The organism is Hydrotalea sp. GW822-HT8A01, assembly GCF_058798575.1.
On sequence record NZ_CM179506.1, the window covers coordinates 1,646,544 to 1,704,214 of the forward strand.

The window sequence follows — 57,671 nt, forward strand, 5'->3', positions numbered from 1 at the left end:
TGTAAAACTTTGTCAAACTACCTTGCCAGTCCAAATTGGTTTCTGTGATTAGTCTGTTTAATTGTTTTAAATGTAGAAACTCATTAAAAGTTAAAGGTGGTAACATGAAATCTGTGAATCTTCCTGCACCGCTCTCGTTACTCTTAAGTCGTAAAGCAGCTGCAGCAGAACCCGAGACCACAAATCGAGTATGAGGATAACTGTCAACCAATGACTTTAGATGCACTTCCCAATCTTTTAAATATTGTATTTCGTCAAAGAAAATAAACCACCCTTTAGGACTATATTGTTTTGTTGCTTTTCGGCAAAAGGTAAAAAGTTGCTCTAAACTAATATTGTTGTAAATAGGCGTTTCAATAGATATGAAAGCTATTTTCAGAGGGTCAATTTCGTTTTCAAGAAGATTTTGAACTGCATGATACATCATTACTGTTTTCCCAACTCTTCGAGGTCCCATTAGAACAACAGCACGTCTAACACCTGTCTCTGTAACGAGTGGCATGAATAAGTCAAAATATAATCTCCTTTGCATCGAGGTATAATAATCTTCTACTGTTCCTGTCACCCACCAAGGATTTTCAAATCTTAGTCGGTCGAGAACCTGTTCTTCAGAGTATGGTAATAAAGTCATTTTTAGTCATTTAATATCGCAAAAATACAATAATAAGATTATTGTACAAATCTTATTTATCATAAAATTGTGTCAATAAGGAAATTTACTTTAATAATGTTGCTTAATTGTCAGAATTGGTTGACGCTAAAATACGCTTGCTATCAACAGTTTGCGTGTTGCCGTAGTTGGCAATTTCGGTGCACTTCACTGTCAACCTGCACAAAGGTTTGATAGTATGTCTCGACCTAAAAAAAGTTTACACTATTTGGTTAATAATCCTAACACAAGTTTACATATAATTGTTAATACTAAATAAGGTTAACATTAAAAATGTTAATTGTTGCCGAGTATTTGACAGGCAACTACACTTATCTTTGATAACAACGATAAAGGTGATTATAGTAGGGATGTGTCAAAAAACACTGGCTCGAAAGTAATCATCTTTATTTTTTAAAAGGTACTCGTTGTGATTTGCTTTCAAATTCTTTTTATCAGATCTTTGATAACAACAAAAACTTAATGATGTAGAAAATGTCATTTGTTGTGATTTGCTTTCAAATTCTTTTTATCAGATCTTTGATAACAACATTTAAACCTTTTAAATGCCACGGGGCATCGTTGTGATTTGCTTTCAAATTCTTTTTATCAGATCTTTGATAACAACTGTTTTATCTTTTTCCGCAACCTTATTGCGGTTGTGATTTGCTTTCAAATTCTTTTTATCAGATCTTTGATAACAACAAAAGAGTAAAATTTAATTGTTTTTTACTGGTTGTGATTTGCTTTCAAATTCTTTTTATCAGATCTTTGATAACAACACTGCACCTTTAGTTACCATTACCGGCGGTGTTGTGATTTGCTTTCAAATTCTTTTTATCAGATCTTTGATAACAACAGGTATCTGAATCCGGCGCCCGCCGTTCTGGTTGTGATTTGCTTTCAAATTCTTTTTATCAGATCTTTGATAACAACCAATTTCATTGATGTGCACGTCTTTACATGTTGTGATTTGCTTTCAAATTCTTTTTATCAGATCTTTGATAACAACCTTTACTACCGATTTTATAACTGAACCCGGTTGTGATTTGCTTTCAAATTCTTTTTATCAGATCTTTGATAACAACTAACGCGTTACAGTTATCCGAAGTGGGAGCGTTGTGATTTGCTTTCAAATTCTTTTTATCAGATCTTTGATAACAACTTGTATTGGGGTGAAAACATCACTTTCAACGTTGTGATTTGCTTTCAAATTCTTTTTATCAGATCTTTGATAACAACATATGCAAATTCTCTATCAACGTCCCTCTGGTTGTGATTTGCTTTCAAATTCTTTTTATCAGATCTTTGATAACAACTGGCGATGCCTATAACCCAACCACCTACGGGTTGTGATTTGCTTTCAAATTCTTTTTATCAGATCTTTGATAACAACTTGCTTTTAAGCGAAGGCTTGTCGGAATTAGTTGTGATTTGCTTTCAAATTCTTTTTATCAGATCTTTGATAACAACCAATAAGCAGCGTAGGCAATGGCACCCTGGTTGTGATTTGCTTTCAAATTCTTTTTATCAGATCTTTGATAACAACGCCATTTTGTTAAACTCTTTACCCAGCTTAGTTGTGATTTGCTTTCAAATTCTTTTTATCAGATCTTTGATAACAACGATTAGTTTTTTCATGTGTACATTTTATGTGTTGTGATTTGCTTTCAAATTCTTTTTATCAGATCTTTGATAACAACTTCATAACTGCTGATGTGGCCAAAGGCTCCGTTGTGATTTGCTTTCAAATTCTTTTTATCAGATCTTTGATAACAACGGGCCTTCACTTTTGGTATTGGTTGGATTTGTTGTGATTTGCTTTCAAATTCTTTTTATCAGATCTTTGATAACAACACGGAGAAGAAACCATTACTGTTTCCTACAGTTGTGATTTGCTTTCAAATTCTTTTTATCAGATCTTTGATAACAACTTACTTTCTTTAAAAACAATCAACCAATTTGTTGTGATTTGCTTTCAAATTCTTTTTATCAGATCTTTGATAACAACAGTTGACTGTTTTTGAAGTTAAATCCTACGGTTGTGATTTGCTTTCAAATTCTTTTTATCAGATCTTTGATAACAACTTAATGATTGCATAAAAATAGATGATTTAAGTTGTGATTTGCTTTCAAATTCTTTTTATCAGATCTTTGATAACAACTTTTAGAGTTTGATCGTCCTTCCAGAAATGGTTGTGATTTGCTTTCAAATTCTTTTTATCAGATCTTTGATAACAACTCCTAATTTTGGATTTGATATTGATTGTAGGTTGTGATTTGCTTTCAAATTCTTTTTATCAGATCTTTGATAACAACAGTTGACTGTTTTTGAAGTTAAATCCTACGGTTGTGATTTGCTTTCAAATTCTTTTTATCAGATCTTTGATAACAACTTAATGATTGCATAAAAATAGATGATTTAAGTTGTGATTTGCTTTCAAATTCTTTTTATCAGATCTTTGATAACAACGTAAAAAAGTAAGAAAAAACTTTTTGTTTAGTTGTGATTTGCTTTCAAATTCTTTTTATCAGATCTTTGATAACAACGATATTGTATTAATTATTGAATGAATCATTGTTGTGATTTGCTTTCAAATTCTTTTTATCAGATCTTTGATAACAACCAATACAGATGTTAGGTGCAACCCTGTAGGGTTGTGATTTGCTTTCAAATTCTTTTTATCAGATCTTTGATAACAACATTCATAAAATTCCGCCTCAAGCGGTTAGAGTTGTGATTTGCTTTCAAATTCTTTTTATCAGATCTTTGATAACAACTAAATTTAATACAGTATTTATTAACCCGTTGTTGTGATTTGCTTTCAAATTCTTTTTATCAGATCTTTGATAACAACGTTATTTTTAAATTGGTAACCAACGGCAGTGTTGTGATTTGCTTTCAAATTCTTTTTATCAGATCTTTGATAACAACTTTACATCCTGATGCAACTCTGCATAGCTAGTTGTGATTTGCTTTCAAATTCTTTTTATCAGATCTTTGATAACAACTGAAATTTCTTTTTTCAATTTATTTCTTTCGTTGTGATTTGCTTTCAAATTCTTTTTATCAGATCTTTGATAACAACTTTTAATAGCCCATTATAAACGGCATCTAGGTTGTGATTTGCTTTCAAATTCTTTTTATCAGATCTTTGATAACAACATTAAATCATTTATTCGTCAGCCCACCTGAGTTGTGATTTGCTTTCAAATTCTTTTTATCAGATCTTTGATAACAACAGCTGCATGTTCGGGCCGTACACGATCATCGTTGTGATTTGCTTTCAAATTCTTTTTATCAGATCTTTGATAACAACTCCATAAATCAGCAATATCCATCACTTTAGTTGTGATTTGCTTTCAAATTCTTTTTATCAGATCTTTGATAACAACAGTGGAAAAAAATACAAAAGGTGTCATGGCGTTGTGATTTGCTTTCAAATTCTTTTTATCAGATCTTTGATAACAACACGCTTCCCGAATATGTAGCTGCACCAGCGTTGTGATTTGCTTTCAAATTCTTTTTATCAGATCTTTGATAACAACACTACCTGTAATATACCCTATATCATTCGTGTTGTGATTTGCTTTCAAATTCTTTTTATCAGATCTTTGATAACAACAGTGTTACAATGAAAGGTGGCCTATTTTCAGTTGTGATTTGCTTTCAAATTCTTTTTATCAGATCTTTGATAACAACTTCTTGGCAAAACTGATCATCGGAGAGTGTGTTGTGATTTGCTTTCAAATTCTTTTTATCAGATCTTTGATAACAACAAATGGGAAGGTAACCATTGATGGTGTAGAGTTGTGATTTGCTTTCAAATTCTTTTTATCAGATCTTTGATAACAACTGAAACAACTGCACCAAGGCAGCATCGTTAGTTGTGATTTGCTTTCAAATTCTTTTTATCAGATCTTTGATAACAACAGGCACGCCATTAAAGTAAAGGGTATCGCCGTTGTGATTTGCTTTCAAATTCTTTTTATCAGATCTTTGATAACAACTAGGTTTCATCGCTTAACATACGCATTTAGGTTGTGATTTGCTTTCAAATTCTTTTTATCAGATCTTTGATAACAACTTTGATATACCTTACTGTTCGGTTCGCATTGTTGTGATTTGCTTTCAAATTCTTTTTATCAGATCTTTGATAACAACTGCCTGAATTATTTCTAAAACCAGGCTTTATGTTGTGATTTGCTTTCAAATTCTTTTTATCAGATCTTTGATAACAACATTCAACAATTTTTGCAAATAGGTTACCTGGTTGTGATTTGCTTTCAAATTCTTTTTATCAGATCTTTGATAACAACTAAAATTCCTGCAAACAATAACGATAATGTGTTGTGATTTGCTTTCAAATTCTTTTTATCAGATCTTTGATAACAACACTATCGCCTTCAACCCAACATTCACGCATGTTGTGATTTGCTTTCAAATTCTTTTTATCAGATCTTTGATAACAACCATAGTTCTTAGCGGCATACAGCCAGTCTAGTTGTGATTTGCTTTCAAATTCTTTTTATCAGATCTTTGATAACAACACTCTTTGACCAGTTAGCTGTTAGGACAAGTTGTGATTTGCTTTCAAATTCTTTTTATCAGATCTTTGATAACAACATGCAGATACGTGCTTTACAAACGGAGCTTGTTGTGATTTGCTTTCAAATTCTTTTTATCAGATCTTTGATAACAACGCAAGTACCATTAACATTACTGCAAACATTGTTGTGATTTGCTTTCAAATTCTTTTTATCAGATCTTTGATAACAACCACCGGGATTCCAGTTAGCAGGTGTTGCTAGTTGTGATTTGCTTTCAAATTCTTTTTATCAGATCTTTGATAACAACTGAAAGCCTTTTTTTAAACCAAACGCTTTGGTTGTGATTTGCTTTCAAATTCTTTTTATCAGATCTTTGATAACAACTTAACATTTTTAAATCTTTCTCTCATTACTGTTGTGATTTGCTTTCAAATTCTTTTTATCAGATCTTTGATAACAACAGTAAATGCTGTAATACAATGACTGTAAGGGTTTTCAAAGAAAATAGAAAGAAAAAAATGATTGAAATGGCTGTGCCTGCAGTTGGCAGGGCAGCCTTTTTACTTTTCTATTTTTGTTATATTGCATTAAAATAACTCTAATTGCTGGGGTATGGGTTGTGCCGGCGCTTCTTTTTTACCCTGAAATAGCTCCATCATCCCAAATTGTTTGTCGGTAATGGTCATAATGCCCACATGCCCTTTTTCAGGTAATATTTTTTTAACCCGCTTTATATGCACGGCGGCGTTTTCCATGCTGGGGCAATGCCGCAGGTATATGGAAAATTGAAACATTACAAAGCCATCGGCCATAATTTTCTTCCTGAATTCTTGTGCCGTTTTTCGCTCTGTTTTGGTTTCGGTAGGTAAATCGAAAAATACCATTATCCACATAATACGATAGGCATTGAAACGTTCGGATGTGTTATTGTGCCTGGGCATAAAGGGAACAGTCTGTCATCAATAACCGGCAAATGTTCATTTGCCATCATTAAAACGTAGTAAGGCATTATATTATTATGGGTAACAAATAAAAAGTAATATTTATTTGTATGGGCTTATGTTAATGGTAGTTCAGGAAAATCCAATTTTCGTTGCTCGCCGCTATAACATTTGCTTAAAGAGAAAGCTGTTTTTTGCATGGCTACCCATAAGGGGCTGGTTTGTTCTTCTATCCGTGTATCATGGGTTAACACATTCAGCAGTTGCACTTTTATGGGTTGTGTTAATACTTCTACTGCCGATGTTTCGTGAATAATGTTGCGTACAATGGCATCTATAAATGGGCGGTAGGGTTCCATCATATCATCGGCTAAACAATAGGCATTGTAACGGTTGCGGTGAAAAATGCCCAGTGTGGGTAATAAACCCGCTCCTGCAATGGCACGGGCCATAGCAGCCCGAATAATGGCATAACCATAATTCAATAAATTATTGGGGGGTGGCCCATCCCGTTTTCTAAAAAACTGCCAGGCATCTGGAAACAAATGCGCCCAATAATAGGCCGCTGCCTTGGCTTCGGCATTATCGGCATCGCCACTTTTTACATTTTGCCGGGCATTGTTTAAATAGCCATGGGGTATGTTCCATTTTTTTAAAACAGCCGCCTGGTTATTAATCTTTGCTTTTACGGTTTGCTGCCACAATTGTTTTTTTAGGGGTTCACTGGCGGCTAATTGCTCCTTAAAACGCTCACTTTGCAGGGTATGGCTCTCTAAAGGCAGCAGCATGCCGCTGGGGTGGTGGGTACTGTTGCAGGTTATTACCGCAATATTGTTGGTAATCAGTTGGTCTAACAAAAAATGGGTAATGGTAATTTGCGGATGCTCTAATACCAGTACGCCTATATCTTCAATGGGTACCGTTTTATCCTGCCGGTCTTCCAACCCTTTTATGTGGGCATAGCTAAGCACCAATTGTTCGTTATTGCATTTTAGGTGGCAGGGGTTCTCTATGCAGAGGGTGCGTTTAAGCATTAGATATGTGTGATATATTTGGTTAAAAAAGTATGTAGTGAACAGATTTGAATATGATTGTTTGTATAGTTATCACTTCCAGGTGTTACAATAAAATTTTTTTGTGTATTCAAATCTGCAATACAATTTAAAAAGCCTTTTGAAATTTCCGGTGCATTATTACGTTTTATTTCAACACAGGCTACGGGTATATTTCCGTTAACCAATACTACATCTGATTCTGCACCATGATGTGTGCGATAGTAATATACAGATAAATGAGATGGTACCAGTTGATGTATTTGTTCAATAACAAAACCTTCCCATGAGGCACCTGAAACAATGTGGCCGGCTAATTCATCAGTTGTTTGTATGCGGTTCATGTAATGCAATAAGCCGCTATCACGAAAATAGATTTTAGGCGATTTTACGATCCGTTTAGTAGTGTTGATAAACCATGGCTGTAAACGTCTGATTAAAAAAGCTCCTTCCATAAAATCCAGATATTTTAGCGTAGTGGCTCTACTAATGCCTAATGAACGTGAAATATTTTCGTAGTTTACAATATTGCCACTAATTGCGCTTAACATGGTCCATAGATTTCGAACAGTAGCCGGTGATAGATTTTCATTCATTAAAAAATTTACATCACGCTCCACAAAAGTGCAGTAGTAATTTTCGGCCCATGCATACCATTGTGCATTGGTTCTTAAGGTAAGTGCTTCAGGATAGCCGCCTCTGAACCATATTTTATCCTGTGCAATTTTGGCTTTATTGGCTTCCATTAAGTTAATGGTGGGTAGTTCTATATGGGCAATTCTACCGGCCAAACTTTCAGAAATGCCTCTTACTAAAAAAGGTGAAACCGAGCCCAATAGCATAAAACGTCCGGGTTTTCGGTATTCATCAATTAATGGGCGTAATATGGCAAATAATTCGGGCATCGTTTGGACTTCGTCAATAATCACCAGTTTATCTTTTAATCCGGCCAGCATGGTTTCAGCATCTTCCAGTTTACGCCTGTCAGATGGTTTTTCTAAGTCAAAATAAACTGTAGTAGATTTTTTTTTATCTGCAATCTGCCTGGCAATAGTTGATTTGCCTATCTGCCGCGCACCTATTATAGCTACGGCAGGAAACTGTTTCATCTGCTTTTGTAGTGTTTTTATAATATTCCGTTGAATCATCTTTACCGTGAAAATTGTACAACAAATTTATAATTTTTCACGGTAATAAAAAAGTAATGAAATGGGTTATGCCTAAAAATGTAATTGAGGAACAAAAAAATGAATCCTTTCCGGTATGTATATATGGTGCTTGTGTTTAGCAGCTTAAATCTTGAAAAATTATAAGTGTAGTTAAAAATTGAATTATTTTAGAATAATCCTTCTAACCAATAATTTGGTCATTGAATAAATAACTGCAACAAACCCCTAAATGGTTGTAAATATTGATTATTAAAAGCTAAAACTATGAACCGTGAAAATTGTATAATGTATTTATAATTTTTCACGGTAATTGTACTTCATTCCTTTATTATACTTAACTTACCACCAATTGCGCATTACTGCATTTTAAATGGCAGGGGTTTTCTATGCAAAGGGTGTGTTTGAGCATGCTGGTATGATTTACCGGGTGAGCGATTCCTCCAATGCGATATATTCAATAAAACGTTCAAGTTTAAGGGTATGTTGTGCGAGGAAGCTATTTTTATTTTCGAAGATTTCCCGGAAGAAGGGAAGCTCTTCAAAATGAGCATGAACATAGTGGTAAGAGCTCCAGGGCCACTCAGTTGTTTCTTTTGTAAAACTGTGTTTAACCGGGTTGAGATGAATGTATAAAACAAGGGTTTGTAAATATTGCGCAGAGGTAATTTCCTTTCTTTTAAAGTTTTTAATAAAAAGCGAACCCCTGCGTTGGTAAACTTTATTAAAAGCCTGCGTATAGCTGCTGAAGAGGTTGGAGAATTTCTTCGACAGCAACTTTTCCAAAGTTTCGAACTTTGGAAAAGTTTGCAGCAGCGCTTCTTCGTTTTTTATTTTAACCAGTAGATGAAAATGATTCGGCATTAAGCACCAGGCTAAAGTATCTGCTACAGCATCTATATGTTTATAGTATTGTTGCAGGAAGAAACGATAATTTTCTGCTTCCCGGAAAAGGTTATCATCACCATTGGCATGGTTGTAAATATGATAATATCGACCGGGAAGAAGTGGAGGCATGATAATAAAATAAGTTATTGAATATTATTTAAATGTAAGTATTCCACTCATCGAAATATTAAAATCTTCACCTTCCAGCAAGAAGGTCCAGTTGCTTCGACTTAAGCCCAAAATAGGAGCCGGATTTTTATCATTTATTTCAGAAGATTCAGTTTTAAATTCTTCAATTTGAGATTTAAGTTTTTTTGCAAAATCCTCCGAAGAATAATATCTGACATTTTCAATTCGTGCATCAAAATCGTAAAGCCTTTTTTCATACTCTTTCTTCCTGTCTGCTATATTGCTTATGCTTTCATCTGGCATAATAACCGGAATATTAAGTTTTTGTTCATACGGTTTTAAAATGCTGTTTTTTGACTCCTTAATTGATTTGTCTATTTCTACTTTTGTTCTTGATTCTAAATGATATTGCAGTATTATCTTGTTACCTGTATAATGGAACTGGGTGATTTTATATAACCTTTTCACTTGGAAATTTAAATCATTTCTTTTTTCATACTCATCATCATTTTTCAAAACAAATATTTTCTGACCAATTTTTAATAGTTTTTTGTCGGGATAATACACGAAATCGGGATAATTTAGTTCAATAAATTTATCAAGATTAAATATTCTATTTGTTTTATACGTTTTGGCTAACTCTGCTGATGATATAGGTATAAGCAATCTTTCTATCTTACCATCATTAATCCGTTGCAGAAATGCGGCGTAAGGAAGCTCACCAGAAGCTGCATAATATTGATTTTTATATTCATTTTTTGATTGATAATTTAACCTTTGCTTTACTATTTTTCCTGCATTTGTTCTTACCCGAACATGGCGAATGATATTTCCCTGATGGTCTTTAACTATCGGGTTATTTTTCTGTTCACTCACTAGTTTTTGAATAGTAGGGTCTACGATATCCTTAATATATTTTTTTGCATCATTAATGCTTACCCTTTCTGCATAAAAGAATTCATCTGCACCGGTTTTGAACTTCCACGTTCCGTCATCATTGCGTAATGGTTTTCCGTTCTCTCTTTCTACATCTCTGAGTTTAGCCACAAAGGTTTGTTTATAAAGGGAAGTTCTTATACTATCTCCACAAGCTATTTTAGGTATTTTATTTGCTCTTTCTACTACGTTTTTGATTTGATGATTATCTTTTAATGGTTCCGGAAGATTTTTGATATTAGGCAGGAAAATAATCCGGCCTCTGTTTCGATTAATCTTATATGTTCTTTTTAGAATTTTGTCTGTAACATAATTGACAACCAGTACTGAGTTGTCTATATTTTGTATTAATTGTTGAGAATTATAATTGGCGAATGGCGTAGTAGTAAATTGACCCTTTTTTTGCTCTTGCCACTCATACATTGTTTTCAATAATCGTTCCCGATAACTGCTGTTTGTCGGAATTAATGTCAAAACAGCAGCATCAATGGCATGATGTGTATGCTTATTCCTGTTCTTAATCTCATCTTCTTCCTGTATGCTGAAAATTTTTCGGAAATCGGCGGTTACGGTGCCTTTCTGAACTTTTACATTATTGAAGTAAATGCTTAAAAATTCCCGAGCATATTTTGATATCATTTGTGTATCGGTGAGTTGCCTCCTTATCCAGCTTTCTTTAATTTCTGTACAGGTAAACCGTTCTATTTTATCATTCCAATAATCAAAGTGCATTTTATAATAATGCTTTTTCTGAATACGATCATTTTTTCCTGCTTCATCTTCTCCGGGTTTATGTTTTTTGTGTTTTTCATATTCTATTTCATAATGATCTCTGATTTTAATCCATTCTTTCAGCCGTGGTTTAATGGCAGTTCCCCAGTCATCTACATTCTCTTCATAATTATCACAACTAGTTGGAAACTGTTTCTTTTTTCTGTCGCGGTTATACCATGCATAACAAACGGTTTGATTGGACAGGGTATTATCCGGTAATATACTACGTGGTATGGTATGTTCTATGTCAACTTCATTAGAAAATAATTGTTTCAGGCCAATCATTTTTCCTGTGTACATACATTGGCCTTTTTGTTCCATCCATAGTTCATATCTTTTTAGAGAATCTTTTTCCTTTAATATAAGCTCTCGTACAAGCCGGGAATTTCCTTTATCGTCTTGTACTTTTGAAAAGTTTTGTTCATTCCACATTTCAAATAGTGAAATATTTTCATCCACGTTAATAGAAATATTTTCTTTCTCCTTGAATTCTTTGAGAAATTCCTTGTACTTCTCTTTTTGATTTTCACGTTCTCTTTGGTAACGTTCAATCGCAATTCTTTTGTTATTGTCGTTTAATTCTCTCGCTACCTCAATCATAATCTCTGTATCATTATCGATATCTCCATTAATAATAAGTTCATTCAGCAGCTTTCTTAAAACACTTAATGCTTTATTAAACATGGGGTTTTTGATACTGTCAATCAATGGAGTTGGCAAAATTTCTTTGCCGGTTTTTTTGTCAAGTGGAAGATTCGGTGTTCCGTCAGGCTTTGTTCCTGTCTTTTTCAGATATAGATTCTCTCGTTTGGAGTGATGGTAGAGTTCTCCTTTCAGGTGAATTTCCAGTTTATTCAATTCATCATTCAGTATTTTATCAAGAGTAAAAGTTTCCCTAAAAGCTCTTTTTGAATTACTGAAAAACTTCTGATATTGATCTTTCACCTCATTGATGATTTTATTTTTTATCTCACTGCTTTTACTATTCCATGTTGTTTCCCCAAAATGTTTCAGGCAGGCGTGGGTTATATCATCAACATCATCAGGTTGAAGAATGTAGCTTACGTCTTTATAAGCAAACTTTTCATCATGTTGTAAACCTTTCCATCTGTCTATTAAGCTGTTTGTAATGGCGATAACCATTTTTTCCCAGTTATAATTTCCATTTGCTATTTGTATTGCCTCATAAATTTTTTCTTTCTTTACATCCCATTTGCCATTTATTAACTCAGGCATTTTTGCCAGTAATACTGCTTCATTATACAAAAAACCTTCCTGTAAAAATGGAATAATTTTACAGATAGCTTTTACACTTAAATCAGAATATGCAGAGGTGATATTTTTCCTTATCTCAACAAATGGGTTATAATTTTTTCCTTTTGAAGTTATCTCATCTGCAATTTTTAGTTTTTGAACTGAAAACTTTTTAAGATAGGCTTCGTCAAAACTGTACAATGCATGCCATAAGTCAAACACTGAATACTTTTCTTTGATAATTTTAGGTGCATTTCCAATATTATATTTGTATAGCTCCTTAATTTGTTCAAAAACGGGTGTGCCAAAAACATCTATAAGCCCCTTGCACACTGGCATGGTAGATGCAGAGTGGTCATCTTTGTAATTATAATTGTACTTAATAGAGTGTTTAAATTGTTTATCAAGAAATTTTTTTATTTCTGCAAACTTTACATTTTTATCTTTTTTTAAAAAGAAATCATAATACAACTTTTCTCTTATGTGAAGTGGTAATTCTTCTTTTATCGTTTCATTATTTTCTTCACGTACAGTTTTGATGGTATTGATGAATTGCAAGGCTCTGAAAATTTCAAATAATGGATGCGAAACAGGACAACGTGGCTTATCATTTTCTAAAGTACACCGCCCAATATTCCCCTTTTGACTTCTTAGAGGACGCTGCCAGATAATTGCTTTCCATAATTTCTGAACAAATAAATCCTGATAGATTCCTGCACTATCTCTGTGTATGTCAAAGCCCTGTGCATTGCATAGTAGTTCAAACTCTTGCCTATATTCCTTACGCAGCGGATATTGATTCCTAGCTCGTTTCCCTTTATCTAAAAATTCTTTTTTCAGGGCTTCAGCAATAGAACGATTAGTTTCTAATGCCTTAGCAAATCCTTCACTTTCCCTTCTTTCAAGTTGTTTTTTTGTTTCAATATTTTTTTTTGCTTCATCAATATTTAACTCATCCGTGTCTGATTCACCAATGTTTTTATACCCCCTTCTTTGTACTAAATGATATAATGCTCTGCCAAATTCATGTGGATGTAATTTTTTATCCAGAGCTTTTACTCTTAGTTCATAAGGATTTTTATATTCGGTATCAATTTCTAAATAACTAAAATCACATTTCAACCACATTAAAAACTTCTTACTTTCCGGAAATTTTTGGGGGTGCCCTTTCCTGTATTTACTCCATTGCTCAAGTTCTGTTTGTTGTAACGGCGAATATTTTTCGCCCAGCACCTCAAGCAAAGCCCATTTACGGTATTTCCTGGCTTGTAATAATCTTCGTTTCGAACGAGCTTCACGTCTATCTTTAGTTGGCGAAGTATATCCTCCGGTTCCTTTCAACATTCCTGCATCGAATGTTATTACACCCGTTTTGATATTATTTTCTTCATCTCTTAATGCCCATCCAATTGATGAACTACCCAAATCAAGTCCTAAAATTTTTTTCATATTGATTATTTTTCTTTCTACATTTGATTTGAAAGACAAATCACAACAAGGCTATAAGCCGCAGATCTTCTTTCTGAGTGACTGCTTGAATAATATTCGGTAGTCACTTTTTTTATCATCACAATAAGGATTATTCCGTTGTGAAAACATTTAAGTCGCCTCACCTTACAATGTGGGGCTTTTTTTTCTCCCCCTAAACTAATCAAATTTATGTATTTATAAAAAAAATATTATCTCATTTTTTCTAACGAAATCCCTTTATACACACATTTAAACTGCCTATTCATCCTTTTCACAGTTGGGAGTCACATGCTCCTCAATCCCCACCTCCTAACCACCATCACCCACCACCCATTTCCAACCCCTTTCTCCCTACCTTGTTCGAGACAAATTCGATACATGTTCGACAATGGTTCGATACAACCCTTATCAATGCTGCATTTGTATGGGCCGGAGTCGAACAACTGTCGAACAAATCTCGAAAAAAGCCCGAAAATACTGGCGTTTATAATTTTTTTTTGAATGGTATCGTAAAAAAGGAGGAGGATATTTATCTTCATGCAAAATTCAAACACATGAGGAAAATTTTTGGCATTATTGCATGCTGTTGCTTAACAGCATTGTTTACTTATGCCCAGCAAAAAGAAATAAGTATGGCGCAATTGGTTACCGGAAAAGCGCCCAACGGCTTTTACAAACCGCTGCCTTCTGTAATAGAATGGCTGAACAATAACCAGGTATTGTTGTTGCAACGCGGCGAAAAAAGAGAAGATGCACAAACATTTTTATTTGATATTCCCTCGGGAAAAATGTTATCGTATACTGCTCCTGCACAGTTAAAGCCTGATAAGGCTGTTACCGAAATGAACCATGACTTGTATTTGTTTGTAAACGGAACGCCTACACGCATTACCAACGATACGGCGCAGGAACACAACCCCACTTTCTCGCCCGATAGCAATTATATAGCCTATACCAAAAACAATAATTTATATAGCTACAACATTGCTGCACAAAAAGAAACACAATTAACCTTTGATGGTTCGGCTACTACCTTAAACGGCTATGCCAGTTGGGTATATTTGGAAGAAATTTATGGCCGCCCCACCCATTACCGGGCTTTTTGGTGGAGCCCCGATAGCAAAACCATTGCCTATGCCAGGTTTGATGAAAGTATGGTGCCTATGTTTCCTATTTACAGTAGCGAGGGGCAACATGGTTATTTGGAATATACCCGTTATCCCGAAGCAGGCGATAAAAATCCGGAAGTGAAAATGGGATTTGTTAGTCCGGATGGTGGCAATACCACCTGGGCCAATTTTAATGAGAAAGATGACCAGTATTTTGGCTGGCCCATGTGGCGCAGCAGCAATAATAGTTTATGGTTGCCCTGGATGAACCGTAAACAAGACAGCCTGATTATTTATGAAGTTAATACACAAACGGGGGCACGTAAACCGGTATATACCGAAACACAAAAAACCTGGATTGATTTGGAAGACAGGGTAGGCGGCCGTATTAACTTTTTAAAAGATGGCAGCGGTTATATTGCCCAGAGCGATAAAAGTGGATGGAATATGCTGTACTTATACAATATAGATGGTACCCTGCAACATGTTATTACTAATGGAAATTTCACCGTTACCGGAATTGAGTATATTGATGAAGCCAATCGCACCATTTATTTTACAGCACGTGGTATTGAAAACTCAACCCGTACCGATTTGTATAAAATTAGTTTTGATGGCGGACAACCCCAACGCTTAACTTTTGGTAATTATAACCATACTATCAATTTTTCACCCGGTGGTAAATATTTTATTACCACCTACAGTAATACACAAACGCCAGCACGTATGGCATTGGTAGATGTAAATGGTAAAATAGTTAAAGAACTGGGTAATGCCAAAGGCCCTGACATGGATGCGTATGCTATTGCTAAAACTGAAATTATACGTATTAAAAGTGCTGATGGTTTATTTGAACTGCCCGCTTTGGTTACCTGGCCGGCACATTATGATAAAACGAAGAAATATCCCATGCTCATTAGTATTTATGGAGGGCCTAATGCCGGTACCGTATGGGACAGGTGGAACTGGAGCCCCAGCCGCGAACTATTGGCACAGGAGGGGTTAATACAAGTAGCGTTTGACCACCGTGCCAGTGGCCAGTTTGGTAAAGCAGGTGTAAACTATATGTACCATGATTTAGGGTATTGGGAAATGGAAGATTACAGCACTATGGCCAAATGGTTTATTCATAATGCTGGTGCCGACCCTGCCCGTATTGCTATTACAGGGTTTAGTTATGGGGGGTATATGACGTGCTATGCATTAACCTACAAATCGGATGTGTTTACTTATGGTATGGCCGGTGGCAGTGTGGTAGACTGGAGCCTGTATGATACCCATTATACTGAACGCTATATGGGTACACCGGAAAGCAATCCGGAGGGTTATAAAAAAAGTAGTGTATTGAGTTATATTGGTCGGTATAAAGGCCTGTTGCAAATTGTACATGGTACTATGGATGATAATGTACATATGCAAAACAGCATACAATTAATTAGTGCTTTGGAAGATGCCAAGAAGCCTTTTGAAATGATGTTGTATCCCGGTGGGCGCCATGGTTGGCCTTATTTGCCTGCTAAATGGGATGATTTTCAAAATCTGAAAGCGAAGTTCATTTACAAATATTTAATTAAGAAACCCATACCGGAAGGTTTGCTGCATTAAATAACTAAAAAGCCCTGCTTATTGCGGGGCTTTTTATAGATAGTAAAATGAAAGTAGGTTAAAAATAAGCTTTCCAATAAATTGGTTGTGTTTAGTGTAAAAGTATATACAACGAACAGCCATAAACGACATTAAGCATATTACAACAGTAAAATAGTTGTAAAATTAGTAGCACTTCTGAAAAAATGATTGCTTTTATGGCTCAGGTATAAAAGAAATAATAGTTCAATTTATTAATTATATTTTAAAATTTGAATGGTACAAATAAAATGATGTAGTTATTTACATACTTACATTTGGGTTATAATACTAATTGCTTTTACATTTATTCAAGTTACATTTATTGTTACGCATGGCAAATACTATTTTAATTATAGATGATGAGGTAAAACTCAGAACACTGTTGGCAAAAATGTTGAGTTTAGAAGGATTTGATGTATTACAGGCCGGCGATGGAAAAACCGGGCTTAAAAAATTAGAACAGCAAAATATAGATATTGTACTTTGCGATGTTAAATTGCCCGATGAGCATGGTGTTGATTTGGCCAAAAATATCAAACAAAAGTATCCTGCGCTTGAAATTATCTTGATGACAGCCTATGGCAATATTCCGGATAGTGTACAAGCTATAAAAAATGGAGCATTTGATTATATAACAAAGGGAGATGATAATTATAAAATTATTCCATTGCTTTACAGAGCACTTGAAAAAGTGAAACTGGCAAAAAGGGTACAACAATTAGAAAAACAGTTAGATAATAAATATGCATTAAACAGTATACTTGGTTGTTCAAAAAGTATTCAATTAGCCATTGAAGCCGCCCGAAAAGTAGCACAAACAGATGCCACTGTTTTATTAACCGGCGAAACAGGAACCGGTAAAGAAGTTTTTGCACAGGCCATACATCAGGCAGGAAAAAGAAAGAACGGTAATTTTATTGCAGTGAATTGTTCCGCCTTCAGTAAAGAATTATTGGAAAATGAATTATTTGGACATAAAGCCGGTGCATTTACCGGTGCTATAAAAGATACTAAAGGTATTTTTGAAGAAGCCAATGAGGGTACCATTTTTTTAGATGAAATAGGTGAAATGCCCCTCGATTTGCAGGCAAAACTACTGCGTGTAATAGAAACAGGCGAATTTCTGAAAGTGGGCGATAACAATGTTACCAGGGTAAATGTTAGATTAATTGCGGCAACTAACCGCGACTTAAAAAAGGAAGTAAATGCCGGCCGCTTTCGGGAAGATTTGTTTTACCGTATTTCAGTATTTCAAATACAACTGCCTTCCTTACGGGAACGTATTGACGATATTACATTATTAGCCAATCATTTTTTACAATATTTTTCGGAAAAAACAAATAAAAAAATAACCGGCATTGCTCCGGCATACATACAATTGTTACAAAAACATACATGGAAAGGAAATATCCGTGAACTGAAAAATATTATTGAACGAAGTGTTATTTTAACTGAAAATAATATTTTAGAACCTGCCTCCCTACCGGTTGATTTTTATCAGGTACCCGATTTACAAATGGGTAATGTGTCTGCACCTTCATTAGCACTGGCTGATGTTGAAAAAGCACACATACAAAAAGTACTGCAATATACCGGGGGTAATAAAACAGAAACTGCACGCTTACTGAATATTGCCCTAACTACTTTGTACAGAAAAATTGAAGAATATAAAATAACGAGTTCAGTTGAATAATAGTTTTATTTTTATTTTGGTGTTGCGCATAAGGCATACCCTTTTAAAATGATAGTGTGAACCCTTTTATTTTGAAAGGGTTTGTTGTTGTATATATATACTATATTATTTTTATAATTCATTTCCAGTAAGGATTTTCATGTATTTTATTTTAGCTGGCACTTGTTTTGCCAATATGCTGGCACAGTTTAAGGATGGAATGATGTATCATCCACTTAAACTGCTTATATTATTTATACATAAAAAATACCAACATGCTGTTTTTACTTTTACTAATTACCGGTCTGTTAGCGTTTCTGTTGTTTAACGTAATGATTCATTGGTTCGAAAAAATTTAAACTTATGCTTTTATTATTTTTTGTAGCGATTATAGTATTTGTATATATGTGCTATGTTTTAATTCATCCTGAAAAATTTTAACACAGCAGATGAGCTGTCAATTTTAGGTAATGAATGTTAAGCTGTACCACTACCGTGCTGCATTTTACCGTGAACATATTGATATTTTAAAATAAATTAAACAAAGCAAATGAATACTGAAATGTATGGCATCATAGCCATGTTTATGATAACGGTATTGTTAGCCATTCCGTTAGGCAGGTATATGGGTAAATTATTTTCAGGAGAAACCACCTGGTTAGATCCCATTTTCAATCCAATTGATCAACTGATTTATCGAATATCAGGCGTTGATCCGAAAATAGAAATGAATTGGAAGCAACATTTAAAAGTATTACTCACCATTAATTTTATCTGGTTTGTTCTGGCCATGTTGGTTTTAACCAATATGGCGCATTTGCCACTAAATCCTGATCATAATCCCTCCATGTCGGCCGATCTGGCTTTTAATACTGCTGTAAGTTTTATTTCAAATACCAATCTGCAGCATTATTCCGGTGAAACAGGTATGTCTTATCTGGGTCAGTTAGTTTTAATGTTATTTCAATTTATCAGTGCAGGTTGCGGAATGGCAATATGTGTTGTAGTTTTTAAGGCTATGAAAGAGGGTGCAAACCATTCTTTGGGTAACTTTTACTTTCTTTTTGTAAGAAGCTGTACCCGGATTTTATTACCCATTGCTTTTATAATGGCAGTTTTGTTTTTATTGAACGGTATGCCCATGACGTTTAAGGGTAAAGATACCATTACTACATTACAGGGCGATACAGTTCAGGTAAGCAGAGGGCCGGTAGCAGCATTTGTTGCCATTAAACAGTTGGGAACAAATGGAGGAGGTTTCTTCGGGCCTAACTCGGCTCATCCATTTGAAAATCCTAATTATTTCACCAATATGGTTGAAACCATAGCCATTGCATTATTACCCATTGCATTAATATTTACAATGGGCTATATGCTGAAACGGAAAAAATTAGCCTGGCTAATTGTTGGGGTAATGACGGTGGGTTTCTTTTTATTATTAGCACCCACCATTATAATGGAAACTGCAGGGAATCCTGCCATTGCAAAAATGGGAATAGAACAAACCTCGGGCAATATGGAAGGCAAAGAAGTGCGTTTGGGGGCTGCTGCATCAGCGTATTGGGGAATTGTTACCACAGTAACCAGTAATGGTTCTGTAAATGCGATGCATGATAGTTTTATGCCGCTTGCCGGCATGTGTACCATGTTGGGAATGATGGTAAATGCTTTTTATGGGGGTATTGGCGTAGGCTTTTTAAACTTTTATATTTTCATGATACTGGCTGTATTTATCAGTGGATTAATGGTAGGCAGAACACCCGAACTGATGGGTAAAAAAATTGAAGCAAAAGAAATGAAAATAGCGATGATTATTGCTTTGATTCATCCATTTTTAATATTATCGGGTACAGCCATTGCTGCTTATTTATATGCGCATCATCCTGCTGAATATGCGGGCTGGCTTTCTAATCCGGGTTTTCATGGCTTTAGCGAAATGTTATATGAATTTACTTCTGCCAGTGCCAATAACGGTAGCGAATTTGCAGGGCTTGGAGCCAATACTCCCTGGTGGAATATTTCGGATGGCATTGTAATGCTGTTATCGAGGTATTTGCCCATCATTGGGCCGGTAGCTATTGCCGGTTTACTGGCACAAAAAAAATATATTCCTGAAAGTGCCGGTACGTTAAAAACCGATACGGTTACCTTCGGCTTAATGGTAATGGCCGTTATTATAATTGTTGCAGCTTTATCATTTTTTCCATCTTTGGCTTTAGGGCCTGTTGCTGAATATTTTTCCTTTCATTAAAAATATATTCAAATGAATCATATTGCATCTAAACAATTTTTAAATAAAGCATTATTGGCCGGTGCATTAAAGCAGTCATTCCTGAAATTAAATCCTGCTACCATGATTTTAAATCCGGTCATGTTTACCGTTTGGGTAGGAACCGTAGTAATGGGAGGAGTATGTATCTGGATTGCTGGCGGAGCAAATGGTCAGGGAAGTTTAACTTACAATTTGGTAATTACATTATTACTGTTCATTACATTGCTATTTGCCAATTTTGCAGAGGCCATTGCCGAAGCAAGGGGTAAAGCACAAGCCAACAGTTTGCGGAAAACAAGGGAAGACACACCTGCCAAATTAATATTGCCGGTAGGCGAAATGTATGTGAATGAAATGATTGTTGTTCCGGCTTCCAAATTAAAAAAAGGGGATATTTTTATATGTGAAACAGATGATATTATTCCTGCCGATGGGGAAATAGTAGAAGGCCTGGCAACCATTGATGAAAGTGCTATTACCGGTGAAAGTGCACCTGTAATTAGAGAAGCGGGTGGCGATAAAAGCAGCGTTACAGGCGGTACTAAAGTACTTAGCGATACAATTAAAGTAAAGGTAACCAGTGAACCGGGCGAAAGTTTTTTAGATAAAATGATTGCTTTAGTGGAAGGTGCCTCACGACAAAAAACACCCAACGAAATTGCATTAACCATTTTATTGGCAGGTTTTACACTGGTTTTTATCATTGTTACAGTTACTTTAAAATCATTTGCAGATTATGCGCATACACCTATTACCATTGCCGCTTTTATTGCCTTATTTGTTTGCCTGATACCTACTACCATTGGTGGGTTGTTATCAGCAATAGGAATTGCAGGGATGAATCGTGCATTGAAAGCCAATGTAATTACCAAAAGCGGCAAAGCAGTAGAAACTGCCGGCGATATTGATGTGTTACTATTAGATAAAACAGGTACCATTACCATTGGAAACAGAAAAGCGACTCAATTTTATCCTGCTACAAATGTTGATCCCGATTATTTTAAGAAACTGGTTGTAATGAGTTCGGTTTCCGATCAAACGCCCGAAGGAAAATCGATTATTGAATTAGCTGCATTAGATACTGCGTTGATGCAGCTCAACAACCCACGTTTCATACCATTTACTGCAGAAACCAGATGTTCGGGTATTGATATAGGTGATATGCGTATCAGAAAAGGTGCAGCAGATGCTATCCGAAAAATTTGTGAAAATGCAGGAAATACATTTCCTGAATATGTACATGCAACTGTTCAATCCATTTCAAGTAAAGGTGGTACACCATTGGTGGTTGCTGAAAATGAGAAAGTAATGGGGGTTATAGAATTGCAGGATATTATTAAAACAGGTATTAAAGAAAGGTTTGAGCGTTTACGGAAGATGGGTATTAAAACAGTTATGGTTACCGGCGATAATCCGTTAACAGCCAGGTTTATAGCTGAAAAAGCAGGTGTGGATGATTTTATTGCTGAAGCAAAGCCGGAAGATAAAATGAATTATATAAAAATAGAACAGGCTTCAGGAAGGCTGGTTGCAATGATGGGAGATGGCACCAACGATGCACCGGCATTGGCTCAGGCAGATGTAGGGGTAGCTATGAACAGTGGAACACAGGCAGCCAAAGAAGCCGGTAATATGGTAGATCTCGATAATGACCCTACAAAATTGATTGAAGTAGTTGAAATTGGAAAACAATTATTAATGACACGCGGCACTTTAACAACCTTTAGTATTGCAAACGACGTTGCAAAATACTTTGCAATTGTGCCCGCATTGTTCATTACCTATATACCTGCCCTACAGGGAATGAATATCATGCATTTGCATAGCCCGCAAAGCGCTATTCTTTCTGCAGTTATTTTTAATGCCATTATTATACCGCTGCTCATTCCACTGGCATTGCGCGGTGTAGTATATAAACCTATTGGTGCAAGCGCACTGCTACGGCGTAATTTGCTGATATACGGACTGGGGGGAATTATTGTTCCTTTTGTTGGCATTAAAATCATTGATATTGTTGTTGCAAATTTTATATAAAAACTTTATGAAATACTATTTATTACCTGCCATTCGTTTAACATTGGTTTGCTTGCTTCTTTTTTCTGTAATGTATACTGCATTAGTATGGTGCGTTGCTCAGATTACGCCTGATAAAGGAGAGGCTGCAGTATGGATGGTGCATGGAAAAAAAATGTACCGGAATATCGGACAAAAATTTTCGGATGATAAATATTTTTGGTCAAGACCTTCTGCTGTTAATTATAATGCAGCAGCAGCAGGTGCAAGTAATAAAGGGCCCAATAATCCGGATTATTTGCTTTCGGTACAACAACATGTTGATTCATTTCAAGTCCATCATCCCGGTGTTCCAGCATCGGCTATACCGTCTGATTTGGTTACCGCAAGTGGTAGCGGCTTAGATCCTCATATTGCTGTGCAATCTGCTATGATACAGGTAAACAGAATTGCCCAAATAAGACATATTCCTAAAACTATTATTGAATCATTGGTGCGGCAGCATACCGATAAACCCTTGTTAGGAATTTTTGGACCCGAATCTGTGAATGTATTGGCGCTTAACATTGCTTTAGATTCCTTGACAAACCATTAAAGAGATACATCAGCTATGCATGCAAGAATGTAAAATGAACTGGTACATGAAGAAAATTATGTTTCTATCCGTTTATATAATTACAGGTTATGCCCATGCCCAAAACGATTCATTGAATCAAAAGCTACAACTTAGTGGCTATTTGGATGTATATTATGCTTATGATTTTGCAAATCCGCCTAACCATAACAGACCTGCTTTTTTATATAGCTACAACCAACACAATGAGGTAAATTTGAATCTTGGATTTTTAAAAGCTGCTATTACTGAAAATAAGGTAAGGGCAAATCTTGCTTTTGCTACAGGAACTTATATGAATGCCAATCTTTCAACAGAAAATGGAGTATTTAAAAATATTTTTGAAGCTAATATAGGCATAAAGCTATCCCGCAAAAAGGATATTTGGGCAGATGCCGGTATTTTTGCTTCACATATCGGTTTTGAAAGTGCTATTGGAAAAGATTGTTGGACACTCTCCAGAAGTATTTTGGCGGAGAATACACCCTATTATGAAAGTGGTGTAAGGGTAGCATATACTACACCCAACCAAAAATGGTATATGGCTCTATTATTGTTGAACGGCTGGCAAAATATAAGCAGAATCAATGGCAATAATACACCTGCTTTTGGCCATCAAATTACATTTAAACCCACATCAAATATTACCCTCAACAGTAGTTCATTTATAGGCAATATACTTCCTGACAGTATTCGTGCAATGCGTTATTTTCATAATTTGTATGGTATATTTCAGCTAACACAACAATGGGGTATTACAGCAGGCTTTGATATAGGTTTTCAACAAAAATCAACCGGAAGTCATTCCTTCAATCATTGGTATTCTTACGTATGTATTGCACAATGGAAACCATCTCCAAAAAATGTGTGGGCTGCAAGAATAGAATATTATGCAGATCCTGATAATGTTATTATTCCTGCAAATTTTCAAAATGGTTTTAAAACATTTGGATATTCCATTAATTATGATAGAGCTATTAGTTCAAAACTTTTATGGAGAATAGAGGCAAGAGATTTTTATGCCGCTGAAACCTATTTCGAAAATAATAATATACCTGTTCATAACAATTTTGCAATGACCACTTCTATTTCAATTGTATTATAATGCCGGGCAAAGAAGAAACAGTACAACATTTTTTAGACTTGATTAAAAAGTCGAAACGCGGTAAATTTAAAATTTACATTGGCATGAGTGCAGGTGTAGGAAAAACATACCGGATGTTACAGGAAGCACATGCCCTGTTAAAAAATGGTATCGATATAAAAATTGGTTATATAGAAACACACCAACGTAAGGAAACGGAAGCATTGTTAGAAGGGCTTCCACAAATACCCCGACGAAAATTATTTTACAAAGGAAAGGAGTTAGAAGAGTTAGATGTTGCTGCCATTATGCAGTTAAGACCTGAAGTAGTAATTATAGACGAACTGGCCCATACCAATATTGAGGGAAGCAAAAATGAAAAAAGATGGCAGGATGTTTTAGATATTTTAGATGCAGGAATTAGTGTAATTAGTGCTGTAAATATTCAACACATTGAAAGCCTGAATGAAGAAGTAAAAAAAATTACCGGTATTGAAGTAAAAGAACGAATACCCGATAGTGTGCTGAATCAGGCAGATGAAGTAGTTAACATTGATCTTACAGCCGATGAATTGATTAGCCGATTAAAAGAAGGTAAAATTTATACATCAGATAAAATAGCCGCAGCACTGAAAAATTTTTTTCAGAGTGAACATATTTTGCAATTAAGAGAATTGGCATTGAAAGAGGTAGCTTCGCAGGTTGAAAGAAAAGTTGAAACAGAAGTTATAAAGAGCAATGCACTAAAACATGAACGATTTTTAGCCTGTATCAGTTCTAATGAGTATACTGCTAAAACGGTTATTCGCAAAACAGCACGATTGGCCAATTATTATAATTCAAAATGGTATGTATTATATGTGCAAACGCCAAAAGAAAGTCCGGAACGCATACCATTAGATAAACAGCGACACTTAATCAACAATTTTAAAATAGCTACTGAATTAGGGGCAGAAATCATAAAAGTATCTAATAACAATATTGCTAAAACAATTATTGAACAATCTGAAGAACGTTTTATTACCACCATTTGTATTGGCAAACCCCATCTCAGTTTGTTTCGTTTAATACTGGTTACCAATGTTTTTAATGAATTATTAAAAAAATTATCTTCCAGTAAAATAGATCTGGTTATATTGAGTTAAAGCATTCATTATTCCAAAAAAGTAATGACAACAAATTAAACAACATGAAATGAGCCATAATAAAAGCTGCATACCAATCGGGAAAATGATTGAGTTATTTTTCAAGTAGCTAAAATCAAACTATAACAGATGAAAACGAAGGTGAAATTGTCAATTGGAATAGGATTGTTATTTGGAATGATAATTCTGCTTACTGCTTTGAGTATTTTCTACATCAATAAATTGTCTTCCGATTCAAAAAATATTCTCGTTGCCAACTACAATACAATTGATTATTCCAGAAATATGGAAATTGCATTAAATAATGGTATAGAACAAAAAGATAATCTTAAACTTTTTTTAAATAGCCTGCAACATCAACAACATAATATTACAGAAATTGGCGAGGATGAATTAACCAGTCATTTAACCTCTCATTTTCAACAGTTAATGGCAAATCCAAAAGATTCAGGTTTATTAAAGCAAATTAGAAATGATATTACCGATATTATGCTGTTAAATATGCAAGCCATTCAACGCAAAAGCAATATTGCTAATTTAACCGCTCAAAAATCTGTATTCTGGATAACTTTAGCAGGTACTATTTGTTTTTTAGCAGCATTTGTAATGTTTGTTAATTTGCCGGGCAGCATTGCCAATCCTATCCGTGAATTAACCGATAGTATTAAACAGATTGCAGCACAAAATTATTCACAAAGGGTTCATTTTTCGGGGCATGATGAATTTGCAGAGCTGGCATCATCATTTAATACTATGGCAGAAAAATTAGAGGAATATCAGCTTAGTAATATTGATAAACTGATGATGGCCAAAAAACGAATTGAAACACTCATTGATAATTTGGAAGATCCGATTATTGGTTTAGATGAGCAAAAAAGAATTTTATTTATGAATAATACGGCTTTACAAATAACCGGGTTAAAGAATACAGATGCAATGGGAAAACCGGTTCAGGATATTGCAGTTAAAAATGACCTGATTAGAAATCTGGTACATGAGATGTTTGTAGAAACAAAGAATGAAAGTATTAAGAAACAACCTATAAAAATATATGCTAATAATAAAGAAAGTTACTTCGAAAAAGAAATTATACCCATCAGAATTATTCCAACCGGAGAAACTGAAGAAAAATTGATAGGTAATGTAATTCTGCTGCAAAATATTACCCCTTATAAAGAGTTAGATTTTGCAAAAACAAATTTTATTGCAACCATTTCACATGAATTGAAAACGCCTTTATCCTCCATACAATTGAGTGTTGAGTTACTTGGTAAAAAACAACTCGGAACTTTAAATGAAGAACAAATAAGCCTTGTTGAAAGTATAAAAGAGGATGCCACAAGATTACTAAAAATAACCGGTGAGTTGTTAAATTTATCGCAATTAGAGAGTGGGGCAATTGAGCTTTCTGTTGCTCCATGTACTCCTTATGAAATTGTACAATATGCTATTGAAGCCAATCAAAAAATGGCATCACAGAAAAATATTCATTTAAACATTCATTTACCCGAAAATTTACCTGAGGTAATGGCTGATAAAGACAGAACAGCATGGGTATTGTCGAACCTCATTTCTAATGCCATTCGGTATTCTTACGATAACTCAATTGTTGAAATTAAGGTACAGCAAATCAACAATAATTTTCAGTTTTCGGTACAAGATTTTGGTATTGGTATTGCACCGCAATACATCAATAAAATTTTTGATCGCTATTTCCGTATACCCGGCAATAGAAATGAAGGAACCGGTTTAGGGCTTAGTATATGTAAAGAATTTATGGAAGCACAGGGTGGCAGCATTCATGTTATCAGTGATTTTGGCTCTGGAAGTACCTTTTGGTTTATACTACCTGTCGTAAATACAAATATTTAAAAAATTGCACCTATTATTTGAACTTAGAAATTTATACAAAATAAAAAGACCGCCTCAAATAGTTTTGAGACGGCCTCTATTGAAATAATATACGGTACCGTTATTATTATTATTGATTGGTTTTGGTTTCTTTCAGCATTTCTTTTACTGCTGCCGCCAACTGATCATCTGTTCCAAACAATACATCATTGTACGGATTATCTACATCAATATCCGGATTAATTTGCAGGTTTTCTGTTGGGCGCCCTTCTTTACCAATGGTAGCAATCATGGGTATGCCAAAAACAATGGTAGGGTCTATTTGTGTTTCCCACCAAACGGCAGTACCGGTGCCGGGTACCGGCTTACCAATGAGTTTGCCAATACCATTGGAACGATAAGCATAGGGAAATAAAAATGCATCGCTATAATTGCTTTCGCTCATTAACACACAACTGGGTTTCGTCCATTTGCCTGCGGGTTCACCACCTTCTGCTTTAAAGCCATAAGGAGCAAAACTGAGGTATTGTTTCCCTTTCAAGAAAGTAACCAAATCATCATGCAGCCAGCCTCCGCCATTAAAACGGGTATCTACAATCAGTGCTTTTTTGTTGTAGTTTTTCCCCATAACCTTATCAAAAAACTCTCTGTAACTCGCATCGTTCATACCTTGTATGTGTACATAACCTATTTGTCCGTTGCTCAGTTTGTTAACCATTTCAGACATGGTGTTGGTCCAGCGTTTGTATAATAGTGCATTTTCTTCACTAACGGTAATGGGTTTAACGGTCTCTTCCCAAGTGGTTTTAGTAGCAGGATTATACACCTGCAACAAAACATTTTTACCTGCTTTTCTGTTTAAAAAAATATTCCAGTCGTTGGTATCGGTAATATTTTCACCGTCAATAGCCATGATTATATCGCCTGCTTTTATTTTGCTGGAGGCTTTATCAACAGGTCCGCCTTTTATCACTTCTGTAATTTCTAATCCATTGCCGCCTTTCATTTCATTATAAAATAAACCTAATGAGGCGGTATTGTCGCCATCGGGGTTACGTGGTGTATAACGGCCACCCGTATGCGAGGCATTTAGTTCGCCCAATAATTCGCTTAACAATTCCTGGAAGTCGTAGTTGTTATTGATGTGGGGTAGAAAACGGGCATAATCTGTTTTGTACATTGCCCAGTTAACGCCATGTAATTTGGGGTCGTAAAATTTCTTTTCTACCTGGCGCCAGGCATGTTCAAATATATAGGCACGTTCACCGGCAGTATTTAAAATCATTTCGCCGTTAATAGTAACGGGGGTTACCTTGCCGTCTTCTACATCTACTTTCATCAACTTACCGCCGCCTAAAACAAATAATTGTTTACCATCTTTGCTCAATTCCATATTACCCCCACTGCTTAATTTGGTAAGCAGCTTCATTTCTTTAGTACGGGTATCCATTTGCCATAAATTGGCGCCTTGCTCAAATCGGGCTAATAAAAACAATTTGCTGCCATCGGCCGATAATTTATAATCATCCAAATTCATGGAAGCATTGGTAAGCCTTACTTTCTGATGATCTATGTTGCTAAAATCCAATACTATGTTTTCTTTCTTTTTAATGGTATCCTTGTTTTCTTTTTCTTTTAATAAGGCTGCATCTTCTTTATTCAGTTGAAATTGATCATAAGCTGCTTTGTTAAAGAATAAAGCATAAACATCAGCTTCTTTGGGCCCCTGTATAGCCAATGAGCGTTTACCTTCTTTATCAGAGGTAAAGAGCAAGGCTTTGCCGCCCATTGCCCATTGCTGGCGGTTATTGCTAAAACCGCTTTGGGTAACATCAGTGCCGGTGGCATCAGTGCCATCTGCTTTAAATACCAATATAGCACCGCCGCTTAAACCAAAAACACCTTTACTGCTTCTAACGGCTATCCATTTGCTATCCGGGCTCCATTCATATCGTTGATCGCCATCGCTGTAAGAAAAGTTCTGTCCTGCCGGTAATATAGTGGTGCTGGTTTTAGTAGCTATATCGTACACTCGGAGTGTATTTCTTTCTTCCAGATAAGCAATTTTTTTACCATCGGGTGAAGGCATGGGTTGAAATTCTTCCTTCTCGGTAGCAATTATCGGCTCTTCTTTAATTAATGTAGCAGCATAAAAATAAGGCTCATCTTTACGAGCAATGGTAGCTTTTATAATATCCCAACTGTTACCCCTTTCTGCTGCATAATATAAACTTCTTCCATCGGGTGCAAATGCCACCATTCTTTCCTGTTGTGGTGTATTGGTAATGCGTTTGGTATAACTACCATCGGTACTGGTTACAAATACTTCGCCCCTAAATACAAACGCAATTTCCTTACCGTTAGGCGATACACTCATTTCAGTGGCGCCACCATTAATGGTTACATTTTTTTCAACATTGCCCCGGGTATCTGCGTTAATGATGATGTTTACTTTTTCCGGTTTACCATCCGGCTTCAGCGTATATATTTCACCATTCCAGGAAAAACAAAGGGTGTTGTTGTTAGAGCGGGAAAGATGTCTGACCGGATAATCTTTAAAATCGGTCAATTGCTGTTCTGCCATTTTTAATTGCAAAGGCATTTTGTAAATATTTTGTGTACCGTTTTTCTCGCTTAAATAATACACATATTGGTTGTCGGCTGAAAAAACAGGCTCTCTGTCTTCGCCAATAAAACTCGTTAATTTTCTATAATTTTTTGTTTGGAAGTTGTACAACCAAATATCACGCGTTACGCTACTGGTATGGTGTTTGCGCCAGGGGTCTTCATACCCTTTTCTATCCTGAAACACAATTTCTTTTCCATCATTGCTGTAATGCACGTCTTCAGTGCCGGCAGTATTTAAAAGAATGTTTCTGCCGCCGCTTACTGGCACATCATACAATTTTAAGAACAACGCTTTTTGTGGAAAACGAACAGATGTATTCAAATCATTTCGGCTACTTCCAAAAATCACTTTGGTATTGTCGGGCGAAAAATCCCATGGAAAATCATTGGCTGAGTTAAAAGTGATGCGTTTTGCTTCGCCGCCATTCGCAGGCATTACAAACACATCAAAATTTCCATAACGGTCAGAGGCAAATGCAATACTTTTTCCATCATGACTCCAAACGGGCATTTCTTCCTGCGATTCATTTAGTGTTAACGGGATGGCAGTGCCACCGGTGGCAGGTACACTGTATAAATCGCCTTTATAACCAAATACAATGGTATTGCCGTCAGGGCTAATAGCCGGGTAACGTAACCACAAGGGTGGATTGTTTTGCGAAGAACCTATAATGCTGTAACCTAACAGCATCATGAAAAAGATAAATTTCTGCATGGCATTTAGTTTTATTTTTATCAGAGCATTAAAGATAATCACGCAAAATGGATAGCCTTACAGATTTTTATGAACGGATACAGCCGCTACAAACCAGCTTTGCTTCCATAGTGCCTTTTCAGGCGTTTTCCGACAAATTATTAGCAATGGATTTTACAGCAAAAAATGATATTTGGCGCAAAGAAGTAGTGGAAAATGTGGCTTTGTTTGCAACAACCGTGAATGGTGTTTTGCGGCAGGCAAAAGCAAAATATGGTATTGGCGGCTATTTGGAACACCGCAATATTTATGCCCGTAGCTCAGTGTTTGATGGTACTGCACCCCGCCGTATTCATTTAGGAATAGATATTTGGGGAAGAGAAGGTACACCCGTAATGGCACCCTTAGCCGGCACAGTACATAGTTTTGCTTTCAATAAAGCCTGTGGCGATTATGGTGCTACCATTATATTAACGCACCATATTCATGAACTACAATTTTATAGTTTGTATGGCCATTTGGCTTTAAAAAGTTTGAGCCGTGTTTCAGAAGGGCAATTGATAAAGCGAGGAGAAAATTTTGCCTGGTTGGGTGTTCCGGAAGAAAATGGTTATTGGCCACCGCATCTTCATTTTCAGTTAATGTTAGATATGGAAGATTATAAAGGTGATTACCCTGGTGTTTGTGCAGCCAATCAACTGCACCACTATGCCCAAAATTGCCCCAATCCAGATGTAATTTTACAAATGCAGCGTTATGCTGTGGTTGATTTTTAATTTCTTCTGTTTAAATTTGCGAAAAAACCATTACATGTCACATCAAATACACCAGGAAGAAGATACTAAGAAATTTACCCTCACCATTTTTTTATCATTTGCGGTTGTTTTCTGTTTTTTGGTACTCATGGCACAATGTAAAGGCCCATATCATCCGCCAACAACACATGCAAATACAGAACATGCAGCATCGCATGAATAATCAGGTATAACACCATGCAAAGCAGGCAGGTATTGAAGAAGAATAAACTATTCAAATTGGTCTTTTAAAAACATATCCAGCAGCTTTATCAGGAATGGATATTGTTGTGGCAAAAATTTTTCTGTTTGCTTAATGATAGCATGTTCTGTTTGCACAAAAGGGGCATTGATGAGTTCATGTTTGCCATGTTGTAACATTTGCAATAAAAGATGCATTTCTATTTCAGGATGAAATTGTAATGCCAATACATGGTTTTGATAAATGAAACCCTGCTGTGTACAGGCATCTGAATGAAAAAGCGAAACTGCATTAGCCGGAAGGTCAAACGTATCGCCATGCCAATGAAAGCCATGAAAAGCTTGTGGCAATAGTTGTGCTAATGGATGTGGATTGGAAGAATAAATAGGCCACCAGCCAATTTCCTGTTGAACATGCGCATACACGCCGGCACCTAAAACGGAAGCAATGAGCTGACTGCCCAGGCAAATGCCCAGCACTTTCTTTGCAGCGTGGATGGCTTGTTCAATACAGGTTTTTTCGGCAGTCATCCATTTAAACTTTTTTTCCTGATATATACCCATAGGGCCACCCATTACAATCAGCATATCATATTGATCTGGCTCAGGGAAGGGTTCTTCATTGAACACACGGGTTATATGAATTTGATGCCCCATATTTTTAGCCCATTGCAGTAAACTGCCCGGATTTTCAAAAGAAACATGCTGTATGAAATGAACTCGCATAACTTCGTAGCTATTGTTTTTGTAGTTTTACCCATGCATATTCCGGCAAAAAAGCTTCACTGAAGCCATAATGCAGATGATATGCTCAGAAAATATTTACTTTATAAAATTATTGCATCACACACACAATGTCAAATCCTAATTTAGATAGTAGCAAAGAACAGTTAAACCAGCCCGATAAGGAGTTTGAAAATACCATACGGCCCAATGAGCTGGATGACTTTTCGGGGCAACCGCAGTTGATAGAAAATTTGATTATCTTTATTAAAGCGGCAAAAATTCGCGGAGAGGCATTGGATCATATACTTTTTCATGGCCCCCCAGGGTTGGGTAAAACCACTTTAAGCAGAATTGTAGCCAACGAACTGGGCGTAAACATCCGTGAAACCAGTGGTCCGGTTATTGAAAAACCCGGCGATTTGGCCGGCTTATTAACCAATCTGGAACCCAATGATGTTTTGTTTATTGATGAAATACACCGGTTAAGTACTGTGGTAGAAGAATACTTGTATGCGGCCATGGAAGATTTCAGGATTGATATTATGATTGATAGTGGCCCCAATGCAAGAAGCATACAACTCAACATCAACCCCTTTACGTTGGTGGGTGCCACTACCCGCAGTGGTTTATTAACGGCACCCTTGCTTTCCCGTTTTGGTATAAAATCGCGGTTGGAATATTATAATGCAGCTACGCTTCAAAAAATTATACAACGCAGTGCTGTTATATTGCATGTGCCTGTTTCGGAAGAAGCTGCTGCTGAAATAGCCCGGCGCAGCCGGGGAACCCCACGTATTGCCAATGGTTTATTGCGCAGGGTACGCGATTTTGCCCAGGTATTGAATGACGGAATGATTGATATTGGCATTACACAACATGCATTAAAAGCATTGAATGTAGATGAGTATGGTTTAGATGATATGGATAATCGGATTTTGTTAACCATCATTGAAAAATTTAAAGGCGGGCCGGTAGGTATTACTACTATTGCAACCGCTGTTGGTGAGGAATCGGGTACCATTGAAGAAGTATATGAACCTTTTTTAATACAGGAAGGTTTTTTGCAACGAACACCAAGGGGCAGAGAGGTAACTGCCAAAGCTTACCAACATTTAGGCAAACATAAGCCCAAGGGTACACAGCCCGGTTTATTTAACGAATAAGCATAAAAAATGCCACTTCATTCAAGCGAGTGGCATTTTTGCATAAAAATCGAATATGCTTTTGGCATTATGGCGCTACCAATCTGAAACCATTGCCATGAATGTTTACAATTTCAATATTGGTATCATCTTTTAGGTACTTACGCAGTTTGGCTATGTATACATCCATGCTTCTGCCATTGAAATAGGTATCGCTGCCCCAAATTTTCTTCAAAGCCCTTTCACGAGGCAATAAATCATTTTTATGCTCTGCCAGCATTTTTAATAATTCGTTTTCTTTGGGTGAAAGCGTATGGGTTTGACCGTTATGCGATAACTCTCTCAGTTTTGGATTGAAATGATAAGAGCCTAAATCAAATTCTATATTATCGCTAATGCGGTTTTCTTCTTCATTCCTTTTTAAAATGGCTTTTATTTTCAGTAGCAGTACTTCGCTGTCAAAAGGCTTGGTAATATAATCATCGGCACCTAAACGATAGCCCTGCACTACATCTTCTTTCATGGTTTTGGCACTTAAAAAGAAGAGAGGTATATCGGGGTCAACATCACGAATTTCTTCAGCTAGCGTAAACCCATCTACGTTAGGCATCATTACATCTAACAGGCAAATATCAAATTTTTCCCGCTGAAAAGCGGCTAAGCCTAATCGGCCATCTCTTTCCAATACCACTTCATAATCATTCAGTTCCAAATAATTTTTAAGTACCATACCCAGATTGGTATCGTCTTCGCAGAGCAAAATTTTGTATTTCTTTTTTTCTTCCATAACCATTCTTATTTTTAAGTATTCAAATAAAGTTCATTACAGCAATAATTAACTTGATTGCCGGCGCAATCTTTTGTTAAAAAGCTGCTTTCATTCTGCTAAAGATATTACTATTTTTGTGGTTGTTACACAAGAATTTTTCAAAACCCGTTAACAGTTGCTACTTTAGCTTGTTTTTAAGTGAAGAAAATTAGTGTATATGATGATAACGCAGGACAACAAATTGAAAAAGCTCATTATTATTGGCGACAGGGTTTTAATTAAACCTTCTAAACCGAATGAACAAACCTCCAGCGGATTGTATTTACCCCCCGGTGTACAGGAAAAAGAAAAAGTACAACAAGGTTATATCATTAAAACAGGACCGGGTTATGCCATTCCGCTACCTGTTGAAAACGAACCCTGGAAAACAGAGGAAGAACAGGTAAAATACATTCCTTTACAGGCACGTGAAGGTGATTTGGCTTTATTTTTATTAAATGGTGCCACTGAATTAATCTATGAAGGCGAAAAATATTTTATAGTTCCGCAGCATGCCATTTTAATGCTGGAAAGGGAAGAGGATTTATAAATGGCAGGTTGCAGTGCAATTTAGTCTTTAAGTTATTTGGCTGCCTTTGCAAATTTTAGAAAAACCGGAATCATTGCAGATGCAACCGGAAGGGAAACAGCATCATTGGCTGAAATTTTAAAAAACACTTTGGGCCGGGAGTGGTAATTATTTTTTAGTTACACCATTTTGTGCATCTATTGTAATGTATGCGGCATCCAATAAACTTTGCAGTACTTCATGAAATTGTTTTTCCATTTCATTTGGGAACAGGGCTTTTAAGTTAGCCAACGCAATCCCATGTTGTGGGATTGCATTCATGATTTCCCGTTCAATTTTTTTAAAGTCTTTTGTACTTAAATGTTGGTGATTGGTTCGTAAACAATTATCGCAAATGCCACACCGTTGATTGGATTCATCTGAAAAATATCGGGCAATTATATTGCTGCGGCAGTTTTTGGTTTCTTTTGCGTAGGCTATGATGGATTGAATACGTTGGCTGTACTGTTGTTTTCTGGCATGGTATTGTTCATAATTGATGTGTAGGGAAGCAGCCGGTGCCCGGTTCAATAACATAAAAATTTGTGGGGTATCTTTCTGTGGCAAATATTCTATGATGCCATACTGTTGCAACTGATGCAGATGTTCGGTTACTGTATCATAACTGATGCGTGCAATTTTGGCAATTTGCCTTTCATAAATAGAAACACGGTTATCTAATATTCCCTGATAGGTTCTCAACAATGTTTGCGTTATTTTTTCTAATGCAGGAAAGTTTTTCTGAAATTCAAATAATACCTCTTTGTCTACTTTAAACCCTGCCTGCGATGGTGCAAATACCGATTCATTGAATAATAAATGCCCCTCCTGTTCCAATACTTTTAAAACATTAAATACTGTAGCGGCATCTAATTTAAAATACTGTACAAAATTTTCTATATCAAAATCATAATAGTTGCCCTGCCCAATACCAACCGGTATTTGCAGATAATCGGCTAGTCCCTGATAAATTTTCCGAATGATTTCAACCGGAGGGAAACGTTTTTCAGGTAGTTGAACTAATTGCTGTAAATCGTCGGGATGATATAACAAAACAGCATAGGCTTTTTGGTTATCGCGGCCTGCCCTGCCTGCCTCCTGATAATAGTTTTCAATGCAGTCGGGGATGTTGTAATGAATAACCGTTCTTACATCCGGTTTGTCAATACCCATTCCAAAGGCATTGGTACAAACCATAATGCGTGTTTTATTTTGAATCCAGTTGAATTGCTTTTGGTTCCTTTCTTCTTTAGATAATCCCGCATGATAAAAATCGGCTGAAAAGCCCTGTAATTGTAACAAATGTGCTACATCTTTGGTCTGCTTTCGGGTACTGCAATACACAATACTGCTACCGGGTACCTTCTGCAGAATTTCAATAACTTTATTGATTTTACTATCTGTTTCATATGCAGTATACGAAAGTGCAGGTCTGGTAAAGGATTGTTTAAATACAGCTGTTTGCACTAATTGTAGTTGCTGAATAATATCTTGTTGCACCGGTAAAGTAGCAGATGCGGTTAATGCAATAAATGGTACTGCATTAATGTAATGCTTCAGTTTTGCAATTTGCAGATAGGATGGCCTGAAATCATACCCCCATTGTGAAATGCAATGCGCTTCATCTATTACTACAACACCAATAGGTAAATCGGGTAAAAAAAGAAGAAAGAGTTTATTTTGTAAACGCTCCGGCGATACATATAAAAAAGAAAATTTACCATCTACTGCTTTTTCTAAAAGTAATTGTATTTCAAAATAGCTAAGGCCGCTTTCAATGGTAGTAGCGGCGATGCCCAATTGATTGAGTCTGGCTACCTGATCGTTCATCAATGCAATTAATGGCGAAATTACAAGCGCCATACCCCCTTTCATTAATGTGGGTACCTGAAAGCAAATTGATTTACCACCACCGGTAGGTAATAAAGCCAGTGTATCTTTTCCTGCCAGTACCGATTCAATAATAGGCAGTTGCAATCCCCTAAAATCAGAATAACCCCAATACTGTTGCAATACTTCTCTTGGTGTTATGGGCTTTGATTTCATTATTGGGCGGTGCTTTAATACATCTGTTCATAAAAAACTGTATAAAAATAACATGGAACTGCAAATTATTCGCTGAAATTTACCGGATAAATATAAAAATTGAAATATGCAGGTTTAGGAAAATCATTTTACCTTATTGTTTTGATTTGCAATACTTCCATCATTGATAAATGTGTTTATAAATATTGAACTATGATTTACTTACGGTATCGCCTTGTTGTAATGGTATTTTTGTTCATGGGTTTTCAACTGCTATTGCAGGCTCAAAAGCCTGTTTTTAAAGTTGTTCCATTAGGTGTAAAGGGTGGATTGGATGAAAGTAACTTATCAGCCTATTTAATTGCGGTGAATGGGACCAGCCGGTATATTGCTTTAGATGCCGGCACCATTGATGCAGGCATTCAAAAAGCCATTCAAAAAAAATTATGGAAGGGTACTACCTCAACTGCTGTTTTGCAGGATTCAATTAAAGGTTATTGCATTTCACATGGGCATTTAGACCATGTGGCCGGTTTAATTATCAATGCTCCCAACGACAGTAAAAAAAATATTTATGCCATGCCTTATTGTTTACAGGTATTAGAACAAAACTATTTTACCTGGCAAAGCTGGGCCAATTTTGGGGATGCAGGAACGCTGCCATTTTTAAATAAATACCATTATGTGCCCCTCGCAACGGGACGGGAGGTACCGCTTGAAGGAACAGACATGATGGTAACACCCTTTGTTTTAAGCCACGGATCTAATTATAAAAGTACGGCATTTTTAGTCAGGTATCAATCTGGTTACCTGCTTTATTTGGGTGATACTGGGGCCGATACCATTGAACATAGCCATGATTTATTACAATTATGGCAATGCATAGCACCCTTTGTGCAGCAAAAAAAATTAAAAGCCATTTTTATAGAAGTTTCTTATCCGAATGAGCAGCCGGAGAATCAGTTATTCGGTCATCTTACCCCAAAATTATTATTGGATGAAATGCATGTACTGGTCAATTTAACAGGAATAAATGCTGTGCAGGGATTACCTATTGTAATTACACATATGAAACCTTCGGGCAATAATGAAGCTATTATTCAACGGCAGTTGTTGCAAAACAATGCTTTGCAATTGCAATTTATATTTGCCCAACAGGCAGTACCATTGTTTTTTTAAAAGAGGGTTATACTACTTTTTTGTAATTTAAACGAACACTGTTAATGGCTAATACCACATCACTTAATCCCATGGCTAATGCACCCAGGGCAGGGTTTAAATAACCAAATGCTGCAATAGGTATGGCAATGATGTTGTAGAAAAAGGCCCAAAACAAATTTTCACGAATGGTTTGGTAAGTGTGTTTACCCAAGCCTAATGCCAGCGGCAGGTGTGTAAGTCCGTGATTCATTAAAACTACCTGTGCACTTTGCATGGCAATATGCGAAGCATCGCTGAGCGAAATACCTACTGTTGCTTTTGCTAATGCAGGAGCATCATTAATACCATCGCCAATCATAGCAGTAGGTGCCTGGGTGGTGAGCCGGGCAATGGTTTGCAATTTTTGTTCAGGAGTTTGTTCACTAAATACAGTATCTATTCCTGCCACTTTGGCCATCTTCTCACAATTAGCCTTTGAATCACCACTTAATAAAATTGTTTTGATGTTTTTTTGATGGAGTTGTTGAATTACCTGCACTGCTTCAGGGCGAATGGTATCTTCAATATCTAACCAACCCAATAGTTCATTATTTTTGGTAATATATACATTGTGTGCATTATCGGTAGTTAAACCGGATACCTGCTTGTATGCAGTTGCCATGTAAACATTTCCTGCTTTATCAATGCCCTTCATTCCCAAACCTTTTATTTCTTCAACAGAACTAAAGTGAATGAGTACAACCGGTTTCCATTCTTTTACAATCGCTTTTGCAATGGGGTGGGCTGCATATTTTTCTAAAGAAGCTACTATACTTTGAAAAGTATCTGTATCAATGGTTGTTTCAAATTTTGTGATAGAAAAATGCCCGGTGGTAAGCGTGCCGGTTTTATCAAATACTACCTGTTTAATGTCTTTAAATACTTCCAAACTTCTGGCATTTTTAAATAGTATGCCATTTTTTGCAGCACGGCCCAAACCTACGGCAATAGCTGCCGGAGTAGCCAATCCCATAGCGCAAGGGCAGGAGATCACTAAAACGGCAATACCCCTTAGTAAACTGTTACCAAAACCAATATTCGTAAAAAAATAATTGCCAGTTAGGGTAAGCACTGCAATACTAATAACGGTGGGTACGAATATGGCGCTGATTTTATCGGCCAATTGCTGTACTGGTGGTTTTTCAGCCTGTGCCTGTTTTACTAAATTTAAAATATTGCTTAATACAGTATCTTTTCCTACTGCAGTTACCTGCGCTTTAACAGTGCCACTTTCCAAAGTGCTGCCACCAATCAGCAGGTCTTTCATTGTTTTCTGTACCGGAATACTTTCACCGGTTAACAGTGATTCATTTACTTTTGCTTCACCCCATAAAATTTTACAATCCATGGGTACAGATTCTCCAGAATTAATCAAAATTAAATCGCCTACTCTTAATGACTCGCTTTCTACCTGAAATATTTGCTCTTGATGCTGGTCATCAAAAGCAATCATATTTGCTTTGGTTTTTTGCGTTACTGCTAAACTGCGAATGGCTTTTTGCGTAGTTTCAACAGATTTATCTTCTAACCAGTTGCCCAAAAAAACTAAGGTTATAATGGCTGCAGTTGTTTCAAAAAACATAAAATCGGCAGCACGGCCAATGAGCATACCGTATAAACTGTAAATAAAAGCAGCAGTGGCACCTAAGGCAATCAGAACGTTCATGTTGGGTATACCATTGCGCAAGCTTTTAATGGCACTTTTTCCAAAAAATTTTATGCCCACCCAATATACAGGCAGGGTAAGGGCTAACTGTACATAGGGATTCATTAAAAAATGGCTGTGCACAAACATATCCAACATGAGTGGCAGGGTAAAAACAGCGCAGAATAAAAAGCGCTGACCATGATTGGTGAACCGTAAATTCCAACGGGTAGTGGCTTTACTTTCAGCAGGAATCGTTTCGTTTTTTACATGATATCCTAAACTTTCAATGCCTTTCAGCAGAATGGTTTTTTTGGTGGTATCATTCAAGTCAAAATTTACCTCGCCACCAATAAAATTTACTTTCACATTATCAACCCCTTTTTCTTCCAAATATTTATGAATGGTGAGAGCACAATTGGTGCAACTCATACCTTCTACTTTCCACGATACATTCTCCATACTGCAAAATTAATTTAGTTATGGGTTACCAACCCTTTCGTAAGTAGGAATATCTTTGCCCTATGGATGCAATTTTTACATTATCTGAACTGCCGGCTCTTATGCCTTATTTAATTGAAGAAGGAAAAACTGCCGATACATGGGTGTTTGAAGCGCCTATGGGTGCCGGAAAAACTACTTTAATTCATGCTTTGGCAACTTATTGCGGAGTTCAGCAAACAGTGAGCAGCCCAACTTATGCGCTTGTAAATGAATATACTACGGCCGAGGACAAAACTATTTACCACATGGACTGGTATCGGTTAAAAGATGAGGAAGAGGCTGTAAATGCCGGAATAGAAGAATTGGTAAACAGCTATTGGTGTTGGATAGAATGGCCTGAAAAAGCAATTGGTATTTTGCCGGATGATGTTTTTATTATTCGGATTGTTGTGGTAAATGAAACCACCCGGAGAATTGTAACGGAACTGTCACACCATTCATTTATACCTTCATATTTGTAATAAATACTGTATTTTTATTACCCATATTCATAGATTTTCTTAAAGCAAACATATGTCGTCAAAAAAGCCGGTTATTTCTACTTCATTCAGTTACGAAACACTGGAAGAAACATTGGATATTAAACCACAGGGTTTACCACTTGAAATAGGGTTGCCCAAAGAAACGGCTTTTCAGGAGAATAGAATATCATTAACTCCTGAAGCGGTGCGTGTAATGGTGATGAATGGGCACAGGGTTGTGGTGGAACACAAGGCCGGAGAGGGAAGCAATTATACCGATAAAGATTACAGCGAGGCGGGTGCTACTATTGTATACCATCATTCTGAGGTATTTAAGGCACCATTGTTATTAAAAAGTGCACCGGTTGTAATAGAAGATATTCCTTTGTTACAGATGCATCAAACCATTATTTCCCCCATACATCATTCTGCTTTAAAAAGTGAAATATTGGAACGGATGATGGATAAAAAAATTACGGCATTAAGTTTTGAAAATTTAAAAGATGAACACGGCAGTTACCCCATTGTAAGAAGTATGAGCGAAATTGCAGGTGGTGCATTAATGCTCATTGCAGGACAGTATTTAAGCAGTTTTAACAAAGGCAAGGGGGTACTGTTAGGTGGTGTAAGTGGTATACCGCCTACTAAAGTAATTATTATTGGTGCAGGAACAGTGGGCGAAGTAGCTACTAGAAATGCATTGGCATTGGGTGCCAGTGTTAAGGTATTCGATAACAATGTATACAGGTTGAAACAATTGCAAAATAATTTGGGGCAGCGGGTATGGACCAGTGTATTGGAACCCGGTATTTTAGCCAAACAACTTAAAACTTGCGAAGTGGCTATTGGTGCGCTTAGCAGCGATTATGGAAGAGCGCCCGTTGTGGTTACTGAAGAAATGGTAGCCGCTATGCGTCCCGGAAGTATCATTATTGATGTTTCCATTGACCGTGGTGGTTGCTTTGAAACCAGTGAATTAACCACCCATGAAAAGCCGGTATTTCTAAAACACAACGTAATTCATTATTGTGTACCCAATATACCCAGTGGGTTTGCCCGAACAGCCAGCCATGCCATTAGTAATGTATTAATGCCATTATTATTGGAAATTAGTGATGAAGGGGGAATGGAAGAAATGGTATGGCACAGTATCAATCTGCGCGAAGGAATTTATTTGTTTAAGGGGGCATTAACCGATTTTTATCTGAGCCAAAAATTCAATTTGAAATACAATGATTTGAATTTACTGATTGCCAGCAGGCGATATTAATTCCGGTTTATTTATAATCAGTAATAGCAATTCTTTTTTTACAAAAATCCATTTCGGCTGCATCATTACTGCTTACAATAATGGTTTTGGCAGTGGCATAATCAGCAATTAAATCGTGGTAAAGCTGGTAACCTTCTGCATCCAGATTGGTGCAGGGCTCATCTAATAACAATACCGGTGTATTTGAAAATATAGCTTGTGCTAATTTTACTCTTTGTACCATGCCGCTGCTGTAATAGCGTATTTGCTTATGGGCCGATTGTGCAAGGCCAATTTTTTCTATAATAGCGGGAATTGAAATACCCGGTAGCAGTGGTTTAAATTGGGCATGAAAATGCAAAAATTCAGTAGCTGTCATCTCTTCAATTATATCCAGATAAGGCGCAACAATCGATAAATATTGGTGTACCTGATCTTCCGGAATGAATTGCCCGGTTTCGTTTTGCCAGATGCATTTTCCTTCATTTACTCTTAATGCCATGGCAATGGCTTGTAGTAATGTACTTTTGCCACTTCCATTAGGCCCGGTAATAGCATAGGATGTTGATGCTGAGAAAGTAAAGCTTACATGCCTGAAAATCCAGTCGCGGTTAAATTTTTTGCCTGCATCTTGTAATACAATTGTCATTTGTATGAAAATAGCGGATACTTTGAATTAATCCTCATCACTAATATCAGAGGCAAACTTTTTGATAATACCTCTGCCACTTTCCCTGATAAATGTTACAATTTCATCTCTTTCATCGCTGGCAGGCAAATCTTCTTCAATTAAAGCAAGTGCCTGCGAGGTATTAAAACCTTTGTTGAAAATAATGCGGTAAATATCAATGATGTGGTTAATTTTTTCTAATTCAAAACCTCTTCTTTTCAGTCCCACACTGTTTACCCCACCATAGCTTAATGGGTTACGTACTGCTTTAATATAAGGAGGCACATCTTTACTCACCAAACTGCCACCGGCTATGTAGGCATGCTGACCAATTTGAACAAATTGATGAACAGCACTAACGCCTGCTATCCAGGCCCAATCGCCCATTACCACATGGCCGGCCACCTGAACACTGTTGCTTAAAATACAGTTGTTCCCAATTATACAGTCGTGTGCAATATGGCTGTAAGCCATAATGAGGCAATGGCTGCCAACGGTTGTTTTCCACTTATCGGCTGTTCCGCGGTTTATGGTTACAAATTCGCGAATGGTGGTATGGTCGCCAATTTCAACAGTTGTTTTTTCTCCGTTATATTTTAAGTCTTGTGGAATAGCGCCTAAAACTGCTCCAGGAAAAATTCTGCAATTTTTTCCAATTCTGGTACCATCCATAATGGTGACATTACTGCCAATCCAGGTGCCTTCTCCTATCTGAACATCACCATGTATTACAGTGAATGGGTCTATTTTAACATTGGCTGCTATTTTAGCATTGGGATCTATGTAGGTGTAGGGATGTGTCATCCGCTTTGATTTATTGATTTGTGCTATTCTGGTTTGTATGGCAGAATAGACTTTAAAAAATGGGCCGATGTTTACCGACCGTTACAAAAATAGAAATATTAGGAATAGTTTAAGGTTTAATTGCGTTTTACGAGTTGCGCTACTAAATTAGCTTCAGTAGCCACTTTTCCGCCTACATAAACCATACCTTTCATTTCGCAGATACCTCTTCTAATTGGACTAATGAATTCCATTTTTAAAATCATGGTATCTCCGGGTAATACCTTTTGTTTGAATTTGCAGTTGTCAATTTTTAAGAAATAAGTATCATAATCACCTTCCGGCAGGGTATTAATACAGAGAATACCTCCTGTTTGTGCCAAAGCCTCAATTTGCAATACACCTGGCATAACAGGGTTGTTAGGGAAGTGCCCTTGGAAAAACCATTCATTAAAAGTTACATTTTTTACCCCTACAATATGTGTATCTGTTAGTTCAATAATTTTATCTACCAACAAAAACGGGAAGCGGTGTGGTAATGTTTTCTCGATACGTTGCAGGTTAAATATGGAGGGTGCTGCCGGATTGTATACCGGTACATCTTTAACGTGTTTGTTTTTCTTGATGTATTGTTTTATTTTCTTTGCAAATTCAACATTGGTGCTGTGGCCGGGCCTATTGGCAATGATACGGGCTTTAATGGGGTAACCAATCAGCGCCAAATCGCCCACAACATCTAATAATTTGTGGCGGGCAGGCTCATTCGGAAAGCGTAATTCTAAATTATTTAAGTAGCCTTCGCTTTTAACTTCAATTTTCTCGCGTTTAAATGTTTTGGCCAGCCGCTCCATTTCACCATCGGTTAAAGGTTTATCTACCACCACAATGGCATTATTAATATCGCCGCCTTTAATCAGGTTATTATCTAACAGCATTTCTAATTCATGCAAAAAAACAAAAGTGCGACAGGGCGCTATTTCGGTTTTAAAATCTTTGATGGTTTTTAATCCGGCATGCTGGGTACCTAATACCGGGCTGTTAAAATCAATCAGTGTAGTTATTTGGTAATCAATAGCGGGCATCGCTACCATTTCGACCCGTTTCTTTTCATCGTATAAATAAATGTTTTCATCAATGCTATACCAGGCTTTGGCGGCATCCTGTTCGGCAATGCCGGCTTCTTCAATAAAAGTGATGAAAGGAGCTGAGCTACCATCCATAATGGGTATTTCAGGTCCGTTTATTTCAATTAAAACATTATCAATACCTAATCCTACCAAGGCAGCCAGAATATGTTCAACAGTACTTACTTTGGCATCACCAAATTGAAGCGTAGTACCACGAGAAGTATCGGTAACCAAATCGCAATCGGCTTTAATAATGGGCTGTCCCGGTAAATCGGTTCTTTGAAATTGAATACCAAAACCCGGATTAGCAGGTTTTAAATTCATTTCAACCAAAATGCCGGTATGCAAACCTGTGCCTTTTATACTAATGCTTTTACTGAGGGTATGTTGTTTATCCGGATTAAAGTTTTGATCCATTCTTGATTTGTTTTAATTGGCAGCAAAATTCACAATTTGATAATGCTTCCTTTTTCCTGAATTGTTATAATTTATGCAAAAATAAGCCGATTAACGGTTGAAGTGCAAGATTATGGTGTAACTCTTTCTGCAAGCAATTGCTGTACCATTTTTTCTAACTCCATTACTTTCTTTTCAAGTATTGGAAGCTTTCGGGAGGCAGCCTGGCTTCTTAGGGCTGCAGTATATTCATAAGCAGGCGAACCGGTTACTACGCTGTTGGGTTGTTTGATGGCTTTGCTTACCCCACTTTGTGCATTAATTTTGCTGCCATCGGCAATGGTGAGATGGCCAACAATACCCGCCTGCCCGCCTACCATTACGTGATTGCCCACTTTAGTACTGCCGCTTACGCCGGCCTGTGCTGCAATAACGGTATGATGCCCAATTTCAACATTATGGGCAATTTGTATCAAATTATCTAATTTGGCACCGGAACGAATAATGGTAGATCCAATGGTAGCACGGTCGATAGTGGCATTGGAGCCTATTTCTACATTGTCTTCAATTATAACATTCCCAATTTGGGGTATTTTCTGATAAGTACCATCATTTAAAGGGGCAAATCCAAAGCCATCGCCCCCAATAACTGTTCCGGCATGAATGGTAACATTTTTACCAATCTGGCAATGGTTGTATACTTTTACCCCTGCATGTAAAATAGTATTGTCATCAATGGTTACATAATCTCCAATTACAACACCCGGAAACAATTTTACCTGATTGCCAATCTTTGCATTTTTTCCGATGTACACAAAAGCTGCAATATAAATATTATCTCCTAATTGTGCGGTAGCCGCTACAAATGAGGGCTGTTCAATTCCATTGAGTTGTTCGGTTACTAATTTTTGATATTTAGTAAGCAGGGCTGCAAATGCTGCATAGGCATCCGGTACGCGAATTAATGTGGCTTTTACAGGCTGTTTTAAAGTTTGATTATGATTCACAATAATAATGGAAGCCTGGGTATGGTATAAATAATCTTCGTATTTAGGGTTTGCTAAAAATGACAATTGCCCTGCTTTGGCTTCTTCAATTTTTCCAAAAGAGGTTACAGCTACAGTAGCATCCCCATCTACTTGTCCATCAATTAATAGAGCTATTTGAGCAGCAGTAAATTGCATATTTGTTAATCTTTTTAATCTTCCTTACCCCTACAATAATGTGCAAATGTAAAATTTTTTGATGGGTGAAGAAATAGTTTGGTGAATTAACGGGTTATCAATGGCAGAAATATCTTTTACCTCGCCAGTTTTAAAGAGAATTTTAATGTTCTCATCATCAGGCTGATACATGGTATTAACGGCCTCACCGGTAAATACAAAATTGGCTGCATCCTGTTCAGATATTTTTAAAAAACCTGCAGCTTCAGCAATTTTTTCTGCTATGAATGCATTGGTAAACGGCTTTGTTTCTAATTTAATTTTAAACAACTGGCGGTTTAACAATTTATTACATAAACTATTAACGATAAAATCAGGGTGTTCCGACCATTTTTTTATGGCAAATGAAATATCCACATCATCTAAACGGCAGAACCGGGTTAAAATTTCATCAGAAAGGCTGGTAGTGTCTTGATAGAGAAAATCATCCAATACTCCACCAGTTTTAAAGCTATTGTTGCCGGCAGCTATTAAAAAGCGAACCCGCTCTAAAATATGTACCAGCATTTTTTCGGCACTTAATACGGTTTTATGCAGATATACCTGCCAGTACATTTGCCGGCGAGCTACTAAAAATTTTTCAATGCTGTAAATGCCTTTTTCTTCTACCATTAACTGTCCGTTATGAACGGCAAGCATTTTAATGATTCTGTCATAACCTATCACTCCTTCACTCACACCGGTAAAAAAACTATCACGGGTTAAATAATCCATCCGGTCTACATCTAACTGGCTGCTAATGAGTTGATGTAAAAAAGGTTTGTGATAGATGCCGGTAAAAATATCAATCGCCATTTGCAGGCGGCCATCTAATTGCCGGTTTATAGTTTGCATCAGGGCAAGGCTAATGGTTTCATGATGTACCGATTGAATTAATTGGTTTTCTAAGGCATGCGAAAAAGGGCCATGACCAATATCATGTAATAAAATGGCGGCTTTTACTGCAACTTCTTCTTCTGGAGTAATCTCTACCTGTTTTGTTTTTAATTCAGCAATAGCATTGCACATTAAATGATAAGCACCGAGGGCATGATGCAAACGGGTATGTACTGCTCCGGGATACACCAAATATGCCAATGCCATTTGATGAATACGCCGCAATCTTTGAAAATAGGGATGATTAATGATATCGAAAATTAATGGATGATTGATGGTAATAAAACCATACACCGGGTCATTAATAATTTTTTGAGTAGCTTTCATGCGTGTTGCCAGTTTGTTAAAGCAGCCAGCAAATGTACTATTTGTGTGGCTATCGAATATATTTGAGTTATAGCAGTAAAATGCAGGCATATCTGTTTGATGGATGACTGGCCTGCTATTTGCACACAATTGTAATTAATGAAAAAGATGCTTATGGAACCAGTAACAATACTTTGGGCCGATGATGAAATAGAGGGTTTACAGTCGCAAATTATATTTTTAGAAAACAAAGGATATCGTGTAAAAAGTTTTGCCAGTGGCTTTGAAGCATTATCATACCTGGAAGAAAATTTAGTGGATATTGTTTTTTTAGATGAGTCGATGCCAGGTATTACCGGTTTGGAAACACTGGCTAAAATAAAAGCAGCACATCCGGCAATACCGGTGGTGCTGATTACCAAAAATGAAACAGAAAGTTTAATGGATGATGCCATTGGCAGCCAGATAACAGATTATTTATTGAAACCCGTAAACCCCAATCAGGTGTTATTATGCCTGAAAAAAATTATTGATAATAAAAGATTGGTGTCTGAAAAAACCACAACGGCTTATCAGCAACAATTTAGGGAATTGTTTATGGCATTCAATAACAACCCCGATTATAAAGAATGGACAGAAATCTATAAAAGATTAGTGTATTGGGAATTGGAAATGGAAAAGACCAATAGTGCCGAAATGCGCGAAATTCTTGCATCGCAAAAACAGGAAGCCAATGCTGAATTTTCAAAATTTGTATCCAAACATTATGCCGAATGGATAAAACCTGCCACTGCCGAAACACCCATAATGAGCCATTATTTAATGCAGTTTAAAGTATTGCCACATGTAGAAAAAGGCACACCGTTATTTTTTATACTAATTGATAATCTGCGCTTTGATCAGTGGAAAGTTATTCAACCCATTTTTGCCGAAACCTTTAGAATACTGGAAGATGAAACCTATTACTCTATCTTGCCAACAGCCACACAATACAGTCGAAATGCCATTTTTAGCGGATTATTACCGGTAGATATAGAAAAAAAATTCCCCGAACAATGGAAAAATGATGATGAACAGGGCGGTAAAAATTTATATGAAGAACTGTTTTTCAGGGCATTACTAAAGCGGTTGCAGAAAGAAGATTTGAAATTTAGCTATACCAAAGTATTGAGCCACACAGATGGTTTACAACTGGTGAATAACATGCATAATTTACTGGAGAATGATTTGAATATAATTGTATATAATTTTGTAGATATGCTGAGCCACGCCAGAACAGAAATGGAAGTATTGAAAGAACTGGCTGCCGATGAAACCAGTTACCGCAGTATTACCAAAAGCTGGTTTGAACATAGTGCCCTACACCAGGCATTAAAAAAAATTTCGGAAAAAAATATTAAACTCATACTCTCAACTGATCATGGCAGTGTGCGGGTAAAATCGCCCTGTAAAGTAATTGGTGATAAACAAACCACAACCAATTTAAGATACAAACATGGCAGAAATTTAGATTACAATCCAAAAGAAGTATTAGCATTTAAAGATCCGCGGCAAGCCGGATTGCCCGTACCAACGGTAAATTCTTCATTCATCTTTGCAAAAGAAGATGAGTATCTCTGTTATCCGAACAATTATAATCATTTTGCCAACTATTACAAAAATACTTTTCAACACGGAGGTATCAGTATGGAAGAAATGATTATACCAATTGTAAAAATGATTAATAAGTAGTTTTGTTTTTCCTTTTTGCGTAATTCAATTTTTCCGATGCGGCATTCATTTTTTTTGCAGTGTTTCAACTTTGCAAAAAATTAATGTTTATGAAATGGATGAATTGCATAAAAACTATTTGCTTTGTTTTAATGAGTATATTTTCAACTCAATTATCATTTGCGCATAATGAAGATAGAGGAGGCGGAGTGATCAGCGGAAAAATAATTACTGCCGATAATGAACCTGCAGAAGGCGTAACGGTTCATTTAAGAAATTTAAAAAATGAAAATAAAAATAGAACTACAGTTACCAATGAAAATGGCTTCTTCAAATTTAGTGGTGTTGCTATAGGAAATTATATAATAGAAATTTCCTTTGTTGGATATGAAACTATTCATCAAAAAATATTGATTGAAGAAGGTGCAAGGCTTCCTCTTTCTTATCAATTAAAAATATCAGAAAAACAGTTGCAGGAAATTATTGTTGAAAGCGCACAGAAAAAACTAAATGCGGGCAAAATTAATATTCCTGATAAAGATTTGCCATTGTCAACTGCAGTGATAAGTAGTAAAGTTATTGCCGATCAGCAGGCTATTCGTTTAGGTGATATCGTAAAAAATGTTCCGGGTGTTTCATTGGTACAAATGCGTTATGGTGTTAATGAAACTTATGGAGCAAGAGGCTATATTATTGGTATTACAGGCAGTGCAGGTGGCGGAAGTATTTTTAAGAACGGATTGCCCTACAATATTGCCGGCATGCCCGAAGCTGTATCATTAGAATCAGTTGAAATTATAAAAGGCAGCTCTGCTTTTTTATATGGAAGTTCTTCCGGCGGATTAATTATAAATATGATAAGCAAATTACCGAAATACAATTTTGGCGGAAATATTTCATTGTTGATGGGAAGCAATCAGCAATATAAGCCCGTTGTTGATGTGTATGGGCCCATCAATAAAAACCTTGCATTTAGAGTAATAGGTAGTTATGAAAATGACAGAAGTTACCGAGATGTTGTAAAAACAATCAGAACATATATCAATCCATCTTTAATGTACAGGTTCGGAAAAAAATCTTCATTGATTGTTCAGCAAGATTATCTGAATGCACAATTAACGCCCGATCCCGGAGTTGGGTTATTAGATAGCGGAAGAGTGTTAACTAAAGCCATTCCGCGGTCAAGATTTCAAAATGTTTTATGGGCATATAATAATGTTCTTCAAAGTTCTACCTCTGCAACATTTAAACATGTTTTAAATGATAAATTTACTTTTAACGCTTCAACATCTTTTCAAAATACAGATGTTGATTATTACGGATGCGGTAATTTAAATACAGCCGGTAAAACAGGGATTATAGCACGCCCTTTGGCAAGAGCACATAGTGTTGAAAAAGACTATGCCGCACAAATGAATATTGATGGAAAATTCAATATAAGAAATATTGAAAATCATTTTTTGGCAGGTGCCGATTATACCGGTATTGTTACACAAACCGATGCATTTAACATATATAATGCCAATGGAAGCCTTTTGAAAACTTACGATACCATTAATTTATTGAATCCTTCCCAATACATTCAGCGTACAGATATACCTGATGCCGTGAAGGTGGCAACCACAACCGCGCCATCATATCGGGCAGGCATTTATCTGCAAGATTTAATTACCATTACAAAACAAGTGCAATTATTTGCCGGTTTACGTTATAGTTATCAGGCTAACGTACAAACAACGATTGATAGTATGACCAACAATTCACGTCCGGCTGTGTCAGTAAAAGGCTCTGCAGCTACTGCTACCTATAATGTATTCTCGCCTAAAATAGGGTTGGTTTTTCAACCTGCTACAAACGTATCTTTTTATGCCAGCTATGCAAACAATTTTACTGCAAATACCGGTGTAGATGTATATGGTAATCCTTTAAAAGCATCAATTATTAACCAATACGAAGTAGGTGCCAAGAATATACTGGCCGATGGTAAATTATCAGCAAATATTAGTATATACAGAATTATTAATAGTAACCTGGCACAGCAGGCACAGTATTTGGCCGATGGCATTACGCCCAATACCAATTCAAACATAAAAATGCTTAGTGGTGAAACAACCAGTGATGGGGTAGAGGTTGGATTGAATGGCAACCTTTCTAAAAGCTTCTATTTTATTACCGGTTATGCTTATAATTATATCCGGTTCACACATACTTCCGGTGCAAAGGGTTCAAATATTGAAGGGGAACAATTGGTAAATGCCCCAAGGAATACAGCCAATGCAAGTATTTTCTATACATTTACTAACAATATGTTGAAAGGGTTTAAATTAGGTGCTTCCGGTTTTTATACCGGCACTCGTTATGGAGGGTACAACAATTTATTGGGGCAATCAGTATCCGGCAGCCGGTTAGTTTCATTATCAGATTTTACAACTGTTGATGTGTCTGTTGGTTATGCATATAAAAAAGTATCTGTACTATGCAAACTATCCAACATTTTTAATACACTGAATTATTTGGTTCATGATAATTACAGTATTACACCCATTGCACCGAGACAATTGTATACAACATTGAGCTATCAGTTTTAATGTGGATAAATCTAAATTTTACATTGCTGCTTCATTATTAATTTTGTTATCATAGTAGTGCATCAGTTTTAATTATGAAATACACGCAAAATAATTTAGACAAATTAGAAAATATTTTAGGAGAGAGCGATTATATTGTTCGTTATGAACGTGGTACTTTTCAAAGCGGATGGTGCTTGTTGGAATCTAAAAAAGTGGTAGTGTTGAATAAATACTTAGATACGGAAGGAAGAATTAATACATTACTCGATTTAATTCCGCAGGTAACTATCGATTATGATAAATTAACGCATGAAAGTCAGTTATTGTACGATGAGATTGTGAAAAATGCTAAATCGGTTGACAACGCATAAGTACAATATTTTATATAAATATGAAAAGGATGCACCTCGTGACTGCATCCTTTTTTTTATGATGGAATTAAGGTACTTTTGATATTGTGCAAAACCATCATTTAAAAATTACTTTTCTTGGAACAGGCACCAGTACCGGTGTTCCCATGATTGGCTGTGATTGTGCAGTATGTACTTCAACAGATTTAAAAGACAAGCGCCTTCGTAGCAGTGTATTAGTAGAATCTTTACAGGAGCCGGTTACACTTGTTATTGATACTACACCCGATTTTCGTTACCAAATGCTGCGTATCAATAATCGTCGGTTAAATGCCGTTTTATTTACACATCCTCATAAAGATCATATTGCGGGTTTAGACGATGTTCGTGCATACAATTATTTTCAGCATACCAATATGCAGGTTTATGCCAATACATTAACAGCAGAGGCTTTGCAACGCGATTTTTATTATGCTTTTGCCGAAAATGCCTATCCTGGCGTACCTCGAATTGATTTGCATCTGATCAATCATGCTTCTTTTCAAATTCAATCTTTACACATACAACCCATTTGGGTATGGCATTTAAAGATGCCGGTGGTGGGGTATAGAATTGGTGATTTTACCTACATTACCGATGCCAATAAAATTGATGAACAGGAAAAAGAAAAAATTAGAGGCTCCTCAGTTATAGTGCTGAATGCTTTGCGTCAGGAGCCGCATATCTCTCATTTTAGTATGCAAGAAGCTATTGCTTTGGCGAATGAACTATCTGTTCCAGAAGTTTATTTTACACATATCAGTCACCAGTTGGGTTTACATGCTTCTGTCAGCAAACAACTGCCGCAACATATTCATTTGGGTTATGATGGTTTGGTGTTGTATGTGTAAATATTTTTTTATTTTTATGGATAAATGAGAAGCCATACGTGCAATTTCAACAATTACCTACCGAAAATTAACCTCGTTGTATGCAACCAATGAGAAAGCATTATTTGCATTTTTCAACCCGGCAAACCACCGGCATCATTATACTATTGGCTATAGTTGTACTTGTATTCAGTTTGCCTTATTTTTCTAAACAGGCGCCCACCGATTTGCAGGTGCTTACATTATCCAATACAGCATTGCAAATGGATGATGTAAATATGGAAAAAAGTATGCCCGATGACGCACCGCTCCGTAAGGCTTTACATTTGTTTTATTTTGATCCCAATACCATTGATTCGACGGGCATGGTACAAATGGGGTTGCGTCAAAAATTAATTCAAACAATATTACATTATCGCAATAAAGGCGGAAAGTTTTTTAAGCCGGAAGATATTCGAAAAATTTGGGGTCTATTTCCGGAGGAAGCCAATGCCATGTTGCCTTTTATACAAATACAGTCATTACAAAATGCTGCAGGTAACAAACCTACTCAAACCGTCCTTGCTTTTCATTCGGTTGAACTGAATCAGGCTGATGTACAAGCATTCCGGCAAATTCCCGGAATATCGCCTGCACTGGCCTATGGCATTGTGCATTACAGAGAAAAATTAGAGGGTTTTGTACAAACAGTGCAATTAAAACAAGTACCCGGTTTTCCCGATTCATTGTATGCTACGATTGAGCCATATATTTACATCAATACGCAGCAAATTCCCAAAATCAATATTAATCGTGCGGAGCCTTTTGCTTTATTGCATCATCCTTTTATACCCGAAAATGTAGCAAAAGCCATTTTAATTCTTCGCAAACAACAAGGGTCTTTTCAATCTGTAGCCGATTTGCAAAAAATTCCTTTTTTAAATGCAGAAACTTATCGGCAAATCAGTGCTTTTTGTACGGTAGAATAATTTTCTTGGTGAACTCAAAAAAACTTCTACATTTGTGAACTAACATTAGTTAGTATTGTAGTATTGGTATGGAATTTAATCAAAGCGAATTAACAGAACAGGTAGCACAAACAGCAAGGGATTTTGCAAAACAGTATATTTTGCCGCATGTAATGGAGTGGGATGAACAACAGGAATTTCCCGTTGGGCTGTTTAAAGAAATGGGTAAATTAGGATTAATGGGGGTGTTGGTACCGGAGGCTTATGGAGGTGCGGGTTTAGGTTATTTCGAATACAGTGCTATTATTCAGGAAATAGCGCAGGTATGTGGTTCAATAGGTTTAAGTATGGCAGCGCATAATTCATTATGTACCAACCATATTTTAACTTTTGGAACCGAATCACAAAAAATGAAGTATTTGCCAAAACTGGCCAGTGCAGAATTTATTGGTGCATGGGGCTTAACCGAACCGAATACCGGAAGTGACGCTGGAAATATGCAAACGGTAGCTGTAAGAGATGGGAATGACTGGGTAATTAATGGCACCAAATGCTGGATAACGCATGGCAAATCGGGAGATGTAGCAGTGGTAGTATGCAGAACGGGCGAACCGGGTGCTAAAAATAATGCATCTGTATTTATTGTGGAAAGAAGTATGCCGGGTTTTAGTGCGGGTAAAAAAGAAAATAAGTTGGGTATGCGAGCCAGTGAAACCGCAGAAATGATATTTGATAATTGCCGTATTTCAGATGTGCAAAGGGTAGGTGAAGTTGGAGCAGGCTTTCATCAGGCATTAAAAATACTGGATGGGGGTCGTATTTCCATTGCTGCACTTTCATTAGGCATAGCAAAAGGTGCATACAAAGCTGCAGTGCAATATGCCAAAGAAAGGCATCAGTTTAATCAGCCCATTGCCAATTTCCAAGGCATCAGTTTTAAACTGGCTGATATGGCTACTGAAATTGCAGCCGCTGAAATGTTAATCAACAAAGCCTGTCATCTTAAAATGATGGGTGAAAAATATACACGGGAAGCCGCAATGGCAAAATATTATGCCAGTGAAGTGGCCGTTAAAGTGGCAACAGATGCGGTTCAGGTTTTTGGAGGATACGGTTATACCAAAGATTTTCCCGTAGAAAAATTTTACAGAGATGCCAAACTTTGTACCATTGGTGAAGGCACTTCTGAAATACAAAAAATTGTAATTGCACGAGAGATACTCTTATAGTAAAGAGAGACTGTTTCTACAGTTCATAAAGAACGTTAGGTTTGGTTGCTTGCTCATAAACTTAGCCCCCATTTTTGGGGGCTTTGCTATTTTTATAGCAGTTGCGTAATACTTTCAAATGCATAACAACTGAAGATAGACTTTTAAAAAACTATCCATGCCAATATCAGCTTATCAAAAATTATTCGTAATTTAAATTTTACTTGTTAAGTTAGTAGTTCACAAAATAAGTATTATGGGTGCCATTGCTTTGTTCATTCTTACCATTGCTGCCATTATTTTTTCAGCCGGTGGTATCCTTGTATCCAGATTATTTACAAAAGGCAGTATCAATACTCAAAAAGGGCAACCTTATGAGTGTGGCATTCCTACTACAGGAACGCCCTGGTCGCAATTTCATGTGGGGTATTATTTATATGCTATTGTTTTTTTATTGTTTGATGTTGAATTGGTATTTATGTATCCCTGGGCTGTAGTAGTTCAAAAAATTGGTTTCCCTGCATTGATAGAAATGATTTTTTTTATCATGATTTTATTTATTGGGTTTTTATATGCGCATAAAAAAAGAGCATTAAAATGGATGTAACACCAGCCAATACAGTTATAGGTGTTTTCCCGGGTGAAGTACATCAGGCTCCGGGAGGAACCATTGTAACCAGTAAGTTAGACGATATTATTAATTGGGCCAGAGCTAATTCGCTGTGGCCACTCACTTTTGCTACGAGTTGTTGTGGTATTGAAATGATGGCAACAGCATCTGCCAAATACGATTTTTCCCGCTTTGGATTTGAAGTGGCTCGTGCCTCGCCCAGACAGGCAGATGTGATTATTATTGCCGGCACCATTGTAAACAAAATGGCACCGGTGTTAAAAAGATTATATGATCAAATGGCTGATCCAAAATATGTAATAGCCATGGGCGCTTGTGCCATTAGTGGCGGGCCATTTTTTTATAATACCTATTCTGTGGTGAAGGGTGCAGATCATATTATTCCTGTAGATGTGTATGTTGCAGGATGTCCGCCCCGCCCCGAAGCATTATTACATGCACTGATTACTTTACAGGAAAAAATAAAAAGCGGCTTAACCCGCGAACAACAATCCATTACCGTTAAGAATCTTACAGAATGACCAATGAAGCATTGAAAATAGCATTAATGAATTGGAACGCTGCCCTTGTTTTTGAAGAGGGCGGCGAGTGGTTGAATATACTGGTAACTGCCGATCAGTGGAAGCCATTGGCTAAAGCATTACATACACTGCCGGAGTTTAACTGTAATTATTTATTTTGTTTAACCTGTGTTGATTGGAAAACACATTTAACCATGGTGTATCATTTAACCTCTTTACAGTGGCAACATAATCTGGTGATAAAGTCAGTTTTAAACAGAGATAATCCTGAAATAGAAACCGTGAGTGATATATGGAAAGCGGCCGATTTTCTGGAAAGGGAAGTGTATGAGTTATTTGGGGTGAATTTTATCAATCATCCCGATTTAAGACGATTGATTTTAACGGATGATTTTAATGGATGGCCATTACGTAAAGATTTTGAAGATCCGGTGAATATGATCAGATTATGATAATGGCATGATTCAAATGATAATAATTTAAACTATTTTAAATTTTCGGTATGCACGAAGTGGTAGGCAAAACTCCCGAAGGAGATTTTATCATTAATGTAGGGCCTCAGCATCCTGCAACACATGGTGTATTGCATTTAGTGATTACACTGGAGGGAGAAACCATTAAAAATATAGAACCACATTTAGGATATATTCATCGCTCTATCGAAAAAATGTGTGAAAGCCTTACTTATCGTCAGTTCATATACGTTACCAGCAGAATGGATTATTTGTCGGCACACATTAATAACCATGCCTGTGCCTTGTGTGTTGAAAAAGGTTTGCAGGTAGAAGTGCCCTTGCGGGCACAATATATACGGGTTATTATGGATGAACTTACCCGTATTGCTTCACATGAATTGTGGTGGGGGGCAATGGCTATGGATGTAGGTGCTTTTACCCCTTTCTTTTATGCATTCAGAGAAAGAGAAACCATTAATGAAATTATGGAAGAAACTTGTGGTGCCCGTTTAACGATGAATTATATGGTGCCGGGTGGTGTAATAGCCGATTTGCATTCACAGTTTCAGCAAAAAGTAAAAGATTTTATAGCGCTCTATAAAAAGAAAATTGATGAATACAATGAATTGGTTACCGGTAATATTATTTTTCAAAACAGAATGAAAGGAGTAGGCTATTTATCAGCTGAAGATGCCATTTCGTATGGCTGCAGTGGTCCGGTTGCACGTGCCAGCGGTGTAGCTTGTGATGTGCGCAAACGCTATCCCTACGATGTGTATGGACAAGTGCAGTTTGAAGAAATCATAGAAACAGGCGGCGATTCTTTTGCCCGTTATTGGGTGCGTATTCAGGAAATGCAGCAGTCGGTACACATCATTGAACAACTAATTGATAATATTCCGGAAGGCGATTTTCAGGCAAAGACAAAGGCTGTATTAAAATTACCCAAGGGTGAGTTTTATCAACGCGTAGAAACAGCCAGGGGTGAATTAGGGGTTTATATTGTAAGTGAAGGAGGTACAACACCTTATAGAATTAAATTCAGATCACCGGGGTTTTCAAATTTATCGGCATTGAATCAAATGGCAAAAGGAGAAAAAATTGGTGATTTGGTAGCCACGATGGGAACTTTAGATTTGGTTATTCCTGACATAGACAGATGATTATTAATAAATGAATATGATTAGTT

At 36.6% G+C, this 57,671-nt stretch carries 43 protein-coding genes and 1 CRISPR repeat array (2 of these 44 cut by a window edge); of the genes, 27 read left to right on the forward strand and 16 right to left on the reverse strand.

Annotated elements, in window-relative coordinates; genetic code table 11:
* The 6 genes from AC3QLY_RS07210 to cas9 form a co-directional block, all read right to left on the reverse strand.
* Positions 1–631, reverse strand: partial view of an ATP-binding protein gene (locus AC3QLY_RS07210; RefSeq protein ID WP_074420378.1) — the 5' portion only. The gene continues 809 nt to the left of window position 1, outside the view; only the first 631 of its 1,440 coding nucleotides appear in the window; the start codon lies at positions 629–631; the stop codon falls past the left edge of the window.
* Positions 632–1,076: 445 nt separating this feature from the next.
* Positions 1,077–5,661: direct repeats of the CRISPR family, unit length 47 nt; unit sequence GTTGTGATTTGCTTTCAAATTCTTTTTATCAGATCTTTGATAACAAC.
* A gap of 126 nt (positions 5,662–5,787) precedes the next feature.
* On the reverse strand, positions 5,788–6,141 hold the full coding sequence (cas2, locus tag AC3QLY_RS07215; protein ID WP_074417496.1) for a CRISPR-associated endonuclease Cas2: 354 nt from the start codon (positions 6,139–6,141) through the stop codon (positions 5,788–5,790).
* A 116-nt stretch (positions 6,142–6,257) separates the two neighbouring features.
* Entirely contained in the window at positions 6,258–7,175 is a 918-nt protein-coding gene (gene cas1, locus AC3QLY_RS07220) for a type II CRISPR-associated endonuclease Cas1 (protein ID WP_074419545.1), read from the reverse strand.
* A complete protein-coding gene (locus AC3QLY_RS07225) occupies positions 7,175–8,302 on the reverse strand; it encodes an ATP-binding protein (protein ID WP_218330914.1) in 1,128 nt (375 codons plus the stop codon). The genes cas1 and AC3QLY_RS07225 overlap by 1 nt, the downstream gene beginning before the upstream one ends.
* Positions 8,303–8,782: 480 nt before the next feature.
* A complete protein-coding gene (locus AC3QLY_RS07230) occupies positions 8,783–9,376 on the reverse strand; it encodes a transposase (protein ID WP_228733157.1) in 594 nt (197 codons plus the stop codon).
* Between the two features lie 24 nt (positions 9,377–9,400).
* Entirely contained in the window at positions 9,401–13,789 is a 4,389-nt protein-coding gene (gene cas9 / locus AC3QLY_RS07235) for a type II CRISPR RNA-guided endonuclease Cas9 (RefSeq protein ID WP_218330915.1), read from the reverse strand.
* A 575-nt stretch (positions 13,790–14,364) separates the two neighbouring features.
* Here cas9 and AC3QLY_RS07240 point away from each other — a divergent pair.
* The 9 genes from AC3QLY_RS07240 (at position 14,365) to AC3QLY_RS07280 (ending at position 27,216) form a co-directional block, all read left to right on the forward strand.
* Positions 14,365–16,524 (forward strand): S9 family peptidase, encoded by a 2,160-nt coding sequence (locus tag AC3QLY_RS07240; protein ID WP_218330916.1) that lies wholly within the window; start codon positions 14,365–14,367, stop codon positions 16,522–16,524.
* 352 nt (positions 16,525–16,876) lie between these two features.
* Positions 16,877–18,238, forward strand: coding sequence for a sigma-54-dependent transcriptional regulator (locus AC3QLY_RS07245; RefSeq protein ID WP_218330917.1), 1,362 nt, complete (start codon positions 16,877–16,879; stop codon positions 18,236–18,238).
* 342 nt (positions 18,239–18,580) lie between these two features.
* Positions 18,581–18,658 carry a potassium-transporting ATPase subunit F gene (locus tag AC3QLY_RS07250; protein WP_074420511.1) on the forward strand — a complete coding sequence of 26 codons (78 nt, stop codon included), beginning with the start codon at positions 18,581–18,583 and terminating at the stop codon, positions 18,656–18,658.
* 109 nt (positions 18,659–18,767) lie between these two features.
* Positions 18,768–20,468 (forward strand): potassium-transporting ATPase subunit KdpA, encoded by a 1,701-nt coding sequence (gene kdpA / locus AC3QLY_RS07255; RefSeq protein ID WP_074421057.1) that lies wholly within the window; start codon positions 18,768–18,770, stop codon positions 20,466–20,468.
* 12 nt (positions 20,469–20,480) lie between these two features.
* Entirely contained in the window at positions 20,481–22,523 is a 2,043-nt protein-coding gene (gene kdpB / locus AC3QLY_RS07260; protein WP_218330918.1) for a potassium-transporting ATPase subunit KdpB, read from the forward strand.
* A gap of 7 nt (positions 22,524–22,530) precedes the next feature.
* Positions 22,531–23,097, forward strand: a complete 567-nt coding sequence (locus tag AC3QLY_RS07265; RefSeq protein ID WP_218330919.1) for a potassium-transporting ATPase subunit C — start codon at positions 22,531–22,533, stop codon at positions 23,095–23,097.
* Between the two features lie 46 nt (positions 23,098–23,143).
* The gene (locus tag AC3QLY_RS07270; RefSeq protein WP_218330920.1) at positions 23,144–24,220 is read left to right on the forward strand and encodes a porin; all 1,077 of its coding nucleotides are present in this window, start codon (positions 23,144–23,146) and stop codon (positions 24,218–24,220) included.
* Positions 24,220–25,344 carry a sensor protein KdpD gene (locus tag AC3QLY_RS07275; RefSeq protein ID WP_288096604.1) on the forward strand — a complete coding sequence of 375 codons (1,125 nt, stop codon included), beginning with the start codon at positions 24,220–24,222 and terminating at the stop codon, positions 25,342–25,344. Before AC3QLY_RS07270 ends, AC3QLY_RS07275 begins: the two co-directional genes overlap by 1 nt.
* 129 nt (positions 25,345–25,473) lie before the next feature.
* On the forward strand, positions 25,474–27,216 hold the full coding sequence (locus AC3QLY_RS07280; protein ID WP_074417488.1) for an ATP-binding protein: 1,743 nt from the start codon (positions 25,474–25,476) through the stop codon (positions 27,214–27,216).
* Positions 27,217–27,325: 109 nt separating this feature from the next.
* Here the strand turns inward: AC3QLY_RS07280 and AC3QLY_RS07285 are convergent, their stop codons facing one another.
* Complete coding sequence (locus tag AC3QLY_RS07285; protein ID WP_492991154.1) at positions 27,326–30,538, reverse strand: S41 family peptidase; 3,213 nt, start codon at positions 30,536–30,538, stop codon at positions 27,326–27,328.
* A 47-nt stretch (positions 30,539–30,585) separates the two neighbouring features.
* On the opposite strand from AC3QLY_RS07285, the gene AC3QLY_RS07290 reads away from it, so the two are divergent.
* Both AC3QLY_RS07290 and AC3QLY_RS07295 read left to right on the forward strand, forming a co-directional pair.
* Entirely contained in the window at positions 30,586–31,293 is a 708-nt protein-coding gene (locus AC3QLY_RS07290) for a peptidoglycan DD-metalloendopeptidase family protein (RefSeq protein ID WP_218330924.1), read from the forward strand.
* 34 nt (positions 31,294–31,327) lie between these two features.
* On the forward strand, positions 31,328–31,495 hold the full coding sequence (locus AC3QLY_RS07295) for a hypothetical protein (RefSeq protein ID WP_176712962.1): 168 nt from the start codon (positions 31,328–31,330) through the stop codon (positions 31,493–31,495).
* A 47-nt stretch (positions 31,496–31,542) separates the two neighbouring features.
* On the opposite strand, the gene AC3QLY_RS07300 is transcribed toward AC3QLY_RS07295, so the two are convergent.
* The gene (locus tag AC3QLY_RS07300) at positions 31,543–32,238 is read right to left on the reverse strand and encodes a type 1 glutamine amidotransferase (RefSeq protein ID WP_218330925.1); all 696 of its coding nucleotides are present in this window, start codon (positions 32,236–32,238) and stop codon (positions 31,543–31,545) included.
* Between the two features lie 128 nt (positions 32,239–32,366).
* Between AC3QLY_RS07300 and ruvB the strand changes: the two genes are divergently transcribed.
* Positions 32,367–33,401, forward strand: coding sequence for a Holliday junction branch migration DNA helicase RuvB (gene ruvB, locus AC3QLY_RS07305; protein ID WP_074417485.1), 1,035 nt, complete (start codon positions 32,367–32,369; stop codon positions 33,399–33,401).
* A gap of 67 nt (positions 33,402–33,468) precedes the next feature.
* Here the strand turns inward: ruvB and AC3QLY_RS07310 are convergent, their stop codons facing one another.
* Complete coding sequence (locus tag AC3QLY_RS07310; protein ID WP_074419819.1) at positions 33,469–34,167, reverse strand: response regulator transcription factor; 699 nt, start codon at positions 34,165–34,167, stop codon at positions 33,469–33,471.
* Positions 34,168–34,366: 199 nt separating this feature from the next.
* Between AC3QLY_RS07310 and AC3QLY_RS07315 the strand changes: the two genes are divergently transcribed.
* Entirely contained in the window at positions 34,367–34,738 is a 372-nt protein-coding gene (locus AC3QLY_RS07315; protein ID WP_074419820.1) for a co-chaperone GroES, read from the forward strand.
* Between the two features lie 147 nt (positions 34,739–34,885).
* On the opposite strand, the gene AC3QLY_RS07320 is transcribed toward AC3QLY_RS07315, so the two are convergent.
* A complete protein-coding gene (locus AC3QLY_RS07320) occupies positions 34,886–36,802 on the reverse strand; it encodes a RecQ family ATP-dependent DNA helicase (protein ID WP_074419821.1) in 1,917 nt (638 codons plus the stop codon).
* A 192-nt stretch (positions 36,803–36,994) separates the two neighbouring features.
* Here AC3QLY_RS07320 and AC3QLY_RS07325 point away from each other — a divergent pair, with 192 nt between their 5' ends.
* On the forward strand, positions 36,995–37,960 hold the full coding sequence (locus AC3QLY_RS07325) for an MBL fold metallo-hydrolase (protein WP_074419822.1): 966 nt from the start codon (positions 36,995–36,997) through the stop codon (positions 37,958–37,960).
* Positions 37,961–37,967: 7 nt separating this feature from the next.
* Here AC3QLY_RS07325 and AC3QLY_RS07330 read toward each other — a convergent pair whose 3' ends face one another.
* Positions 37,968–40,088 (reverse strand): heavy metal translocating P-type ATPase, encoded by a 2,121-nt coding sequence (locus AC3QLY_RS07330; RefSeq protein WP_074419823.1) that lies wholly within the window; start codon positions 40,086–40,088, stop codon positions 37,968–37,970.
* Between the two features lie 62 nt (positions 40,089–40,150).
* Between AC3QLY_RS07330 and tsaE the strand changes: the two genes are divergently transcribed.
* Both tsaE and AC3QLY_RS07340 read left to right on the forward strand, forming a co-directional pair.
* On the forward strand, positions 40,151–40,591 hold the full coding sequence (gene tsaE / locus AC3QLY_RS07335; protein WP_288071569.1) for a tRNA (adenosine(37)-N6)-threonylcarbamoyltransferase complex ATPase subunit type 1 TsaE: 441 nt from the start codon (positions 40,151–40,153) through the stop codon (positions 40,589–40,591).
* Between the two features lie 52 nt (positions 40,592–40,643).
* Positions 40,644–41,861, forward strand: coding sequence for an alanine dehydrogenase (locus AC3QLY_RS07340; RefSeq protein WP_068246160.1), 1,218 nt, complete (start codon positions 40,644–40,646; stop codon positions 41,859–41,861).
* A gap of 7 nt (positions 41,862–41,868) precedes the next feature.
* On the opposite strand, the gene AC3QLY_RS07345 is transcribed toward AC3QLY_RS07340, so the two are convergent.
* From AC3QLY_RS07345 to AC3QLY_RS07365, 5 genes are all read right to left on the reverse strand, one after another.
* Positions 41,869–42,489 (reverse strand): ABC transporter ATP-binding protein, encoded by a 621-nt coding sequence (locus AC3QLY_RS07345; protein WP_074417480.1) that lies wholly within the window; start codon positions 42,487–42,489, stop codon positions 41,869–41,871.
* A gap of 27 nt (positions 42,490–42,516) precedes the next feature.
* Positions 42,517–43,314, reverse strand: coding sequence for an acyl-ACP--UDP-N-acetylglucosamine O-acyltransferase (lpxA, locus tag AC3QLY_RS07350; protein WP_074417479.1), 798 nt, complete (start codon positions 43,312–43,314; stop codon positions 42,517–42,519).
* A gap of 116 nt (positions 43,315–43,430) precedes the next feature.
* Positions 43,431–44,837 (reverse strand): bifunctional UDP-3-O-[3-hydroxymyristoyl] N-acetylglucosamine deacetylase/3-hydroxyacyl-ACP dehydratase, encoded by a 1,407-nt coding sequence (locus tag AC3QLY_RS07355; RefSeq protein ID WP_074417478.1) that lies wholly within the window; start codon positions 44,835–44,837, stop codon positions 43,431–43,433.
* Between the two features lie 110 nt (positions 44,838–44,947).
* The gene (gene lpxD / locus AC3QLY_RS07360) at positions 44,948–46,000 is read right to left on the reverse strand and encodes a UDP-3-O-(3-hydroxymyristoyl)glucosamine N-acyltransferase (RefSeq protein ID WP_074417477.1); all 1,053 of its coding nucleotides are present in this window, start codon (positions 45,998–46,000) and stop codon (positions 44,948–44,950) included.
* Between the two features lie 30 nt (positions 46,001–46,030).
* Positions 46,031–47,242, reverse strand: coding sequence for an HD domain-containing protein (locus AC3QLY_RS07365; protein ID WP_074417476.1), 1,212 nt, complete (start codon positions 47,240–47,242; stop codon positions 46,031–46,033).
* Between the two features lie 153 nt (positions 47,243–47,395).
* Here AC3QLY_RS07365 and porX point away from each other — a divergent pair, with 153 nt between their 5' ends.
* The 11 genes from porX to nuoH form a co-directional block, all read left to right on the forward strand.
* Positions 47,396–48,952 (forward strand): T9SS response regulator signal transducer PorX, encoded by a 1,557-nt coding sequence (gene porX, locus AC3QLY_RS07370; protein WP_074417475.1) that lies wholly within the window; start codon positions 47,396–47,398, stop codon positions 48,950–48,952.
* Positions 48,953–49,083: 131 nt separating this feature from the next.
* Entirely contained in the window at positions 49,084–51,519 is a 2,436-nt protein-coding gene (locus tag AC3QLY_RS07375) for a TonB-dependent receptor (protein WP_218330928.1), read from the forward strand.
* Positions 51,520–51,593: 74 nt separating this feature from the next.
* On the forward strand, positions 51,594–51,872 hold the full coding sequence (locus AC3QLY_RS07380) for a hypothetical protein (RefSeq protein WP_074417474.1): 279 nt from the start codon (positions 51,594–51,596) through the stop codon (positions 51,870–51,872).
* Between the two features lie 86 nt (positions 51,873–51,958).
* Positions 51,959–52,741 (forward strand): MBL fold metallo-hydrolase, encoded by a 783-nt coding sequence (locus AC3QLY_RS07385; RefSeq protein WP_317196296.1) that lies wholly within the window; start codon positions 51,959–51,961, stop codon positions 52,739–52,741.
* A gap of 80 nt (positions 52,742–52,821) precedes the next feature.
* Positions 52,822–53,688: a helix-hairpin-helix domain-containing protein gene (locus AC3QLY_RS07390; protein ID WP_074419385.1), complete on the forward strand. Its 867-nt coding sequence runs from the start codon at positions 52,822–52,824 to the stop codon at positions 53,686–53,688.
* Between the two features lie 68 nt (positions 53,689–53,756).
* A complete protein-coding gene (locus AC3QLY_RS07395; RefSeq protein WP_288095304.1) occupies positions 53,757–54,896 on the forward strand; it encodes an acyl-CoA dehydrogenase family protein in 1,140 nt (379 codons plus the stop codon).
* Between the two features lie 235 nt (positions 54,897–55,131).
* Complete coding sequence (locus AC3QLY_RS07400; protein WP_074419383.1) at positions 55,132–55,482, forward strand: NADH-quinone oxidoreductase subunit A; 351 nt, start codon at positions 55,132–55,134, stop codon at positions 55,480–55,482.
* Entirely contained in the window at positions 55,473–56,027 is a 555-nt protein-coding gene (locus tag AC3QLY_RS07405; RefSeq protein WP_074419382.1) for an NADH-quinone oxidoreductase subunit B, read from the forward strand. The genes AC3QLY_RS07400 and AC3QLY_RS07405 overlap by 10 nt, the downstream gene beginning before the upstream one ends.
* 26 nt (positions 56,028–56,053) lie before the next feature.
* The gene (locus AC3QLY_RS07410) at positions 56,054–56,479 is read left to right on the forward strand and encodes an NADH-quinone oxidoreductase subunit C (RefSeq protein ID WP_176713021.1); all 426 of its coding nucleotides are present in this window, start codon (positions 56,054–56,056) and stop codon (positions 56,477–56,479) included.
* A gap of 50 nt (positions 56,480–56,529) precedes the next feature.
* Positions 56,530–57,645, forward strand: coding sequence for an NADH-quinone oxidoreductase subunit D (locus tag AC3QLY_RS07415; protein ID WP_492991164.1), 1,116 nt, complete (start codon positions 56,530–56,532; stop codon positions 57,643–57,645).
* A gap of 16 nt (positions 57,646–57,661) precedes the next feature.
* On the forward strand, positions 57,662–57,671 hold the 5' portion of the coding sequence (gene nuoH, locus AC3QLY_RS07420; RefSeq protein ID WP_081299052.1) for an NADH-quinone oxidoreductase subunit NuoH. 1,067 nt of this gene lie beyond the right edge of the window; the window shows 10 of its 1,077 coding nt (coding positions 1–10); it begins with the start codon at positions 57,662–57,664; its stop codon lies beyond the right edge, outside the window.

Excerpts from the sequence above, each read along its gene's own strand:
- cas2 (WP_074417496.1), bottom strand. The coding sequence starts at position 6,141 with ATGCCCAGGCACAATAACACATCCGAACGTTTCAATGCCTATCGTATT.
- cas1 (WP_074419545.1), bottom strand. The coding sequence starts at position 7,175 with ATGCTTAAACGCACCCTCTGCATAGAGAACCCCTGCCACCTAAAATGC.
- AC3QLY_RS07225 (WP_218330914.1), bottom strand. The coding sequence starts at position 8,302 with ATGAAACAGTTTCCTGCCGTAGCTATAATAGGTGCGCGGCAGATAGGC.
- AC3QLY_RS07230 (WP_228733157.1), bottom strand. The coding sequence starts at position 9,376 with ATGCCTCCACTTCTTCCCGGTCGATATTATCATATTTACAACCATGCC.
- cas9 (WP_218330915.1), bottom strand. The coding sequence starts at position 13,789 with ATGAAAAAAATTTTAGGACTTGATTTGGGTAGTTCATCAATTGGATGG.
- AC3QLY_RS07240 (WP_218330916.1), top strand. The coding sequence starts at position 14,365 with ATGAGGAAAATTTTTGGCATTATTGCATGCTGTTGCTTAACAGCATTG.
- AC3QLY_RS07245 (WP_218330917.1), top strand. The coding sequence starts at position 16,877 with ATGGCAAATACTATTTTAATTATAGATGATGAGGTAAAACTCAGAACA.
- AC3QLY_RS07250 (WP_074420511.1), top strand. The coding sequence starts at position 18,581 with ATGCTTTTATTATTTTTTGTAGCGATTATAGTATTTGTATATATGTGC.
- kdpA (WP_074421057.1), top strand. The coding sequence starts at position 18,768 with ATGAATACTGAAATGTATGGCATCATAGCCATGTTTATGATAACGGTA.
- kdpB (WP_218330918.1), top strand. The coding sequence starts at position 20,481 with ATGAATCATATTGCATCTAAACAATTTTTAAATAAAGCATTATTGGCC.
- AC3QLY_RS07265 (WP_218330919.1), top strand. The coding sequence starts at position 22,531 with ATGAAATACTATTTATTACCTGCCATTCGTTTAACATTGGTTTGCTTG.
- AC3QLY_RS07270 (WP_218330920.1), top strand. The coding sequence starts at position 23,144 with ATGAAGAAAATTATGTTTCTATCCGTTTATATAATTACAGGTTATGCC.
- AC3QLY_RS07275 (WP_288096604.1), top strand. The coding sequence starts at position 24,220 with ATGCCGGGCAAAGAAGAAACAGTACAACATTTTTTAGACTTGATTAAA.
- AC3QLY_RS07280 (WP_074417488.1), top strand. The coding sequence starts at position 25,474 with ATGAAAACGAAGGTGAAATTGTCAATTGGAATAGGATTGTTATTTGGA.
- AC3QLY_RS07285 (WP_492991154.1), bottom strand. The coding sequence starts at position 30,538 with ATGCAGAAATTTATCTTTTTCATGATGCTGTTAGGTTACAGCATTATA.
- AC3QLY_RS07290 (WP_218330924.1), top strand. The coding sequence starts at position 30,586 with ATGGATAGCCTTACAGATTTTTATGAACGGATACAGCCGCTACAAACC.
- AC3QLY_RS07295 (WP_176712962.1), top strand. The coding sequence starts at position 31,328 with ATGTCACATCAAATACACCAGGAAGAAGATACTAAGAAATTTACCCTC.
- AC3QLY_RS07300 (WP_218330925.1), bottom strand. The coding sequence starts at position 32,238 with ATGCGAGTTCATTTCATACAGCATGTTTCTTTTGAAAATCCGGGCAGT.
- ruvB (WP_074417485.1), top strand. The coding sequence starts at position 32,367 with ATGTCAAATCCTAATTTAGATAGTAGCAAAGAACAGTTAAACCAGCCC.
- AC3QLY_RS07310 (WP_074419819.1), bottom strand. The coding sequence starts at position 34,167 with ATGGAAGAAAAAAAGAAATACAAAATTTTGCTCTGCGAAGACGATACC.
- AC3QLY_RS07315 (WP_074419820.1), top strand. The coding sequence starts at position 34,367 with ATGATGATAACGCAGGACAACAAATTGAAAAAGCTCATTATTATTGGC.
- AC3QLY_RS07320 (WP_074419821.1), bottom strand. The coding sequence starts at position 36,802 with ATGAAATCAAAGCCCATAACACCAAGAGAAGTATTGCAACAGTATTGG.
- AC3QLY_RS07325 (WP_074419822.1), top strand. The coding sequence starts at position 36,995 with ATGATTTACTTACGGTATCGCCTTGTTGTAATGGTATTTTTGTTCATG.
- AC3QLY_RS07330 (WP_074419823.1), bottom strand. The coding sequence starts at position 40,088 with ATGGAGAATGTATCGTGGAAAGTAGAAGGTATGAGTTGCACCAATTGT.
- tsaE (WP_288071569.1), top strand. The coding sequence starts at position 40,151 with ATGGATGCAATTTTTACATTATCTGAACTGCCGGCTCTTATGCCTTAT.
- AC3QLY_RS07340 (WP_068246160.1), top strand. The coding sequence starts at position 40,644 with ATGTCGTCAAAAAAGCCGGTTATTTCTACTTCATTCAGTTACGAAACA.
- AC3QLY_RS07345 (WP_074417480.1), bottom strand. The coding sequence starts at position 42,489 with ATGACAATTGTATTACAAGATGCAGGCAAAAAATTTAACCGCGACTGG.
- lpxA (WP_074417479.1), bottom strand. The coding sequence starts at position 43,314 with ATGACACATCCCTACACCTACATAGATCCCAATGCTAAAATAGCAGCC.
- AC3QLY_RS07355 (WP_074417478.1), bottom strand. The coding sequence starts at position 44,837 with ATGGATCAAAACTTTAATCCGGATAAACAACATACCCTCAGTAAAAGC.
- lpxD (WP_074417477.1), bottom strand. The coding sequence starts at position 46,000 with ATGCAATTTACTGCTGCTCAAATAGCTCTATTAATTGATGGACAAGTA.
- AC3QLY_RS07365 (WP_074417476.1), bottom strand. The coding sequence starts at position 47,242 with ATGAAAGCTACTCAAAAAATTATTAATGACCCGGTGTATGGTTTTATT.
- porX (WP_074417475.1), top strand. The coding sequence starts at position 47,396 with ATGGAACCAGTAACAATACTTTGGGCCGATGATGAAATAGAGGGTTTA.
- AC3QLY_RS07375 (WP_218330928.1), top strand. The coding sequence starts at position 49,084 with ATGAGTATATTTTCAACTCAATTATCATTTGCGCATAATGAAGATAGA.
- AC3QLY_RS07380 (WP_074417474.1), top strand. The coding sequence starts at position 51,594 with ATGAAATACACGCAAAATAATTTAGACAAATTAGAAAATATTTTAGGA.
- AC3QLY_RS07390 (WP_074419385.1), top strand. The coding sequence starts at position 52,822 with ATGCAACCAATGAGAAAGCATTATTTGCATTTTTCAACCCGGCAAACC.
- AC3QLY_RS07395 (WP_288095304.1), top strand. The coding sequence starts at position 53,757 with ATGGAATTTAATCAAAGCGAATTAACAGAACAGGTAGCACAAACAGCA.
- AC3QLY_RS07400 (WP_074419383.1), top strand. The coding sequence starts at position 55,132 with ATGGGTGCCATTGCTTTGTTCATTCTTACCATTGCTGCCATTATTTTT.
- AC3QLY_RS07405 (WP_074419382.1), top strand. The coding sequence starts at position 55,473 with ATGGATGTAACACCAGCCAATACAGTTATAGGTGTTTTCCCGGGTGAA.
- AC3QLY_RS07410 (WP_176713021.1), top strand. The coding sequence starts at position 56,054 with ATGAATTGGAACGCTGCCCTTGTTTTTGAAGAGGGCGGCGAGTGGTTG.
- AC3QLY_RS07415 (WP_492991164.1), top strand. The coding sequence starts at position 56,530 with ATGCACGAAGTGGTAGGCAAAACTCCCGAAGGAGATTTTATCATTAAT.